General features: G+C 67.9%; 43 protein-coding genes and 1 pseudogene (2 of these 44 only partly in view). 26 read left to right on the top strand and 18 right to left on the bottom strand.

Annotation, left to right across the window (positions count from 1 at the left end):
* A protein-coding gene (locus tag CPBF1521_RS21395; protein ID WP_115678213.1) for an acid phosphatase crosses the window boundary here: on the bottom strand, positions 1-725 show its 5' portion. It extends 136 nt beyond the left edge of the window; 725 of the gene's 861 nt are visible here — the first part of the coding sequence; the start codon lies at positions 723-725; its stop codon lies beyond the left edge, outside the window.
* Between the two features lie 193 nt (positions 726-918).
* On the opposite strand from CPBF1521_RS21395, the gene CPBF1521_RS21390 reads away from it, so the two are divergent.
* Together CPBF1521_RS21390 and CPBF1521_RS21385 are read left to right on the top strand one after the other, a co-directional pair.
* Entirely contained in the window at positions 919-3219 is a 2301-nt protein-coding gene (locus CPBF1521_RS21390) for a TonB-dependent receptor (protein ID WP_115678212.1), read from the top strand.
* A 255-nt stretch (positions 3220-3474) separates the two neighbouring features.
* Positions 3475-4575, top strand: a complete 1101-nt coding sequence (locus CPBF1521_RS21385) for a glycerophosphodiester phosphodiesterase (protein ID WP_181901328.1) — start codon at positions 3475-3477, stop codon at positions 4573-4575.
* 119 nt (positions 4576-4694) lie between these two features.
* Here the strand turns inward: CPBF1521_RS21385 and CPBF1521_RS21380 are convergent, their stop codons facing one another.
* Positions 4695-5483 (bottom strand): rhomboid family intramembrane serine protease, encoded by a 789-nt coding sequence (locus CPBF1521_RS21380; protein WP_104650383.1) that lies wholly within the window; start codon positions 5481-5483, stop codon positions 4695-4697.
* 702 nt (positions 5484-6185) lie between these two features.
* On the bottom strand, positions 6186-7142 hold the full coding sequence (locus CPBF1521_RS21375) for a TerC family protein (protein WP_016901852.1): 957 nt from the start codon (positions 7140-7142) through the stop codon (positions 6186-6188).
* Positions 7143-7403: 261 nt separating this feature from the next.
* On the opposite strand from CPBF1521_RS21375, the gene CPBF1521_RS21365 reads away from it, so the two are divergent.
* The 14 genes from CPBF1521_RS21365 to CPBF1521_RS21295 all read left to right on the top strand — a co-directional run bounded on the left by CPBF1521_RS21365 (position 7404) and on the right by CPBF1521_RS21295 (position 28112).
* Complete coding sequence (locus tag CPBF1521_RS21365; RefSeq protein ID WP_115678210.1) at positions 7404-8570, top strand: class I SAM-dependent rRNA methyltransferase; 1167 nt, start codon at positions 7404-7406, stop codon at positions 8568-8570.
* 31 nt (positions 8571-8601) lie between these two features.
* Positions 8602-8919: a hypothetical protein gene (locus CPBF1521_RS21360; protein WP_104585914.1), complete on the top strand. Its 318-nt coding sequence runs from the start codon at positions 8602-8604 to the stop codon at positions 8917-8919.
* A 743-nt stretch (positions 8920-9662) separates the two neighbouring features.
* The gene (locus tag CPBF1521_RS21350; protein ID WP_104585912.1) at positions 9663-10250 is read left to right on the top strand and encodes an RNA polymerase sigma factor; all 588 of its coding nucleotides are present in this window, start codon (positions 9663-9665) and stop codon (positions 10248-10250) included.
* Positions 10251-10252: 2 nt separating this feature from the next.
* Positions 10253-11221, top strand: a complete 969-nt coding sequence (locus CPBF1521_RS21345; protein ID WP_115678209.1) for a FecR family protein — start codon at positions 10253-10255, stop codon at positions 11219-11221.
* Between the two features lie 156 nt (positions 11222-11377).
* Positions 11378-14140, top strand: a complete 2763-nt coding sequence (locus tag CPBF1521_RS21340) for a TonB-dependent receptor (RefSeq protein ID WP_201798641.1) — start codon at positions 11378-11380, stop codon at positions 14138-14140.
* An 11-nt stretch (positions 14141-14151) separates the two neighbouring features.
* Positions 14152-16284 (top strand): acylase, encoded by a 2133-nt coding sequence (locus tag CPBF1521_RS21335; RefSeq protein ID WP_235858496.1) that lies wholly within the window; start codon positions 14152-14154, stop codon positions 16282-16284.
* A gap of 82 nt (positions 16285-16366) precedes the next feature.
* Entirely contained in the window at positions 16367-16843 is a 477-nt protein-coding gene (locus CPBF1521_RS21330) for a hypothetical protein (protein WP_115678206.1), read from the top strand.
* 116 nt (positions 16844-16959) lie between these two features.
* The gene (locus CPBF1521_RS21325) at positions 16960-18213 is read left to right on the top strand and encodes a dipeptidase (protein WP_115678205.1); all 1254 of its coding nucleotides are present in this window, start codon (positions 16960-16962) and stop codon (positions 18211-18213) included.
* A 261-nt stretch (positions 18214-18474) separates the two neighbouring features.
* Positions 18475-19785 carry an MFS transporter gene (locus CPBF1521_RS21320; RefSeq protein WP_181901327.1) on the top strand — a complete coding sequence of 437 codons (1311 nt, stop codon included), beginning with the start codon at positions 18475-18477 and terminating at the stop codon, positions 19783-19785.
* Positions 19786-19810: 25 nt separating this feature from the next.
* Positions 19811-20980, top strand: a complete 1170-nt coding sequence (locus CPBF1521_RS21315) for a glycerate kinase (RefSeq protein WP_115678203.1) — start codon at positions 19811-19813, stop codon at positions 20978-20980.
* A gap of 330 nt (positions 20981-21310) precedes the next feature.
* The gene (locus tag CPBF1521_RS21310; protein WP_115678202.1) at positions 21311-22489 is read left to right on the top strand and encodes a sugar diacid recognition domain-containing protein; all 1179 of its coding nucleotides are present in this window, start codon (positions 21311-21313) and stop codon (positions 22487-22489) included.
* Between the two features lie 144 nt (positions 22490-22633).
* The gene (locus CPBF1521_RS21305) at positions 22634-24385 is read left to right on the top strand and encodes a sensor domain-containing diguanylate cyclase (protein ID WP_104650371.1); all 1752 of its coding nucleotides are present in this window, start codon (positions 22634-22636) and stop codon (positions 24383-24385) included.
* Between the two features lie 136 nt (positions 24386-24521).
* Entirely contained in the window at positions 24522-24914 is a 393-nt protein-coding gene (locus CPBF1521_RS21300; protein WP_016902101.1) for a DUF2628 domain-containing protein, read from the top strand.
* A 720-nt stretch (positions 24915-25634) separates the two neighbouring features.
* Entirely contained in the window at positions 25635-28112 is a 2478-nt protein-coding gene (locus tag CPBF1521_RS21295; protein WP_115678201.1) for a GH92 family glycosyl hydrolase, read from the top strand.
* A gap of 202 nt (positions 28113-28314) precedes the next feature.
* On the opposite strand, the gene CPBF1521_RS21290 is transcribed toward CPBF1521_RS21295, so the two are convergent.
* From CPBF1521_RS21290 to CPBF1521_RS21270, 5 genes are all read right to left on the bottom strand, one after another.
* Positions 28315-29730: an amino acid permease gene (locus CPBF1521_RS21290; protein ID WP_115678200.1), complete on the bottom strand. Its 1416-nt coding sequence runs from the start codon at positions 29728-29730 to the stop codon at positions 28315-28317.
* Positions 29731-29942: 212 nt separating this feature from the next.
* Positions 29943-30323 carry a hypothetical protein gene (locus tag CPBF1521_RS21285; RefSeq protein WP_115678199.1) on the bottom strand — a complete coding sequence of 127 codons (381 nt, stop codon included), beginning with the start codon at positions 30321-30323 and terminating at the stop codon, positions 29943-29945.
* A 127-nt stretch (positions 30324-30450) separates the two neighbouring features.
* Complete coding sequence (locus CPBF1521_RS21280; protein WP_115678198.1) at positions 30451-31071, bottom strand: glutathione S-transferase family protein; 621 nt, start codon at positions 31069-31071, stop codon at positions 30451-30453.
* A 200-nt stretch (positions 31072-31271) separates the two neighbouring features.
* Complete coding sequence (locus CPBF1521_RS21275; protein WP_104650367.1) at positions 31272-31502, bottom strand: hypothetical protein; 231 nt, start codon at positions 31500-31502, stop codon at positions 31272-31274.
* A 135-nt stretch (positions 31503-31637) separates the two neighbouring features.
* Entirely contained in the window at positions 31638-32561 is a 924-nt protein-coding gene (locus CPBF1521_RS21270; protein WP_104650398.1) for a LysR family transcriptional regulator, read from the bottom strand.
* 96 nt (positions 32562-32657) lie between these two features.
* Here CPBF1521_RS21270 and CPBF1521_RS21265 point away from each other — a divergent pair, with 96 nt between their 5' ends.
* The 5 genes from CPBF1521_RS21265 to CPBF1521_RS21245 all read left to right on the top strand — a co-directional run bounded on the left by CPBF1521_RS21265 (position 32658) and on the right by CPBF1521_RS21245 (position 37266).
* Positions 32658-33665, top strand: coding sequence for a zinc-binding alcohol dehydrogenase family protein (locus tag CPBF1521_RS21265; protein WP_115678197.1), 1008 nt, complete (start codon positions 32658-32660; stop codon positions 33663-33665).
* Between the two features lie 181 nt (positions 33666-33846).
* Positions 33847-35430 (top strand): DNA recombination protein RmuC, encoded by a 1584-nt coding sequence (locus CPBF1521_RS21260; RefSeq protein ID WP_104585880.1) that lies wholly within the window; start codon positions 33847-33849, stop codon positions 35428-35430.
* A 181-nt stretch (positions 35431-35611) separates the two neighbouring features.
* Positions 35612-36016, top strand: a complete 405-nt coding sequence (locus CPBF1521_RS21255) for a hypothetical protein (RefSeq protein WP_180497057.1) — start codon at positions 35612-35614, stop codon at positions 36014-36016.
* Positions 36017-36169: 153 nt separating this feature from the next.
* Complete coding sequence (locus tag CPBF1521_RS21250; RefSeq protein ID WP_115678196.1) at positions 36170-36721, top strand: glutathione peroxidase; 552 nt, start codon at positions 36170-36172, stop codon at positions 36719-36721.
* A gap of 125 nt (positions 36722-36846) precedes the next feature.
* A complete protein-coding gene (locus CPBF1521_RS21245) occupies positions 36847-37266 on the top strand; it encodes a lysozyme inhibitor LprI family protein (RefSeq protein ID WP_104650363.1) in 420 nt (139 codons plus the stop codon).
* A 153-nt stretch (positions 37267-37419) separates the two neighbouring features.
* On the opposite strand, the gene CPBF1521_RS21240 is transcribed toward CPBF1521_RS21245, so the two are convergent.
* The 6 genes from CPBF1521_RS21240 to CPBF1521_RS21215 are packed head-to-tail and all read right to left on the bottom strand — an operon-like array spanning position 37420 to position 41528.
* Positions 37420-38481: an MlaA family lipoprotein gene (locus CPBF1521_RS21240; protein ID WP_115678195.1), complete on the bottom strand. Its 1062-nt coding sequence runs from the start codon at positions 38479-38481 to the stop codon at positions 37420-37422.
* Between the two features lie 10 nt (positions 38482-38491).
* Entirely contained in the window at positions 38492-38791 is a 300-nt protein-coding gene (locus tag CPBF1521_RS21235; protein ID WP_104650361.1) for an STAS domain-containing protein, read from the bottom strand.
* Entirely contained in the window at positions 38781-39443 is a 663-nt protein-coding gene (locus CPBF1521_RS21230) for an MlaC/ttg2D family ABC transporter substrate-binding protein (protein ID WP_104586194.1), read from the bottom strand. Before CPBF1521_RS21230 ends, CPBF1521_RS21235 begins: the two co-directional genes overlap by 11 nt.
* Complete coding sequence (gene mlaD, locus CPBF1521_RS21225) at positions 39440-39973, bottom strand: outer membrane lipid asymmetry maintenance protein MlaD (protein WP_104586196.1); 534 nt, start codon at positions 39971-39973, stop codon at positions 39440-39442. The genes CPBF1521_RS21230 and mlaD overlap by 4 nt, the downstream gene beginning before the upstream one ends.
* Positions 39974-39984: 11 nt before the next feature.
* Positions 39985-40734 carry an MlaE family lipid ABC transporter permease subunit gene (locus CPBF1521_RS21220; protein ID WP_104535395.1) on the bottom strand — a complete coding sequence of 250 codons (750 nt, stop codon included), beginning with the start codon at positions 40732-40734 and terminating at the stop codon, positions 39985-39987.
* A complete protein-coding gene (locus tag CPBF1521_RS21215) occupies positions 40734-41528 on the bottom strand; it encodes an ABC transporter ATP-binding protein (RefSeq protein ID WP_024940544.1) in 795 nt (264 codons plus the stop codon). The genes CPBF1521_RS21220 and CPBF1521_RS21215 overlap by 1 nt, the downstream gene beginning before the upstream one ends.
* Before the next feature lie 234 nt (positions 41529-41762).
* Between CPBF1521_RS21215 and CPBF1521_RS21210 the strand changes: the two genes are divergently transcribed.
* Entirely contained in the window at positions 41763-42050 is a 288-nt protein-coding gene (locus CPBF1521_RS21210; protein ID WP_104586190.1) for a DUF6916 family protein, read from the top strand.
* Between the two features lie 6 nt (positions 42051-42056).
* Here CPBF1521_RS21210 and CPBF1521_RS21205 read toward each other — a convergent pair whose 3' ends face one another.
* From CPBF1521_RS21205 to CPBF1521_RS21190, 4 genes are all read right to left on the bottom strand, one after another.
* Entirely contained in the window at positions 42057-42584 is a 528-nt protein-coding gene (locus tag CPBF1521_RS21205) for a GNAT family N-acetyltransferase (protein WP_115678194.1), read from the bottom strand.
* A gap of 36 nt (positions 42585-42620) precedes the next feature.
* Positions 42621-43157 carry a phage tail protein gene (locus CPBF1521_RS21200; RefSeq protein ID WP_115678193.1) on the bottom strand — a complete coding sequence of 179 codons (537 nt, stop codon included), beginning with the start codon at positions 43155-43157 and terminating at the stop codon, positions 42621-42623.
* A gap of 57 nt (positions 43158-43214) precedes the next feature.
* Positions 43215-43742, bottom strand: a complete 528-nt coding sequence (locus CPBF1521_RS21195; RefSeq protein ID WP_115678192.1) for a phage tail protein — start codon at positions 43740-43742, stop codon at positions 43215-43217.
* A gap of 71 nt (positions 43743-43813) precedes the next feature.
* Complete coding sequence (locus CPBF1521_RS21190; protein WP_104650356.1) at positions 43814-44359, bottom strand: phage tail protein; 546 nt, start codon at positions 44357-44359, stop codon at positions 43814-43816.
* 263 nt (positions 44360-44622) lie between these two features.
* On the opposite strand from CPBF1521_RS21190, the pseudogene CPBF1521_RS21950 reads away from it, so the two are divergent.
* The 4 genes and pseudogenes from CPBF1521_RS21950 to recB form a co-directional block, all read left to right on the top strand.
* Positions 44623-48726 (top strand): annotated as a pseudogene (locus CPBF1521_RS21950) (beta strand repeat-containing protein); the annotation flags it as partial.
* A 6-nt stretch (positions 48727-48732) separates the two neighbouring features.
* Positions 48733-51015, top strand: coding sequence for an autotransporter domain-containing protein (locus CPBF1521_RS21945; RefSeq protein ID WP_478212771.1), 2283 nt, complete (start codon positions 48733-48735; stop codon positions 51013-51015).
* A 379-nt stretch (positions 51016-51394) separates the two neighbouring features.
* Entirely contained in the window at positions 51395-54799 is a 3405-nt protein-coding gene (gene recC, locus CPBF1521_RS21180; RefSeq protein ID WP_115678243.1) for an exodeoxyribonuclease V subunit gamma, read from the top strand.
* A protein-coding gene (recB, locus tag CPBF1521_RS21175) for an exodeoxyribonuclease V subunit beta (protein ID WP_115678190.1) crosses the window boundary here: on the top strand, positions 54796-57671 show its 5' portion. Its footprint extends 1174 nt past the window's final position; only the first 2876 of its 4050 coding nucleotides appear in the window; its start codon is at positions 54796-54798; the stop codon falls past the right edge of the window. Before recC ends, recB begins: the two co-directional genes overlap by 4 nt.

Raw genomic sequence — 57671 nt, 5'->3', positions numbered from 1 at the left:
TCGGCATTGTCGTGCAACGCGGCGACGGTGGCGGCGCCCATGATGCGGCCCTGCAGGACATCGCTCTGCCAGTGCACGTTGCAGACCAGGCGGCTGTCGCCGAAGGCGCGGCCGCGGGCGAGCAGGGCATCGCGTTGTGCGGGGGCCAGCTCGGCCAGGATCAGGCCCCAGCTCCAGCCGATGGCAGTGTGGCCGGAGGGATAGGAGCCGTTCTTGCGCAGTGCCGCGTCGTCGTCGGGCGTGCACATCGGTTGGTCGTTGCGCATGAACGGGCGCGGGCGTTGGTAGCGCGCCTTCGCTGCGCTGGTGCTGGTACTGGCATCGCGCATGCTGCGCTCCAGCAGGCGCAGCAGGTGCGGGGTGTGGGCCTGGTCGATCTGGATGCCGAGCGCGCAGCTGAAGTGGGTGGCGGCTGCGGGAAACCCCAGCGCGGCGTCCCGTGTGGCCAGGTCCCAGCGCGGTGTGCCGCGCAGGGCGAGCATGGACGTGGCGATGGCCTGATCGTTGGCGAGCGCGGCGCTGCCGTCCTGCGGCGGCGGCGGTACCAGGCGCAGGCTGTCGGGCACGTGTGTCTTTTCCAGGTAGCCATGTGCATCGGTGGCGATCACCGAGCCTGTCGCGGCGACGTTATCCCGCGCGCTGGCGATACCGCATCCCCAGGCCAACACGGCGATGGCGGCGCCGGTCAGCGTCCGGGAACAAGCACGGGCAATGCGATGGGACATGGACCAACCCTCGGACAACACAGATGGATCAGGTCGCAGATTACGACGCGCAGATGACATCTGCATGCAAGCGCGGCGCAGCGCTTGCGCGGGATGCGCTGCGACTGTCGCGGCACTGTCACCTGGCCGTCGCATCGACGCAAGACAGCTGTCGCACGCTTGCCGTCATCTTTTGACTCGTTCCCTGCCGCCCATGCCCAAGATCCATCTCTTAAGTGCCGCTGTCCTCACCGCGCTCGTGCTGTCGCCGGCCGCCCATGCTGCCGACCCCGACGTGACTGCCGACACCGGCACGACCGTGCAGCAACTCGATGCGGTCTCGGTGATCGGCCAGGGCGAAACGCGTCAGGTGCAGCGCATCACCCAGCAGGACATCCCGGTGTTGCCGCCGGGTACCAGCATCCAGAAGCTGCTCAACCGCATGCCGGGCGTGAACGTGCAATCCAACGATGCCTTCGGTGCCAACGAGGAGTCGCAGACGATCAGCCTGCGCGGCTTCAACGGCACGCGCCTGGGCTATACGCTGGACGGCCTGCCGCTGGGCGACAACGCCTACGGCAACTACAACGGCCTCAACATCAGCCGCGCCCTGATTGCGGAAAACTTCGGCGGCGTGGAGCTGGCCTCGGGCATCGGCGCGCTGGGCACTGCATCCACCAGCAACCTGGGCGGCACCATCCAGTACTACTCGGCCGATCCGTCCAGCGTGTTCGGCGGGCAGCTGTCGCAGACGGTGGGCTCGGACGCCAACCGCCGTACCTTCCTGCGTGTGGATACCGGCGACTACAACGGCTTTTCGGCCTATCTGTCCGGCATCAATGCCGAAGCCGACATGTGGACGCGCCCGGACTCGCCGACCACCACGCGGCAGTTCAATGCCAAGGGCGTGTACCAGTTCGATGGCGGCAAGCTGACCGCATTTGCCGATACCTCGCGCACCTCGCAGGCGGACTATGCGTATCTGTCCAAGAGCGGCATGGCGCGTGGCCTGGGCTGGGACTGGAACCTGTACGCACCGGACTGGAACCGGGCGTTGGCCGCGGCGTACTGCGCACCGGCCACGCGCAATGCGGCGCGCTGCGGTTTCAGCGGCGGCGTGGACAATGTCGACGATGCCTACTACCAGAGCCGCGCCTTGCGCGACGACGATCTGTTCTACGTGGCCGGCGACTTCCAGCCCAACGATGCGATCAGCCTGCATACCCAGGTCTATCACCACGAAAACAAGGGGCAGGGCCACTGGTGGTCGCCGGGCCAGGCATCCAATCCGGGGACGCCGCAGGCGCTGCCGATCTCGATCCGCAGCACCAACTACTGGATCAACCGCACCGGCGGCATCGCGTCGCTCGGCTGGAACCTGGGCGCGCATCACCTCGAAGCCGGGCTGTGGTACGAGCGCAATCACCACGATGTGGAGCGAAATTTCTACTGGATCGACGGGCCGGTCAGCGACGACAAGTTCCTGCAGGATCCGGATCGCCGGCTGTTCTCGCAGAACTACATCATCACCACGCGGCAGTTCTACGTGCAGGGCAACTTCAAGTTCCTCGACGAGCGCCTGAGCGTGGATCTGGGCATCAAGAGCCCCAGCACCGAAATGACCGCGCGCGAGACGCCGGGGCTGGCGGTGGAAGCACCGGTGGCGACCGGCTCGATCAAGGCCAGCGAGTCGGTGCTGCCGCAGGTCGGCCTGGGTTATCGCATCGCCGACGGGCAGGAGGTGTTTGCCTCGTACGCGGAAAACATCGCCGCGTTCCAGGGCGGCGGCGCCGGTGGTCCGTTGCTGGTGACGCAGGCCTCGTTCGATGCCAGCATCGGCGCGCTGGAGCCGGAAAAGTCGCGCACCGTGGAGGCCGGTTATCGCTTCGTGCGTGACCGCTTCGAAGCCTCGCTGGTCGGCTACGACGTCACCTTCGACAACCGCCTGCTCTCGCTCAATCCCTGCGCCAGCATCCAGCAGGGCACCACGCCGGCCTGCACCACACGCTTCTTCAACGTGGGCTCGGTGAGCAGCCGCGGCGGCGAACTGACCGTGATCTGGAAGCCGACCAGCTACCTGCAGTGGTACAACTCGGCCTCGATCAACCGTTCGACCTACGACGACAACTATGTGCAGAACGGGGTGACCATTCCGACCGCCGGCAAGACCACGGTGGATACGCCAAAGCGCATGTTCGCCAGCGAAATCGCGTTCAACTACGCCAACTGGAACATCAATCTGCGCGGCAAGTACACCGGCCAGCGCTACTACACCTACACCAACGATCAGGGCTTTGGCGGCTACACCTCGTTCGACGCAGGCGCCGGCTACGACTTCGGCCAGGCCGGCGTGCTGCAGGGGCTCAAGCTCTCGCTCAACGTCACCAACCTCACCGACAAGCGGTACGCGTCCAACCTCACCGCGTTCGCCAACAGCGATCCGACTGGCCGCCAGCTGGCGTTCCATGCCAGCGCGCCGCGGCAGGTGTTTTTGACCTTGGATGCGAAGTTCTGAGGACGGGATTGGAGAGTCGGGATTGGGGATTGGGGATTGGTAATAGCGGGTCTTGTGGCTGCTGACTGATTTCCGGTGGCGATCGACGTGGATGGTTTTAGAGTGGCTGGCAACACCTGGCGAGTGATTGTCGGGCGGGTGCGACGATGCGGAGGAAGCGGGATGTACGGTCGTGCATCCCGCCCCGATCATCGACCGAGCTCGCCTGGCGATGACGCGGTGGTGGTGATGGCTGCTCTTTCATTGGAGAAAGGCATGATGCAGTTCCACCGTATCTGGCTGTTGGGGGCAATGATGGTCGGTATGAGCGGGCCCGCGTTGGCAGAGGCGCCGTTGGCGAAGACGGTGCTGATCTCTGCGCACCGTGGCGCCAGCGCACTGCGCCCGGAACACACCTTGGCCGCGTATGCCAAAGCGATTGTCGATGGCGCCGATTTTGTCGAGCCGGACCTGGTGTCCACCAGGGATGGCGTGCTGGTGGCGCGCCATGAGAACGAGATCGGCGGTACGACCGACGTGGCCAGTCACCCGGAGTTCGCTGCGCGCAAGACCCGCAAGACCATCGATGGTCAGGCGATGGAAGGCTGGTTCACCGAGGATTTCACCCTGGCCGAATTGAAGACGCTGCGCGCGCGCGAGCGTCTGCCGCAGTTGCGCGGCACGCGCTGGGATGGGCAGTTTCAGATCGTCACCTTCGACGAGATCATCGATTTTGTCGCAGCCGAATCGGCGGCGACCGGGCGCAGCATCGGGCTGATTCCGGAGATCAAGCACCCGAGCTATTTCAGCCGGCTGCATCTGGCGATGGAAGACAAGGTGCTGGCGAGCCTGCGTGCGCATGCCTACACGCAGACCGCACCGGTGGTGATCCAGTCGTTCGAGACCGGCAACCTGCGTTATTTGCGCGGCAATATCGGGCGCAGCAGCAACATTCGCCTGCTGCAGTTGCTGGCCGGCGCGCAGATGGCGTTGCCCGATGCGGGCGTGGGCAGCGCGCCGCGGACCTACGGGCAGATGATCACGCCCGAGGGGTTGACGCAGGTTGCCAGCTACGCCGATGCGATCGGCCCGGACATCCGCAGCATCATTCCGCTGGATGCGCAGCAACGCCTGGGCACGCCGACCAGCCTGGTGCACGACGCGCATGCGGCAGGATTGCAGGTGCAGCCGTATACATTCCGCCCGGAGAACTACTTCTTGGCTGCCGAAAACCGCAGCAGCGGCGCGGTGAACGAGCGTAACGACGCCGGTGCACTGGCCGAGCTCAAGATCTATCTGGACGCCGGCATCGATGCCTTCTTCGCCGACGACCCGGGCCTGGCACGGCGCGCATTGCAGGGGCAAGCATCGCGCTAGGCAGCGCCTTTGTAGGAGCGTGCCTGCGCGCGATGGGGCGGTCCCGGTAATGCCCTGTCGCGCGCAGGCACGCTCCTACGGGAAACAGGGGCCGTTTGGGTCGTTGCTCCATGCAGGCACTAGCTGCCCGGTGGGCGCTCGCGCGGTGGGAAGTGCAGCACCACGTTGTGCGAGCCGTCTTCCTGGCGCTGCCACAGCACCGGTACCTGGCGCGGCGGTGGCGGTTCCAGCACGTCGTGCTCGCCATTGCTTACTTCCCACGCAGCGTCCTCGTCTTCGTCCTCCCAGCTGTAGCGCGGCCTGGCCTGTTGCGGGTCGCGCAGGCGCAGCAGCAACGCGGCAATCAGGCCGGCCACCGCGCCGCCCAGATGCGATTGCCAGGACACGCCGGCTTCGTGCGGCAGGATGGTCAACAACATGCCGCCATAGAACAGGAAGGCGATCATGCTGGTGGCAATCGCCGGGCGGTCGCGGCGCAGCAGGCCCAGCACGAACACCAGGAACATCAGCCCGTGGGTGACGCCGCTGGCGCCAAGATGCCGGCTGCCGGGCTCGCCCAGCAACCACGCGCCCAGGCCCGAGCCCAGCCACAACAACGGCAGCGCCAGGGCGGTGGCACGCGGATACACGCTGCCGGCCAGCGTGCCCAGGATCAGTAGCGCGGCGGCATTGGCGCCCAGATGCGCGAGCGAGCCATGCAGCAGCGGTGCGGTGAGGATGCCGAGCAGGCCGTCTGCCTGCAGCGGTGCCACCGCCCAGGCGCGCCAGTCGAACATGCCCTGGGCGGTGAACACCGCCACCAGCAGCAGCACGGCGGCCAGGCTGAAGTTGAAGGCACGCAACACCCGGGAACGATCCAGGCGGTCTTGCGCGGTGGCGTCGGCGGCGGCAACAGGAGGCGGTGTCATACCTTCACGGATGGCGTCGCGCGGATTTTTTACAAGCTATCCGCCTCGGGATAAGCAGGCCCGACGACGGGATAATCCAGTTTGGCCGCCGATCGTTGGCGCAGCGGCCGCACGGCACCATGCAGGTGACCGGGGCGCGACACGAACATGCGCGGCATCACGCCCTCGCCAGTTCGGCCCGGAACGCCCCCAGCGAGTGGGAGCCTGAATCCGGGCGGCCTTGAGAGGGGATTGAACGGTGTGGATGCCGCGGTCGTAGAGCTGACGATCTGCGGCTTGGCTGCAGGGCCCTTGCCCGCCCACCATCGCGGGACACGCCGTGAATCCGTCCATGGAGGCTCTTACGCGGCATCCATGCCGCGTAAGGTCCCGCGACGGTGAGCAGGCAAGGGCCCGTCGAGTTGGTCGGTGCGCTTGGTTGTGAGCAGTGCATGCAGCGCGGCCGTTCCCGAATCCCAATTGCAGACTCCGGACTCCCAGCCTGTCAATGCGGGGGCCGGCTTGGGTGGCCGCACCAAACTCAGCAGATGGTGACGACCAGGATCTCGGGTAGCCAGGCTCTGGCGCGGCATCCATGCCGCTCAAGGGCCCGCGACGGTGAGCGCAGGGACCTGTCGAGATGGTCGGTGCGCTCGGATGCCAGCAACACACGCGGCGCTACCGTCCCCGATTCCCGAATCCCGAATCCCGAATCCCAGCCCCTCAGTGCCTGGCCGGCTTGGGCGGCCGCAGCAGGCTCAGCACGATGGTGAAGACCAGGATCACGATCACCACTGCCAGCGAGACCAGCACCGGGATCTTGTACAGATCGATGATCATCATCTTGGTGCCGATAAACACCAGGATCACTGCCAGCCCATACGGCAGCAGGTGGAAGCGGTCGGCCATGCCGGCCAGCAGGAAGAACATCGCGCGCAGGCCCAGCACCGCGAACACGTTGGAGGTCAGCACGATGAACGGGTCGGTGGTGATCGCGAAGATCGCCGGGATGCTGTCCACCGCAAAGATCACGTCGATCACCGCAATCAGGATCAGCACCACGAACAACGGGGTGAACCAGCGCTTGCCGTCCTTGATCACGCTCAGCGCATGGCCGTGGTATTGCGGGCTCAGGCGCAGATGCCCGCGCATCCAGCGCAGCACCGGGTTGGCTTCCAGATCCGGCTCCTTGCCGGCGGAGAACCACATCTTGATGCCGGTCAGCAGCAGGAACGCGCCGAACACATACAGCAGCCAGTGGAACTTGGTCAGCAGCACCGAGCCGGCAAAGATCATGATCGCGCGCAGCACGATCGCGCCCAGCACGCCGATGATCAGCACGCGCTGGCGCTGTTCTTCGGGCACGCCGAAGTAGGTCATCACCATCAGGAACACGAAGATGTTGTCGACCGCCAGCGATTTCTCGACCAGGTAGCCGGTCAGGAACTCCAGCCCGATGCGGTCGGCTGCCGCGTCGCCCATGCTGCCCTGCAGGTACCACCACAGGCCGGCGTTGAAGGCCAGCGCCAGCAGCACCCAGCCGATGCTCCACCAGGTGGCTTCCTTGAAGGTGACCTTGTGGGCACCGCCGTGGCGCATCAGCACCAGATCGACCAATAGCGCCACGATCACCACGATCGCGAAGCCGCCCCATAACCAGACATTGCCAATGGTTTGCATAAAAGAATCCCGATAGTGAAACGACCTGGACAGCCGGTGGGCTGAGGCCTTGTGACACGGAAATCGTGGATTCCGGGTGACGGACCTTCGCCTGCGCGGCGAAGGTCTCGCTCACAACCGGCCGGGCCGGTTGCCGTTGCACCGGAGCCTGGCTGGCAGGACTCGTCATGACGGCGACAACGCTGGGAGCTACTCCCCTTCTGCGCCCGATTCTGCGTGCCGGAGGGCAGGCACGTCAATCCAGCCGGATACAATGGGCGGATGAATACTCCAGTCCCCGTCGTCCGACTCAAGAATGCCTGGCGCTCCAGCCACCCGTGGATCTTCCAGAAGCTGGTGGAAAAGCCCGCCGCCAAGCCCAAACCCGGCACCATCGTCGATGTGGTCGGCGTGGACGGGGAGTGGGTCGGCCGCGGCTTCTATAACGGCCACTCGCGCATCGCCGTGCGCATCCTGGAAACCGACCAGGCGGTGCCGGTGGATGCGGGCTGGTTCTCGCGCAAGATCGCCGCGGCAGTGAGCCTGCGCCGCGACTGGCTCAAGCTCGACGCGGTGTCCGATGCCTGGCGTGTGGTGCACAGCGAAGGCGACGGCCTGTCCGGCCTGGTGGTGGACCGCTATGGCGACCTGGTGGTGGTGGAGTTCTTCGCCGCCGGCATGTTCCGCCACCGCGAGTGGATCTACGAGGCGCTGCGCGCGCAGTTCCCGGGCTGCCGCTTCCACAGCTTTGCCGACGAACACGTGCAGAAGCAGGAAAGCTTCGATTTCCACGGCAATACCACCACCGAAGCATCGGTGATCACCGAGTACGGCATCAGGTTCCGCGCCGACCCGGCCGGTGCGCACAAGACCGGCTTCTTCGCCGACCAGCGCGAGAACCGCCAGTGGCTGAGCGACCAAGTCGAGGGCAAGAGCGTGCTGGACCTGTGCTGCAACACCGGCGGCTTTGCGGTGTATGCGGCCGCGCGCGGTGCGTCCGAGGTGCTGGGCGTGGACATCGACGAGGACGTGATCGCCATCGCCAAGGGCAACGCCAAGCTCAACAACGTGCGGCCCAAGTTCGTGCAGGCCGACATCTTCCCGTGGCTGCGCGATGCGTCCAACCGCGGCGAGCAGTTCGATGTGGTGATCCTGGACCCGGCCAAGATGACCCGCGACCGCGAGCAGGTGATCCCGGCGCTGAAGAAGTACCTGGACATGAACAAGCTGGCGCTGGGCGTGGTCAAGCCCGGCGGCCTGTTCGCCACCTTCTCGTGCACCGGGCTGGTGGCCGAGCAGGAGTTTCTGGACATGCTGCGGCGCGCCTCGTATTTCTCCGGGCGCACCATCCAGATCCTGAAGGTGGCCGGTGCCGGTCCGGACCATCCGTTCATGGCGCACGTGCAGGAATCGCGCTACCTGAAGGCTGTTTTCTGCCGCGTGATCTAGCGCGGCGATCAATCCGTGGAGCGGCCAGTCGATGACACCGGACGATGAGGAACGCAAGGCGCTGACCCGGTTGCTGCGCGAGATCGAGCGGCCCCATGCCAGCCTGCTGGCCAGCAACTGGCCGGTGTTCGGCGTGTGGCTGCTGTTTTCCGGGGCCTTCATGTATCTGTTCCAGACCGGCAGCGGCTCGCCGTTGCATCCGTTGACGTTGGCGCTGGGCTCGACCTGTCTGGGCGTGTTCGGTGCCTGGATCGTGTTGCGCTCGGTGTGGGCGCGGCAGTGGCTGCACCTGCGCGAGCACGTCGACGTGGAGAGCGTGCGCGCGCGCCTGGCCGAACTGGGCGACTGAACACGACGCGCAACACCGCTGCGCGCTGATCAGGCGCGTGCGATGGATTGCGTGCAGGCCAGATCAAATCGTCTGCGTGTTGCGTGTTGCGTGCTGCCAACTGCGCACGCCCGATCGCTTCTGCCAGCCGCTCGAAGGACCACCGGCCAGGCCATCTTCGGCCTGCGCGTATCGGGCCCATCCGCCGATGACCTGCGGCTGGTTGCAGCGGCAACCGATCACCAACCCGCCGGCCCTGCGGTGATGTCCGGCACCGCCTGGCGCAGATCGGCCCCCGAAGCGGACTTTGTCACGGTCTCCGGATCGACATCGCCACAGCACGCCCGGCCCCCATAAACACCGTACTCGCTAGCGCATCGGCGCCGCTCGTCGTGGCCGGATGCCACACGGTCGGACCGCCAGATACTGCAGTGCCCTGCACGGCGGCGCCCACCGCCGTGGAGTTGCCATTCGCGTTGCCATTGGCGTGGCGGCGCGCCCGTGTGCGCGGCGCGCCTGCATAACCCAAGGCAGTCAGGTCATTGCCAGCGGTCATTTCGTTGGCCGCATCCGACCGGACATCGTCGATGTCCGGCGCGCGCTGCGCGGGTAGTGCCATCGCAGCGGGCCACCCGTCGGAGGGCATGGCGGAGTTGCGCCGCTGGCGCATCGTGACTTCAAGAGCAGGCCCTTCGCTCGAACCCCCGGAGAACGCAATGACTTCCTCACTTCGACGTGCGGGCACGTCAGCGGCCGCGTCCTAGATGCCGGCCATCGATTCCCAGCGCGCCGCCTGGCTGGCGACGCAGGTCCTGCCGCACGAGCCGGCGCTGCGGCGCTGGCTGCGCAAGCACGCCCCCGGCAACGTCGATTGCGACGACGTCATCCAGGAGACCTACGCCATCCTGGCCGGGCTGGGCGAGGTGGGTCATATCGCCAATCCGCGCGCCTATCTGTTCACCGCTGCGCAGTCGGTGCTGCTGCAGCAGGTGCGCCGCGCCAGGATCGTGTCGATCGAGAGCGTGGCGGAAATCGAGCGCCTGGACATCACACAGGACGAGCGCTCACCCGAGCGCCACGCCATTGCCGGTCAGGAGCTGCGCCGCATCGGCGAAGCGCTGGCGGCACTGCCGGACAAATGCCGCCAGGTGTTTCTGCTGCGCAAGGTCGACGGCCTGTCGCAGCGCGAGATCGCCGCGCGGCTCGGAATCAGCGAGAACACCGTGGAAAAACACATCGTGAAGGGATTGCGTCTGCTGATGGCACGCATGGGCCGCACGCCCGCATCGGCACCGGCCGCGGGCCACGCCGCGCCGGCCACGCGCCTGGCCGATCCGCAGCGCGGCAGCTGAGCATGCGCAGCATCGACGACATTGCCGCCGCCTGGGTGGGACGCGAGGACCGCGATCCGCTCACGCCGGCCGAGCGCGTGCAGCGCGACCGCTGGTTGGCCGAAGACGTGCGCCATCGCGGCGCCTATGCACGGGCGCACGCGGTGCATCTGCATTTCGATCGTGCGCGCGCGCTGGGGCAGGACTTTGCCGCGGAAGCGACGTGTTCGCGGCGCACGCATCGACGCGGCAGGTGGCTGGCCGCACTTGCCGCCTGCGTGGTCGCTGCGGCTACCGGCATGCTGGCATTGCAGCCCGCCGTCCCCGACACCGGCGCGCCCGGCAGCGGCCATCACCTCACCCGCATCGGCGAGGTGTTGCGCCTGCCGTTGGCAGACGGCTCGGCGGTGACGCTGAATTCCGGCTCGGAAGTGGTGGTGGAGTTCAGCGCCGACCGTCGCCAGATCCAGTTGCTGCGTGGCGAGGCCTTGTTCGATGTGACCAAGGACCGTCATCGCCCGTTCGTGGTGATGGCGGCCGGCGCGGAAGTGCGCGCGGTCGGCACCAGTTTCAGCGTGCGTCGGCGGCAGGACGATGCGGTCAAGGTCGTCGTGCGCGAAGGCACCGTCGACGTGGAGGCCGACCGGCGCACACCGCAGCGGGTGGCCGCCAACATGCTGGCCATGGTCAGCCCGACGCAGGCGGTGCAGGTGCAGCCGCTGCCAGCACGGCGCGTGCAGCAGTTGCTGGTCTGGCGCGAGGGAATGATCGCCTTCGACGGCGACACCTTGGCGCAGGCCGCGGCCGAATTCGCCCGCTACAACGACATGCGCATCCTGATCGACGACCCCGCGGTGGCGCGGCGCACCGTGGTCGGCCTGTATTCGGCCAACGATCCGGAAGGCTTCGCACGCTCCGTTGCGCTGAGCATGGGCCTGCAGATCGAACACACCCGTGGCGGCATCCACCTGCGCGGCGCACTCGCGCAGTGAGGTGCACCGCTGCACGTCACCACCCGCGATGTCGATGGCGGAAAAGCGGCGGCCACGCATCCAACAGACAGGGGGCCACACAGCAACGGTGACGACGACCGGACAGCGGCGCACGCGCGCCAGCGGAGAGTAGTGATGCAGGCAGCAAGCAGGCGTTTGAGCAAGGCCATCGGCACGGCCGTGGCGACGATGGCAGCGGGAGCGGCCTTGGCAGCCTCGCCGCAGGGGCGCACGTTCTCGCTCCCCGAGAGCAATGCGGTGGTGGCGTTGCCGGAATTTGCGCGGCAGGCCGGCGTGCAGATCGTGGCACCCGGCGAATACCTGCAGCAGGTACGCACGCCGGCGGTGCAGGGCACGCTGGAATCGCGCGTGGCATTGCGGCAGTTGCTGGCCGGCACCGGATTAAGCGTGGTCCAAGACGATGGCGAACGCATCACGCTGGCCTCGGCGCAGCCGATGACGGCCGCGTTGCACGGATATCCCGCCGTGGGCTACGCACAGGTGGACGCATCCGCACCGACGCCACCAGCCGCTGCACCGCCAGCCGATGCCGCAGTCGGCAACCTGGATGCGGTGGTGGTCACCGGCGCACGCGGCGTGCAGCGCACCGTCACCGAAAGCCCCACCCCGATCGATGTGATCGGCGCGGCGGAACTGGAAAAGACCGGTCGCCCGGGCCTGCTGGCGGCACTCAACGATCTGGTGCCCTCGTTCAATGCACCGGCCAAATCCGGCAACGGCACCTCGTATGTGATCGCCACCGGCGGGCTGCGCGGGCTCAATCCGGATCACACCCTGGTGCTGGTCAACGGCAAGCGCCGCCACCGCACCGCCAGCATCAACATCGCCGGCATCGTCGGGCGCGGTTCGGTGCCGGTGGACATGAGCCTGATCCCGGTCTCGGCGGTGGATCACATCGAGGTGCTGCGCGACGGCGCCGCCGCGCAGTACGGCTCGGACGCAATCGCCGGCGTCATCAACATCCTGCTCAAGTCCGATGCCGAGGGCGGCAAGGCCGACCTGCTGTGGGGCCAGAACATCGACCGCGCCGATGGCGACAGCAGCAGCGCCAGCATCGGCAAGGGGCTGGCGCTGGGCAGCGACGGCTTCGTCTATCTGGCCGCCGACGCCAGGTACCAGCAGAGCTCCAATCGCGCAGTACCGGTGGCCGACGATTACCGGCTGTACTACCCGGTCAACGGCCAGCCGGACCCGCGCGAGGCCACCGCCAACCGCCTGATCACGCGCAACTTCGGCCAGCCCTGGCAGAAGGGCGCCAACCTGTCCTACAACGCCGAACTGGGCCTGGGCGGCGAGCTGCGTGGGTATTCCTACGCCACCTACAGCCGCCGCCTGAGCGACCTGGAATGGTCGTTCCGCAATCCCAACGCCAACAACACCCTGCAGGAGATCTATCCGGACGGGTACAGCCCGCGCCTGCGCATCGACGAGACCGACTACGAGTTCACCGCCGGCATCAAGGGCCTGTGGGGCCAGTGGGATTGGGATCTGGCCACCAGCTACGGCAGCAACGCCTCCGAACGCGACGGCCTGCACACGCTCAACGCCAGCCTGGGGCCGACCAGCCCCACAGAATTCTATCTCGGCCAGCTGACCTCCACCGACTGGACCACCAGCCTGGACATCACCCGCGGCCTGCAACTGGCCGAGCGCCCGCTGCAGGTGTCGTTGGGTGTGCAGCATCGCTACGAAAAATACGAGATCCAGGCCGGCGAGCAGGCGGGCTACGCAGCCGGCAGCTACGTGTTCCCGGCCGGGCATCCGCGCGCCGGGCAGGCGCCGCCGCCCGGCGCGCAGGGCGCGATCACCTTCCAGCCCGACGAAGCCGGCAGCCTGAATCGCAACAGCGGCGCGGCCTATGTCGACCTGACCTGGGATGTGGCCGACAGCGTGTCGCTGGGCCTGGCCGGACGCTACGAGCGCTTCGACGATTCGGCCGGCGACACCGCGGTGGGCAAGTTCACCGCGCGCTGGGCCATCACCCCGACCTTCGCGCTGCGTGGCGCGGCCAGCACCGGCTTCCGCGCGCCGGCCCTGGCGCAGGCCCTGTACGCGGCCACCAACAGCAGCTGGCGCACGCTGGACAACGGCGACCGCGAGCTGTTCCTGGCCAAGACGCTGCCGGTGGATTCCCCCGCCGCGCTGGCACTGGGGGCCGAACCGCTGAAGCCGGAGGAATCCACCAATGCCAGCATCGGCTTCACCTACAACCCCACGCGCGCGCTCAGCCTCACCGTGGATGCCTACCGCATCGATCTGGACGACCGCATCGGCATGACCGGCTACATCACCGGAGCGGCGATCACCGACCTGCTCACCCGCGCCGGCGTGTCCGGTGTCGACAGCGCGCAGTACTTCACCAACGCCATCGACACCCGCACTGAAGGCGTGGACGTGGTGGCGACCTGGCGCATGGAGGCCGGCGACTGGGGCCGGGTCAACTGGAACCTGGGCTACAACTACAACACCACCGACATCACCCGCATCGCCGACAACCCGGGCGCACTGGACTCGCTGGGCGCCGGCTACGAACTGTTCGACCGTGCCTCGCGCGGCTACCTGTCGCGCACCCCGCGCAGCAAGCTGCTGCTGGGCGGCAATTGGGTGATCGGCGACTTCGCGCTCAACGTGCGCGTCAACCGCTTCGGCAGCTTCGACGTGCTGGAAAACAACCCGGCCAACGATGAGCACGTGCCGGCCAAATGGATCACCGATCTGGAAGCGTCCTACGCACTGTCCGGGCGCATCACCTGGACGCTCGGCGCCAACAACCTGTTCAACCAGTACCCGAAGAACATCGGCGCGGTCGCCAGCACCGGCAGCGGTTTCTATGTGACCAGCGTGCCGTACGGCTTCACCGGCGGGTCCTACTACACCAAGTTGACCTACACCTTTTGAGGAGTGAGCCAGTGCCGCGACTTTCTTCGATGCGGGCGCATGCGCGCAGCGCTTCCATCTGCGCAGGGCTGTTGATCGCATTGCTCTGCGCTCCGACGGCGGCGCTTGCCGGCGCCGGCAAGGACACCGGCGAGATCCTGTGGGACCGCTACGGCGTGCCGCATGTCTATGCCAGGACCGAAGCCGGCACTTTCTACGGCTTCGGTTGGGCGCAGACCCATAGCCATGGCAATCTGCTGCTGCATCTGTATGGCGAAGCGCGCGGCCGCGCCGCCGAATACTGGGGCGAGAAGTACGCCGAACAGGATCGCTGGCTGGTCAGCAACGCTGTCTACCCACGCGCGCAGCAGTGGTACCGGCAGCAGGCCCCGGGCTTTCGTGCCGACCTGGACGCATTCGCCCAAGGCATCAACGACTACGCGGCCGCACACCCGGAGGCCCTGGACGCCAACGTCAAGGTGGTGCTGCCGATCACCGGCGTGGACGTGGTGGCGCACGCGCACCGGCTGATGAATTACGTCTACATCGCCTCGCCGGCCAAGGTGCTGGGCGAGCCGCCCAAGGACGGCCAGGCCCGCGATGGGTCCAACGCCTGGGCGCTGATGCCGAGCAAGACCCGCGACGGCCACGCCATGCTGCTGGCCAACCCGCACCTGCCCTGGGGCAGCGGCTTTTTCACCTACTACGAAGCGCATCTCAACGGGCCGGGTGTGGATCTGTACGGCGCCACCCAGGTCGGCCTGCCGATCCTGCGTTTCGGTTTCAACAAGCAGCTGGGTTTCACCAATACGGTGAACACGCTGCTGGGCCAGACTACCTACAAACTCAGCTTGTCGGGCGATGGGTATCTGCTGGACGGCAAGGTGCTGCCGTTCAAGCGTGAGACCAGAACGCTGAAGATCCGTCAGGCCGATGGCGCGCTGAAAACCCAGACGCTGGAAGTGCGGCAGTCGGTGCACGGCCCGGTGTTCGAACGCTACGACGGCAGCACCGTGGCGCTGCGTGTGGCTGGCCTGGATCGCCCCGACATGCTCAAGCAGTACTGGGACATGGGCAAGGCGCAGGACTTTGCGCAGTTCCAGCGCGCGCTCAAGCAGCTGCAGGTGCCGATGTTCAACATCGTCTATGCCGACAACGCCGGCAACGTGCTGTTCCTGGACAACGGCATCCTGCCCAGGCATGCGCAAGGCGATTTGAAGTACTGGAGCGGCCTGGTGCCGGGCGATACCGCAGCCACCCTGTGGCGCGATGTGCACAGCTACGATGAGCTGCCCAAGGTGATCAATCCGGCTGGCGGTTTCGTGCAGAACACCAACGACCCGCCGTGGCTGGCGAGCTGGCCGCGGGTGCTGGACCCAAGCGCATTTCCGGCCTATGTCGCCCCAACGGGGCCGATGTCGTTGCGTGCGCAGAACTCGGTAAAGATGCTGGCCGAGCACGACAGCATCGACTTCGACCAGCTGGTGGCGCTCAAGCGCACCGCACAGGCGCTGGCGGCCGATCGCACGTTGCCGCAGCTGTACGCCGCAGCCGCAGACAGCACCGATCCGGACATTGTCGCTGCGGTCAACGTGCTCAAGGCCTGGGACCGCCACTTCGAAGCCGACAGCCGCGGCGCGTTGTTGTTCGAGGAATGGGCGCGCCTGTTCACCGGCGATGCGCGCTACCTCTCGCAGGCCGGTTATGCCACGCCGTGGTCGCTGGACGCGCCGCTGACCACGCCCAGCGGCCTGAAGGACCCTGCGCTGGCGCTGCGCCAACTCAAGCAGGCCGTCGCCAGCACCAAGAAGACCTACGGTGCCATCGACCGGCCATACGGCGAGGTGTCGCGCTTCCACCTGGGCGCTGTCGATGTGCCGGGCCGCGGCGGTTTCGGCAATCTCGGCGCGTTCGACGTGATCACCTGGAACCCGCCCAATGCCGATGGCCAACGCCTGCCGCAGCACGGCGAAACCTGGGTCTCGCTGGTGGAGTTTTCCACGCCGCTCAAGGCCAAGGGCCTGATGAGCTACGGCAATGCCAGCCAGCCTGGTTCGGCGCACATCAGCGACCAGCTGCCACTGCTGTCCAAGGGCGAGTTCCGCACCTTGTGGACCACCCGCGAGCAGGTCGAACAGCACCTGGAATCGCGCACCGACTTCTGATGCCCAGCTTCCGACGATCGCCCGACGCCAAGCAGCTACCCGACAGCACCGCCCACTATCCCAGCATCCAAGGACACCGCCCATGCGCACCTTTCTGACCGCCGCCCTGTTCGCCGTCTCGGCGTTGACTGCCACGTTCGCCGCATCGGCGGCCGATCCGCACGACGGCGCCTGGACCCTGGTGGAATCCAAATCCAACTGGAGCGACGGCAAATTTCCCAAGGGCATGCGGCTGACCATCAACGTGCAGTTCTCCGACAACCGCATCGAATACCACTCCATCAACACCACCCGCCCGGACACGCCGTACAAGGTCGATTACGTCACCACGCTGGATGGCAAACCCAGCCCGCTCAACGAGCAGTCGCGCTTCAACCGGATCGCGGTGAGCAAGACCGGCGCCGACACCTACCAGATCCTCAAGATGAAGGACGACGACGTGATCGTCGGCGAGTTCTGGACGTTCTCTGCAGATGGCAAGACGCTGATCCGCAATGGGGTGGGCAAGTCGCCGGAAGGCAAATCCAAGGCCTATCACGAGTTCTTCGAACGCAAGTGAGCGCCGGGGCGTGGTCGGCGACGACGCCCCGGACCAGGCAGGCGAACCTCCTGATCGTGCAGCGGCTGAGGCCAGCGCGGCTATGATCGATACACCCCCAACTTCTGCGAGCTGCCATGACCCTGCATCGCCTGTGCACCGCCATCGTGCTGAGTCTGGCCGTGGCCGCACCCAGCCACGCGCTGGAGTTTTCCAAGGCCGAACTGGCGCGCGCCACCGCGCTGCAACAGCGGCTGGTCACGCTGGATTCGCATCTGGACACGCCGGCCAATCTGGAGCGCCCCGACTTCGACGTCCTGCAGGCGCACGCCGGCAACCGGCTGTCGCAGGTGGATTACCCGCGCATGGTCGAAGGCGCACTGGATGGCGGCTTCTGGGCGGTCTACACCGGGCAGGGCGATCGTAGTGCGGCCGCGCACTTGGACGATCGCGATGCCGGCCTGCAGCGGTTGTTGAAGATCCACACGCTGCTGGCCGCGCAACCGCAGCGCTTCGCCTTCGCCACCACGCCGGCCGATGCCGCGCGCATCAAGGCCGCTGGCAAGCGCGTGGTGTACATCAGCATGGAAAATGCCAGCCCGTTGGTGGCCGACCCCACGCTGCTGCGGTTCTATTACGCGCAAGGCCTGCGCCTGATGAGCACCGTGCATTTTCTCAACAACGAGTTCGCCGACTCGGCCACCGATCCCAAGGGGCCGGAATGGAAGGGCCTGAGTCCGGCCGGCAAGCAGCTGGTGCAGCAGGCGCAGGCATTGGGCATCGTGATCGATCAATCGCATGCCTCCGATGCGGTGTTCGACCAGTTGATCGCGCTGTCGCCGGTGCCGATCGTGCTCTCGCACAGCGGCGCGCGTGCGGTGTTCGACCATCCGCGCAATATCGACGACGCGCGGCTGAAGGTGCTGGCCGCACACGGCGGGGTGATTCAGGTGAATTCCTATGGCGGCTACCTGGTCGACAGCGGCGCCAGCCCCGAGCGCAAGGCCGCCGAGAAGGCGCTGACCGAGCAATACGGCGGCTGGGAGCACATCAAGATCGCCGACGGCACCGCCCTGAGCGCCGCGCTCAAGGACCTGGATGCGCGCTACCCGATCAAGCGCGCCACCGAGGAGGATTTCTTCGCCCATCTGGAGCATGTGCTCAAGGTGGTCGGACCCGAACACGTGGGCATTGGCATGGACTGGGACGGCGGCGGTGGCGTAGTCGGCCTGGAAGACGTCTCCGACCTGCCGCGCATCACCGCCTGGCTGCTGCGCAAGGGCTACACCGAGCCGCAGATCGCCGGCATCTGGGGCGGCAACCTGCTGCGGGTGATGGGGCAGGCGCAGGCGTATGCGGCGGGGAATGGGGAATCGGGAGTGGGGAAGTAGTGCTGGGATTGGGCAGTCGGGAGTCGGGATTCGCAAAGGCGAGGCGGTCTGTCGTGCGTGCGCTCCGAGTCCGGCATGTGCCTCGCGTGCCTCCTGGGGAAGCTGGGCATTTGCACAAAAACTAGCGCCGATCTGCCATGGACTGGCAGCAGGCTGACGATGCTTCCGGGAAAAAGCACCAACTAGAATGCGCCGACCCCTGTGTGGCGTCGGTGCCAACGCACCGCGCACCGGTGGGCTTACCCACTGCTGGAGCGTGCGATGACCCAAGCCCCCCGGCCTCTGCCGCCCTCCGACGGCCTGGGCCCGACCTACCGCAGGATCCTGTGGCGGCTGATCCCGTTCCTGTTCGTCTGCTACCTGTTCAACTACCTGGACCGGGTCAATGTCGGCTTCGCCAAGCTGCAGATGCTGGGCGACCTGGGCATGAGCGAGACCGTGTATGGATTGGGCGCGGGCATCTTCTTCATCGGCTACCTGGCCTGCGGGGTGCCAAGCAACCTGATCCTGCAGCGCATCGGGGCGCGCCGCTGGGTGGCGATCATGATGGTCAGCTGGGGCCTGCTGTCGACCTGCCTGATGTTCGTGCGCACGCCGGCCGGCTTCTACACCCTGCGCCTGCTCACCGGCGCGGCCGAGGCCGGCTTCTTCCCCGGCATAGTGCTGTACCTGACGCGCTGGTTCCCGCGCGCCCAGCACGGCCGGGTCATGACCGTCTTCATGTCGGCCATTCCGATCTCCGGGGTGCTGGGCGGGCCGTTGTCGGGCTGGATCCTCAGCCATTTCTCGGCCGGGCAGGGCGGTCTGGCCGGCTGGCAATGGATGTTCCTGCTGCAGGGCCTGCCCACGGTGCTGCTGGGCATCGGGGTGTGGTTCCTGCTCAGCGATGGCGTGCAGCAGGCAAGCTGGCTGGACCCGCAGGAGAAGCAGGCACTGACCCGCGCGCTGGCCGCCGACGAAGCAGGCAAGCCGGCCGGCGCCTCCACCTCGCTGGGCGCGGTGCTGCGCAACCCGGCGGTATGGCTGCTGGGCACGGTGTACTTCTGCATCCAGAGCGGGGTGTATGCGATCAACTTCTGGCTGCCGTCGATCATCCAGGGCAGCGGTGTCACCGACCCGACCCGGATCGGCCTGATGAGCGCCATCCCGTACCTGGCCGCGGTGGTGTTCATGGTGCTGATGGGCCGCTCGGCCGACCGCCGCGGCGAGCGCCGCTGGCACCTGGTGATCCCGTTGCTGATGGGCGCGGCGGGGCTGTGCATCGCCGCCAGCGTCACCGACAACCTGGCGCTGGCCCTGTTCGGCATGACCCTGGCCACGATGGGCGCGGTCAGCGGCTTGCCGCTGTTCTGGCCGCTGACCAACGGCTTTCTCACCGCCGCCGCGGCGGCCGGCGGGCTGGCGCTGATCAACTCCACCGGCCAGGTTGCCGGCTTCGTCAGCCCGTACCTGGTGGGCTGGATCAAGGACGCCACCCATAGCACCGAGCTGGCGCTGTACGTGCTGGCCGGGGCCATGCTGCTGGGCGCGGCGCTGGTGCTGCGGGTGCCGGCACGCGCGGTGAACCAGTGATGCGTTCCTCCAAGCGAGTGTGCCCATGAAGATCGTCATCGCCCCCGATTCCTACAAGGAAAGCCTGTCCGCGCTGGAGGTGGCCACCCAGATCGAGGCCGGCTTCCGCGAGGTGTTCCCCGACTGGCAGTACCGCAAGGTGCCGGTCGCCGATGGCGGCGAAGGCACGGTCGACGCCCTGGTGGCGGCCACCGGCGGGCGGGTGATCGCCTGCACGGTCAGCGGCCCGCTCGGCACCCCGGTGCAGGCGTTCTTCGGCCTGACCGGCGACGGCCGCACCGCAGTGATCGAAATGGCCGCCGCCAGCGGCCTGGCGCTGGTGCCGCCGGCCGAGCGCGCGCCGCTGCGCACCAGCACCGCGGGCGTGGGCGAGTTGATCCTGGCCGCGCTGGATGCCGGCGCGCGGCGCTTCATCATCGGCATCGGCGGCAGTGCCACCAACGACGGCGGCGCCGGCCTGGCGCAGGCCCTGGGCGTGCGGTTGCTGGATGCGCGCGGCGAGGCGATCGGCCCCGGCGGCGGCGCGCTGGCGGCGCTGGCCCGCATCGAGACCGACGGCCTGGACGTTCGCCTGCAGGACTGCCACTTCGAAGTGGCCTGCGATGTGGACAACCCACTGATCGGCCCGACCGGTGCCTCGGCGGTGTTCGGCCCGCAGAAGGGCGCCACGCCCAGCATGGTGCGCCAGCTCGATACCAACCTGCAGCACTACGCCAACCTCCTGCAGCGCGACCTCGGTGTGCGCCTGCACGACCTGCCCGGCGGCGGTGCGGCCGGCGGCCTGGGCGCGGCGCTTGTGGCGTACCTGGGCGCGCAGTTGCGGCCCGGCGTGGACATCGTGGCGCAGGCGCTGGGGCTGGATGCGCTGGTCGCCCAGGCCGATCTGGTCATTACCGGCGAAGGCCGCCTGGACAGCCAGAGCCTGCACGGCAAGACGCCGGTGGGCGTGGCGCGGGTGGCGCAGCGGCACGGCAAGCCGGTGATCGCCATCGCCGGTTGCCTGGGCAACGGCGCCGCGCGGCTGCATGGGCACGGCATCGCTGCGATGTTTGCGGTGGTGCACCGCGCCTGCACGGTGGAGCAGGCGCTGGCCGAAGCCGCCAGCAACGTGCGCATCGCCGCACGCAACGTGGCGGCGACATTGCAGGTGGGGCAGACGATGGCGCGTACGTCGGGGGGCGCTGACCTGCAGTGATGGCCGCACGCAGCTGCCTCGCACAGATCCTGCTGCTGCAGAGCGGCGTGCGTTGCATGGCTGCCGCATGAGGGCATGGCCCACGCAGCGCGGCGCGTCGGCCGAAAGGACAAGGTAACCACGTCGTTGCCTGCAGCCTCGGACGCGCACTGCCGTGCAGGCGGATGAGCGCAGCGTGCCGGTGGCGTGCCCGGTTCACGGCCCGGACGCCGCGCAACCGCAGCATGGCCGCGACGCGCGCTCATCTGCGCGCCTTGGCCTCATGCTTGGCGACGTGCATGCCGACCATGGCACCGCAGCCTCCCTCACCCCGTCAACAGACCCCAGCCCATGCTCACGCTCGACCGCACCCTGGCGCAGTCCATCGTCGACCGCGCGATGACCATCATCGACGGCAACGTCAATGTGATGGACCACACCGGCGTCATCATCGCCAGCGGCGAGCCGGCCCGCCTCGGCCAGCTGCACAAAGGCGCGCTGCTGGTGCTGTCCAGGCAGGGCCGGGTGGAGATCGATGCGGCGCTGGCCCGGCAGCTGGACGCGGTGCGCCCGGGCGTCAACCTGCCGCTGATCGCCGATGGCCGCATCGTCGGCTGCGTCGGGCTGACCGGCGAGCCGCAGCGGATCGGGCAACAGGCCGAACTGGTGCGCATGGCGGCCGAAGCGATGCTGGAACAGGCCGGCCTGCTGCGCCTGCTGGCCCGCGATGCGCGCCTGCGCGAGGAAGTCACGCTCGGCCTGATCCGCGCCGACGGACCGACCCCGGCACTGGCCGGCTGGGCCGAACGGCTCGGCATCGCGCTGGACCTGCCGCGCGTGGCGGCCGTGATCGAAGTGGAAAGCGGCACCCTCGACCTGGATGCCATGCTGGTGGAACTGCAGCGCCTGCACACGCTGCTGGCCACGCCCGAGCGCGGCAACCTGATCGCCGCCACTGCGCTCAACGAACTGGTGGTGCTCAAGCCCGCGCTGGACCGCCGCGGCCACTGGGACGTGGGCGAACAACGCCGTCGCGCGCATACCTTGCTCGAGCGCATGCGTGCCAGCAGCCCGCTGCGCATCCGCCTCGCGCTGGGGCAGTACTTCCCGCAGCCCAACGGGCTGGCGCTGTCGCACCAGATCGCGCGCACCACCATGCGCATCGGCAAGGCGCGCGCGCCGCAGGCCGACGCGTTCTTCTACGACGACCATCGCCTGCCGGTGCTGGTGGACGACCTGCGCCGGGCCTGGCAGGCCGACGAATTGCGCAAGCCGCTGCAGGCACTGCTGGCACAGGACCGGCGCGGCGACCTGTTGAAGACCTTGTCGGTCTGGTTCGGCGCCGGCATGCGCATGGCGCCCACCGCCAAGGCACTGGCCATCCACCGCAATACGCTGGATTACCGCATGCAGCGCATCGCAGGACTCTGCGGCGTGGACCTGGGCAACACCGACGACTGCGTGCGCCTGTACCTGGCCCTGCAGATGGACGACACCAGCGCCTCCAGCGGCGCCGACCCCGCCGCCTAGGGCGCCGACGCGCCGGTGCCGCCTGGCAGGCCGCAGCGCCGGCGCACACCCCATCCTGTGTCGCGGCGCACGAAACCAGCGTCAGGCAGGTATGCCCGGTCCGCTAGACTGAGCGGATTGTCAGGGGAACAAGCGAGCATTCCGTTGAGCCACTGCGACACCGTCGCGTCATCCACTTCCCGCGAAACCGATCGGCTGTCGCGTCTGGCGCTGTTGCAGATCGTCGATACCGATGCCGAGCCGTTCTTCGATGCGTTGGCCGCTGCCGCGCAGGCGATTGCCGGCACGCCGATCGCGCTGGTGTCGTTGGTGGACGAGCATCGTCAATGGTGGAAGGCCAATATCGGCCTGCCCGGCGCCAGTGAAACCCCACGCGAGCTCGCGTTCTGCACCCACGCCATCGAGGACGATGCGGTGATGGAAGTACGCAATGCGCCGGCCGATCCACGCTTTTGCGACAACACGCTGGTCACCGATGCGCCGGGGATCCGTTATTACGCCGGCGCGCCGATCGTCTTGTCCGACGGTTTGCGCATGGGCACGGTGTGCGTGATCGACCAGCGCCCGCGCGCGCTGGAGCCGGCGCAACTGGCCGCCTTGCAGCAGCTGGCCAGGGTCGCCGCCGAAGGGCTGGAGCAGCGCCGGCTGATGCTGGAGCGCGAAGCTGCCAACGCACAGCTGCAGCAACGCCTGCGCGAGAGCGAAGCGTTTCTGGAACGCACCGGCCGGGTCGCCGGTGTCGGCGGCTGGGAGGTGGATGTGGCCAGCGGCGTGCTGACCTGGTCGGACCAGACCTGCCGGCTGCACGATCTGCCGCCCGGCTACCGGCCGACCCTGGCCGAGGGGATCGGCTTCTATCCGCTGGATGCGCGCGCGGTGATCACCGAGGCGGTGGACAGCTGCGTGCGCGACGGCACGCCCTGGGACCTGGAACTGCCGCTGGTCAGCGCCACCGGCCGGCGGCTGTGGGTGCACAGCACCGGCTCGATGGAGCATGTGGATGGGCGCATCCGCCTGATTGGCGCGATCCAGGACGTCACCGACCGCCATCGCGCGGTGGATGCGCTGGCTGCCAGCGAGCGCAAGTTCCGCAACATGTTCCAGTACAGCCTGGGCCTGATCTGCACCCACGAGATGGATGGCCGGCTGATCAGCATCAATCCGGCCGCGGCGCGCTCGCTGGGCCGCAGCGTGGACGACATGGAAGGGCGCTCGTTGCTGGAATTCATCCGCCCCGAGCTGCACGCCGCCTTCCAGGGCTATCTGTCGCGGATGGTGCTCGACGGCCAGGACGCCGGCGTGATCGAGCTGGTCGCCAGCGATGGCAGCCTGCGCCACTGGCAGTACCGCAACGTGCTGGACGTGGAGGCCGACGCCACCGTCGTGCTGGCGCACGCCCAGGACATCACCAACCAGTACCAGCAGGAGAAGCAGCTGCTGGAATGGTCGTTCACCGACCCGCTCACCAACTGCTACAACCGCCGATTCCTGGACGAACTGGACAAGCGCGACCCCAGCGTGCGCTGGGGCTGCATCGTGGTGGATCTGGACAAGTTCAAGCTGGTCAACGACACCCATGGCCACCAGCGCGGCGACGAAGTGCTGGTGCAGATGGCCTGGTTCCTCAACCAGCCGCTGCGCACCCAGGACCGTCTGGTCCGCCTGGGCGGCGACGAGTTCCTGGTGCTGCTGCATCAACCCACCCAGTCGCAGCTGGCGGCATTGGCGCGCGACTACGTGGCCGCCACCGACGACGCCCCGATCCAGTTCACCCTGGGCACCGCCCTGCGCCACGACGGCGAGGCGCTGGCGGCAGTGGTCGATCGCGCCGACCGTTCGCTGTACGCGCTGCGCCGGGCGCGCCGCGGCACCGGTGTCAGCGACCAGCGCGAGTAACGCGCGCTGCGGCCTGCAAGCGGCCACGGCCGAAGCTGATCGGCGGCTGACCCTCCGCGTCCGACCGGTGCCGAAGAACGTGCCGATGAATACGCGATCGCCTATCATGTAATCGTTTTCAACTACATGGTTTGGAATGGATACCTTCGATCGCACCCAGCTCAGTCCCAAGTGGCAGTTCCGTTTCGATTTCTTCGACCGTCACGGTGGCCCCAAAGACCCCAGTTACAAGAACGCACTGAAGACCCTGAGCTTTGGCGAGAAGGTCAAGGTCGGCATGAACTTCTATGCCTTCTTCTTCGGCGTCATCTATTTCTTCATCATCGGCCTGTGGCGCAAGGCGTTGAGCCTGATCGGCATCAGCGTCGTGGTGAGCATCGTGGCCTCGTTCCTGCCGGCCGCGTTTCAGAACGTGCTGTGGCTGCCGCTGTCGTTGTTGACCGGCATGATCGCCAACTACGCCTACTACCTGGACAAGGTGAAGGGCAGCACCAGCTGGAACCCGTTCGAGGGCATGCGCTGGATCTGAAGCAACTGCGTCACCGGCGCGTCGGCCCCTCCCGCCGCCACGCCAGCGTCGCCAGGCCCGGTCACTGACCGGGCTTTTTTTATGGGCTGATTGCGCAATCCACGCGGCCACGCCGCGCGCTCACCCAAGAGACCGAGTCGCTCCCAGAGACGCGACCCTCTCAGCGACCGAGCCCCTCAGGCGCGAAGCCCCTCTCCCCCCGGGGCGATAAGGCACAGCTTGCGCGCCACTGGCGCGCGTGCCTGGGAGCGCCCGCGCTGCTAGCGCGGGCCGGGGCGCGGAGCGGGGTTGGGGTGAGGGTTCGGCCCCCGCGCGCAACACGCCCAAGAGCGCCACCTTCAACCAACCGCACGCAGCGCAGACGAATCAATCCCGAGCCAACTCATCCGTCAGTGCCTCTGACACGCTTCAGAATGGCAGTACCTGGCAGCGCGCAACAGATCGCCTCAAAAGTCTAAAACATCCGCAAAACTGCCAGCACCCGCACACTTTGCTGCGCCGCGGTGTGCAGCAAGCGGTCGAGAATGCTTAATCTTTGCCGACACATGGCCCATGGCCGCATCGAATTTAGATCGATCCAAACAAGCCAGGTCGGGCGCGAAATCGCGCTGCCGGTCGCCGTTTGAACGCGGTCGTTGTGCGTCGATCGCTGCGTGGTGCAGCGATCGGCATGGATCCCCACCTGCGGCTTCGGTCGCCCTCTCCTCCGAGGTGTCTTGCATGCTCTCCGCAGTCTGGTCCGATCGTTCCGTTTCGCAGGGCGCTCCGGCGCCGTTCTGGCGCCGCGCCGCCGCCGGCCTGTGCCTGCTCGGCATGGCGGTGTGCGCGCCGCTGGCCGCGCAGGATCCGGCGCAGGTCAACACCTTCATCGGCAGCAAGGACGACGGCAATACCTTCCCCGGTGCCTCGGCCCCGTTCGGCCTGGTCCAGGTCAGCCCGATCGGTGCGCACTACGCCGGCTGGCGCTACGACGACCCCAGCATCCGCGGCTTCGGCCATTCGTTTCTGTCCGGGGCCGGCTGCTGGGAGCAGGGCGGGCAGGTCTCGGTGCTGCCGGTCACCGGCCGCATCGGCCCGGGCGGCGACTTCGACACCGGCGACGCCAAGGCCTTCGACCAGAAGCGCTATGCCGCGCGCTACACCCATGACGGCGAGGTGGGCCAGGCCGGCTACTACAAGGTGCGGCTGACCGACTACGGCGGCATCGACGCCGAAGCCACCGCGCTCACCCGCGCCGCCGCCGAGCGCTACAGCTTCGCGCCCGGCGCCGACACCGGCCATGTGCTGGTCAACCTCGGCCAGGCCAACGACCGCCACGTGGTGATCGGCAGCCAGCTGCAGGTGGTCGGCGACCGCGTGGTCGAAGGCAAACTGACCACGCAAAGTTTCTGCGGCGGCCACGAATACACCACCTGGTTCCGGCTGGAATTCGACCGCCCGTTTACCGCGCACGGTGTCTGGGGCGAAGACGGCGGCGTGCCCGGCGCGCGCCACGGCATGGGCGGCGAACTCAAGCCCAACGGCGCCTGGCTCAGCTTCCCGCTGGGCAAGAACAAGACCGCGCGCGCAGTGACCGTGGTCAGCGCCATCTCGCATGTGGACGCCGAAGGCGCGCGCAACAACCTGCGCGCCGACGGCATGCAGGGCGGCAAGCTGCTGGGCCTGGAGCAGATGCGCCAGCGCGCGCAACAGGCCTGGCGCAGGGAACTGGCCGGCATGCAGCTGGCCGGCGCCAGCGCCGACGATCGCACGGTGGCCTACACCGCGCTGTATCACGCGCTGCTGCAGCCGCTGACCGGAAGCGATGCCGATGGCCGCTATCGCGGCTTTGACGATGCGATCCACCATGCCGAGGGCTGGACCTACTACGAGTACTTCTCGCTGTGGGACACCTATCGCTCGCAGAACCAGCTGCTGGCCTTGCTGCAGCCGGCGCGCGCGCGCGACATCGGTCGCTCGCTGCTGGCCATCCACCAGCAAGGCGGCTGGCTGCCGCGCTGGGGGTACGCCAATTACGACACCAACATCATGACCGGCGACCCGGTGACGCCCTTCATGGTCGACCTGTGGCGCTTCGGCGCGCTGCAGGGCAGTGAAACCGAGGCCTACGCCGCGCTGCGCCAGAACGCCTTCGGCCAGCCGCCCATCAATTCGCGCCACGCCGGGCGCTCGGGCAACGCCAGCTACCTGGCCAACGGCTACGTGCAATACGACCGTGCCTTCCCCTCCAAGGGCATGGACGTGGACCCGCACCACGGCGGCTCGGCCACGCTGGAATACGCGCTGGCCGATTGCGCGCTGGCGCAGATGGCGCAGGCGCTCGGCCACACCGACGACAGCGCGCTGCTACGCAGACGCGGCGGCAACTGGCACAACGTCTGGGACGCCGGCGTGCGCGATGCCGACACCGGCTTCAGCGGCTTTCCGCGCCCGCGGCTGGAAGACGGCAGCTGGTATGCCCCCTCGGACGATCACTACAGCCCACGCTCGCAGCATGGCTTCCACGAAGGCACCGCCTGGCAATACCAGTGGCTGGTGCAGCAGGACATCCCCGGCATGCTGCAGGCCATGCATGGCAGCGAGCAGGCCGGCAAACGCCTGGATGCGTTCTTTGCCTACGACGACCTGCTCAAGGACCCGCTCAACGCCGCGCGCACGCACTGGGTGGTCGGCCCGTATAGCTACTACAACCAGTACCGCTACAACCCCAACAACGAACCGGACCTGCACGCCCCGTGGATGTACACGTTGATCGGCCAGCCGTGGAAGACCGCCACCGTGGTGCGCGCCGCCCAGCAGCTGTTCACCAATGCACCCAACGGCGTCACCGGCAACGACGACCTCGGCACGATGTCGGCCTGGTACCTGTTCAGTGCCCTGGGCCTGTATCCGGCGGTGCCGGGCAGCGGGCAGTTCCTGCTGCATGCCCCGCGCTTCAAGCGGGTCACGCTGGCGCTGGGCAACGGCAAGCGCCTGCGTATCGACGCGCCCGCTGCCGACGGCCGCGGGCTGCAATACGTAGACAGCGTGCGTTTCAACGGGCAACCGCAGCGGCAGGTGTTCCTGGACTGGGCCCAGCTGCAGCAGGGCGGCACGCTGTCGTTTGCACTAAGCAAGCAGGCGCCGACCCGGGGCTGGGGCACGCAACCAGAGGCATTGCCTGCCTCGTTCTGCGCCACGCCTGCGGCGGCACCGTGATTCAAGCGCCGGTACCGCGAGCGCGGGCCGGCGCGCAGCCTGGAAGCAAGGGCACAGCTCGCCTGTGTTGATTCATTCTTGAAGGCGCGTGGCGACGCGTTCGTCATCGCTGGCACCTGCCGGGTGTCCGAGGCGCCCCTCATCCGTACTGCGAGCCCCTTCTCCCGCTGGGAGAAGGGCACACTCCCGCTGGGAGGAGGAACTATCCCACCTTCGCCAACCGGCTATTGCGCCGGCCATAGGCGACATACACCACCACACCCAGCGCGTTCCAGGCCAGGAACCACCCCTGCGTCGTGCTTGGCAGACTCCAGAACAGATACAGGCAGCCCAGGATCGCCACCGGACCCACCACCCATGCCAGCGGCGTCCGGAAGGAGCGCGCACGCGTGGGCTCGCGCACGCGCAGCACCAGCAGGCACGCCGCCACCGCAGTGAACGCCGCCAGGGTCCCGGCATTGGCCAATGCGGCAATTTCATCCAGGCGTGCCACGCCCGCCAACGCCGCCACCAGCACCGCCGTGAACAGGGTGATCGCCACCGGCGTGCCGGTGCGGGCATTGACCTTGGACAGGCCGCGCGGCAACAGGCCATCGCGCGACATCACGAAGAAGATGCGGCTCTGCCCATACAGGAACGCCAGCAACACCGTCGGCAGCGCGATGATCGCCACCGCACCGATGACCAGCGCCGCCTTGCCGTGGCCGAGTTCGCGCATGATCAGCGCCAACGGCTCCGGGCTCTTGCCGAACACGGTGAAGCTCATCGCGCCCACCGCCGACAACGCCACCAGCACATAGATCAGCGTGCAGCCGATCATCGAGCCGACGATGCCGATCGACAGATCGCGCCTCGGGTTCTTGGTCTCTTCGGCCGCGGTGGAGATCGCATCGAAGCCATAGAACGCGAAGAAGATGATCGCCGCCGCGGCCATTACCCCGCGCTCCACGCCATCGGCACCTTCGGTCTTGGGGAAGCCATACGGCATGAACGGCTGCAGGTTGGCGCTGTCGAACGCCGGCAACGCAATCGCCACGAACACGCCCAGCGCCACGATCTTCAGCACCACCAGCACCGCGTTGAGGGTGGCGCTTTCCTTGGTGCCGGCCATCAGCATGCCGGCGACCAGGAAGGTGATCACCACCGCCGGCAGGTTGACGATGCCGCCGGCATGCGGCCCGGCCACCAGGGCATGCGGCAGGTTGACCCCCAACCACTGCAGGAAGCCGACGAAATAGCCCGACCAGCCTACCGCCACTGTGCTCACCACCAGCGAGTATTCCAGCACCAGGCTCCAGCCCACCACCCAGGCGATGCTCTCGCCAAGCGCGGTGTAGCTGTAGGTGTAGGCGCTGCCGGCAGCCGGCATCATCGTGGCCATTTCCGCATACGCCAGCGCCGCACAGGCGCACACGATGCCGGCCGCCACGAACGACAGCAGCACCGCCGGGCCGGCCTTGTCCGCGCCCACGCCGATCAACGTGTAGATGCCGGTGCCGACGATCGCGCCGATGCCCAGCGCGACCAGATGCGGCCAACTCAGGCTGCGGACCAGCTGCCGGCCGGCCTCGTGCACGGTGACCTGATCGATGGATTTGCGCCTGAGCCAAGACGACATGCGGACCTCGCGGGAACAAAAGAAGGCGCGAGTGTCGCCCAACGCGCCGCAGCAAAGCTATCGGTCCAAGGTCATGCGTCGGCGCCAGCATGGCCGCGCCCGCGCGCCCACCGCATCAGCCGGGTGCGGGCCGCCGGCCGGTCTCCGGCCAAGCGACCACCACCCGCGATCCCGCTTTTGCGAATCCCAAATCCCCAATCCCCAATCCCCGCTCACTCCACAGACGGGCGATGCGGTGGTCGCACATTGCGATAGACCAACTGCACCGCCCACGCGCCGATCAGGCCGACCGCACCGGCAGCGAAATGGGTCCAATCGAGTACCCGCGGCGCCGCGCCATTGGCGTCATGCCCCCAGAAGTTGAACCACAACAGCACCAGTGCGGTGACTCCGATGCCGATCCAGAACCACAGCCGTGTTCCACCAATGGCATAGAACAAAAACGGCAACGCGGTGCCGATCAAAAAATGCACCGGGAAGAAATACGCCGTGCCGTACGGCCGCATCAGGTACCAGACGATCGCGGCAAAGCTGCCCAGAAAAACGAACAGGCCCAGCGCGAACAGACGGGTTTGGTTGGTGGCGGTGGTCATCGGGTGGCCTGGCAGGAACGAAGCCTCACCCTAGCGATGCGCAGGTCACGTTGAGGTCAATGCGATGCGATCCGCATGCAAATCCAGCATCGCCGCACTGTCTGGCTCGCTTTTGCGCACACCTGGTCTACGGCGCATTGCAGCCATGACGTTGAAAGCCGGCACGCGTCTTCAGGCAGGCGTGATACGCCACCACCGCCGGCAACGCCGGCCGCGCGATCGGGCTGGCAAGCCAGCGCTGCGTGGATAAGCCCAACACGATATCGGCCAGGGTGAAGTCGGCTCCGAGCACGAACGGGCCGCCGCGTTGCAGCTGTACCTCGAGGATGGCCATGTGCCGGTTCCACTCGCGCACGCTCGCCGCAATCGCCTGTGGATCGGCATGCGCCGCGCTGCCGCGCACGCTGGCCATGAACGCGTAACGCCAGGCGTTGTTGAGTTCGGTGGCCTGCCAATCCATCCATTGCTCGACCAGCGCACGGGCAGCGGGCGCCGTCGGCAACAGGTCGGCGCGCCCTGCACGCGCGGCCAGATACCGGCAGATCGTGTTCGACTCCCACAGCACCAGATCGCCATCGCGGATCACCGGCACCAGTGCGTTGGGGTTGAGCGCGCGAAAGGCCTCCGTGTCCAGCGATGCAAACCCGCTGCCATACGCGTGCAGCGTGTAGTCCAGCGCCAGTTCCTCGCACAGCCACAGCACCTTGCGCACGTTGATCGATGTCGGCTTTCCGTAGATGTCCAGCATATGTGCCCGGGGGTGGAGGTGGTGAGTGCGTGCAGACGACTGCGCCAGTGACTGCTCTGCGTCTTGCGCGTGCGTCGATGCATCATTGCAGCAGCACGGCTGCCGCGTCTGCGTTCAACGGAGCGGATGCTGCAATGGGCATGTGTACATTCGTGCAGCCATACAGATCGACGCGTGCAACCTGTCCCATTGCCGCTTGCCTACAACGTCATCTTGCCCGCGTAAGCGTCGCGCACGCTCTGGCTGATATAGGTGCTCAAGCCGCGCCCGGCCTTGGCCAGGCGCTGCATGGTCGCGACCACGTCGGCGCCGGCACTGGCGGCGGTGTACACATAGGTCTCGCCACTGCGAAAGCGCACCGCGATTGCATCGTCTGCCACCGCATAGGCCACCACTCCGGAGTGGCCCTGGCGATTGCCGTAGCACTGCATCGACGGGAAGCGGCGGGCTGTCATGCAGGCAGGCTAGAAGCCGCGCAGTGACGGGCACCTCAACGCGCGCGGCAGTCGCGCAGACCTTGCCGCGGCGCGCGTGCATCCATCGCGCCCCTGTTCCGGCGCAGCAGGTCAACGCGCATCGGACGCCAGCGGGTACAGCGCCGTCATCGCCTGGCAGCGTTGCGCAAACAGCGCGTGCAGCTGCCGCACCGCCGGCGAAAACTGCTTGCGATGCGGGCACACCAGGTGCAGAGGCAGGCGGTCGCCGCACTCCGGGAACAGCACCTGCAAACGCCCGGCCTGCACGTCGGTGCAGACATCCAGCCAGGATTTATAGGCGATGCCTTCGCCTGCCACTGCCCAGCGCCGCACGATATCGGCGTCGTCGCACAGCATCGCGCCACGCACCGGCACGATGTGGCGGCGGCCCTCCAGCTCGAACTGCCAGCGGTCGTAGGCGCGCCCGGCCAGCAGATACAGCAGGCAGGCGTGCTCGCGCAGCGCGTCCAGCGTGGCCGGTTGCCCGTGCCGTTGCAGATAGGACGGCGCGGCGACCAGCACCCGCCGGTTGTGCGGCGCCAGTGGCAGCGCCACATGCTCCGCATCGTCGATACGCCCCAGCCGGAACGCCACATCCACCGGCGCGCGGTACAGGTCCGCCACCTGGTCGGACAGATGCAGGCGCAGGCGCAGGCGCGGATGCGCGGCGCGGAACTCGGTCAGCCACGGCAGCAGCACATTGCGGCCCAGGTCCGACGGGGCGGTTACCTGCAGCACGCCCTGCAGTTCGGTGTCGTGCCCGCGCACCTGCTCGCGCCCATCGCGCAGCAGCTCCAGCACCTGGCGTGCGTAGGGCAGGTACTGCTCTCCCTCCGCGGTCAGCCGCAGGCTGCGCGTGGAGCGCGCAAACAGGCGCAGGTCCAGGGCCCGCTCCAGCCGCGCCACTGCCGCGCTGACCTGGCCGGGCAGCAGGTCGGCCTCGCGCGCGGCATTGGAAAAACTGCCCAGTGCCGCCGTGCGCACGAACAGCGCCAAGTCGTCGAAGCGGACCATCTTCACTCCAGCTGTGAAAGTGCTTGCGCAGTTTGCCGGTTTTTCTCGCAATGCCGGCGGCCGACCATGCAGTTCCCTCCCCGCAGGACGCCCGCCATGAAAGCCATCGCCTATCCCCAGCACGGTCTGCCCATCGACGACGCGCGCGCGCTGGTCGCGCTCGACCTGCCGCTGCCCGAGCCCGGCCCGCGCGACCTGCGCGTGCGCATCCATGCCATCTCGGTCAATCCGGTCGACACCAAGGTGCGCGCCAACGCCGCGGTCGACGCACCGCGCGTGCTCGGCTGGGATGCCAGCGGCGTGGTCGATGCGGTGGGCAGCGAGGTCAGCCTGTTCCAGCCCGGCGATGCGGTGTACTACGCCGGCACCTTGAACCGCCCGGGCACCAATGCCGAATACCACCTGGTGGACGAACGCCTGGTCGGGCGCAAGCCGGCCACGCTCGATGACGCCTCGGCCGCCGCGTTGCCCCTGACCGCGATCACCGCCTGGGAGCTGCTGTTCGACCGCCTGCGCATCGCCGAAGGCGGCGGGCAGGGCCAGACCCTGCTGGTGGTCGGCGCCGCCGGGGGCGTCGGCTCGATCCTGGTGCAGCTGGCGCGCACGTTGACCAAGCTGACTGTGATCGGCACCGCCTCGCGCCCGCAGACGCAGGACTGGGTGTATGCGCTCGGTGCCCACCATGTCATCGACCACACCCAGCCGCTGAGCGAGAGCCTGCAGCGCATCGGCATCGCCCAGGTCGAGCATGTCGCCAGCCTGACCCATACCGACCAGCACTTCGCCCAACTGGTCGAGGTGCTCGCACCGCAGGGCCAGCTGGCCCTGATCGACGACCCGGCCACGCTCGATGTGCTGCCGCTCAAGCGCAAGAGCGCGTCGCTGCACTGGGAATTCATGTTCACCCGCTCGCTGTTCGACACCGACGACATGATTGCCCAGCACCACCTGCTCAACCGCGTCGCCGCGCTGGTGGACAGCGGCACGCTGCGCAGCACGCTGGGCGAGCACTACGGCCGCATCACCGTCGACAACCTGCGCCGCGCCCACGCCGCACTGGAATCGCATCGCACCCGCGGCAAGCTGGTGCTGGAGGGGTTCTGACCGCGGCGACGTTGCGACTGCGCAGCTCCGGCCCGGCTCGCCACGCCGTCAGCCGCGTCGGAGTCGCTTGATGCGCATTGCCGCAGGCGCAACGTGCCAGGCGCCCGCGCCCTGAGCACCGGCCGCCCAACCGGCATCGCACTGGCGCAGCCCCTGCGACCGGCCCGGCTACACTGCGCGCATGTCATCCCAATCCCTGATCCTTCTCGGACTGCTCGTCGTAGTCCTCGTGTTGCAGCTGATCGCGCTGCTGCGACGTCCTTCCACCAGCGGCCTGGAGCTGGCGCTGCGTGCCGAGCAACGCGACGGCCGCGGCGAATTGCGCGAGCAGCTCGAAGGCCTGGCGCGGCAGCAGGACGGCCGCCTGGAAACCTTCGCACGCAATCTCACCGAACTGTCCACGCGCACCGACCAGCGCCTGGACCTGCTGCGCGACGCACTCGGCGAAGACGCACGCAAGGCGCGCGAAGAAAGCGCCCTGGCGCAACAACGCACCGGCGAACTGCTCACCCTGCGGCTGACCGAATTGCGCACCCAGCTCGACGGCTTCGGCCAGCAGCAGGAAACCCGCATCCAGGTGTTCGGCCAGCAGCTGACCGAGCTGATCGCACGCACCGACACCCATATGGCCGCCCTGCGCGAAGCGCTGGCCGACGATGCCCGCAAGGGCCGGCAGGAGGCCGGCGAGTCGCAGCAGCGCTTCACCGAGGCCCTGGGCCAACGCCTGACCGAACTCACCCAGCGCAACGAGCTGCGCATCGGCGAAATGCGCGCCACGCTGGAGCAACAGCTGGCCAACCTGCAGAACGACAACGCCAGCAAGCTCGAACTGATGCGCGCCACCGTCGATGAAAAACTGCAGACCACGCTCAACACGCGGCTGGATGCCTCCTTCAAGCTCGTCTCCGAACGCCTGGAACAGGTGCAGCGCGGCCTGGGCGAGATGCAGCAGCTGGCTACCGGCGTGGGCGATCTCAAGCGTGTGCTGAGCAACGTCAAGGACCGCGGCGGCTGGGGCGAAGTGCAGCTGGAGAACATCCTCGAGCAGACGCTGACGATGGAGCAGTACGCGCGCAGCGTGCGGGTCAGGCCCGACAGCGCCGAGGCGGTGGATTTCGCGATTCGCCTGCCGGGGCGTGGCGACGACACGGTGGTGTGGCTGCCGGTCGACGCCAAGTTCCCGCGCGAGGATTACGAACGCCTGATCGACGCGCAGGAAAAGGGCGACCTCGACGCGATCAAGACGTCGACGGCGCAGCTGGAACGTGCCATCCGCATCCAGGCCAAGTCGATCAGCGACAAGTACGTCTGCCCGCCGCAGACCACCGACTTCGCGGTGATGTTCCTGCCCACCGAAGGCCTGTACGCCGAAGTGATCCGTCGCGCCGGCCTGGTCGACCTGCTGCAGCGCGAACATCGCGTGGTGCTGGCCGGCCCGACCACCTTCACCGCCCTGCTCAACAGCCTGCAGATGGGCTTCCGCACGCTGGCGATCGAAAAGCGCTCCAGTGAGGTCTGGCAGGTGCTGGGCGCGGTGAAGAGCGAGTTCGGCAAGTTCGCCGGCATCCTCGAAAAGGCCGAGCGGCAGATCAGCACGGTCGGCAAGAGCCTGGGCGAAGCCAGCCGCAAGACCCGCACCATCGAACGCCGCCTGCGCGGCGTGGAAACCCTGGCCAGCGAACACTCCCAGGCGCTGCTGGACGATGCCGGCAACGACGACACCGCCAGCAGCAGCGACGACGACAGCAACGACGAGCAGGAATGATCCGCCGCCCAAGGCGACCCAACAAGCCACGACGTAGGAGCGCACCCGGGCGCGACCAGGCATTACCGATAACGCCCCATCGCGGCCAGGGCCGCTCCTACAAAACACAGGTCTCCGGCATGGCTTCTTGCCGATAGCGAGCACGCCACGCAGACATCGCCACCGCGATGCTTGCAGCCACCTGATGCAAGACGAGAGTGTCAACATGGCAACCCGATGGATCCATGCAGTGGTCTGCGCGCTGCTGCTGACCGCATGCAGCACGCCTCCGGCGACCAGGCCGGGCGCTGCGGCGGGCACGCCGCAGCCACCGCACGCCGGTTCCGCCGACGCTGCCGAATGCACGGCAAAGGGCGGGCAACTGCGCCCGGTCGGCCGCATGCAGACGGTGCGTTGCGTGGTGCCGTATGCCGATGCTGGCAAGACCTGCAGTGACAGCTCCGACTGCAGCGGTGATTGCCTGGCCACCAGCATCGTGCCGACCGGCACCGCGACATCCGGCACCTGCCAGCGCGACAGCGACCGCTTCGGTTGCCGCCAGGAAGTGATCGGCGGCATGGGCCAGGCCGCGTTGTGCATCGATTGACGTCAGCGAACGTGGTGAAGCGCCTGCACGGGTCGATCAGCCGCTTGGTCCGTGCGCGTCGCTGGAGATCACTGCAAGCGCCATGAGCCAGCCGTCTCGCTCGCGCCATCGTGGCGGTTTATGCTCTCGGCTCTACCTGTCCAGGACGTATCGATGAGCCAGACGCTTTACGACATCCCGGTTGCCCGCATCGACGGTGAGCCCGCCACGCTGGCCGACTATCGCGGCAAGGTGCTGCTGGTGGTCAACGTCGCCTCCAAGTGCGGACTGACCCCGCAGTACGAGAGCCTGGAAGCGCTGTATCGCGACAAGCAGGCACAGGGGCTGGAAGTGCTGGGCTTTCCGGCCAACGACTTCAAGGGGCAGGAGCCCGGCAGCGAGGCGGAGATCGCGCAGTTCTGCCAGCTCACCTACGACGTGACCTTTCCGATGTTCTCCAAGATCGCCGTCACCGGTGCCGAGATCCATCCGCTGTATCAGCAGTTGACCAGCGCACATCCGCAGGCCACCGGCGACGGCCCGATGCGCGAGAAACTGGCCGGCTACGGCATCGCACCCAACCCCGCACCGGGCGTGCTGTGGAACTTCGAAAAATTCCTGATCGGCCGCGACGGCCAGGTCATCGACCGCTTCGCCCCCGACGTGCCGGCAGACGATGCGCGCCTGCGTGCGGCGGTGGATGCAGCGTTGGCATCGGCTGCCTGAAGCTCCTCTCCACCAGGACGAGACGCCACGCGTGCGCGCCAGTGGCACGCGTGGCCTGACGCAGCAAGCTGCATCCACCGTGTCGGTGCACGCATCGCGAAGGTGACTCAACAAGGACCCTGTCGATGCGTCTGCTCTTTGTCCTCCTGATGCTGCCTGGCAGTTCGTCGTTACACGCTGCGGAGCTTTGCCGCGACCTGCAGACAACCCCGGAAAGTAACGCTTGCTGGAACGAGCAAGTCGGCATCGCGCAGGCACGTCTGGATGATTATCTGGCGACCGCGCGCGACCGGGCCGTTTCCACATTGGGTATTGCCGCCGACGCTTTCGACAACGCACAGACGGCGTGGACGACGTACCGGGATCTTCAGTGCGGCAATGTGCAAACGCGCTGGCACGATGCGACAGTCCTGCCGGCCAAGGTGGCGAGCTGCATCGTCGACCTCGACGATCAGCGCGCGCACGATCTATGGAAGCACTATCTCACCTATATCGACCGCACGCCGTCTATCAGGCCCGAACCGGAGTTGCGCGCCGGCAAGTGACCTGGCAACTGCACCTTCGATCCGTCGGTCTGGATTCCCGAGGCAAGCCTGCGCCTAGGCAGCCTAGCCACTTCGCATGCTGGTGGCGGAAAATAAAAAGCCCGGGATCGCTCCCGGGCTTTCATAGTTACGCCAAACCGCATGCTAGATCGATCAACGAATCCACTGCGGGATCGGCATTGCATCCACCGGCACGGTGCTGTCCTTGTCCTCGCGCAGGTAGTCGGGCAACTCGTTGTCCTTCTGGCGATGGCTGCGCAGGTCGCGCACGATCTGGTAGTTGCGGCGCTGCATCCATGCATCGCGGGTCAGTGCGTATTCGTCCGGTGCCTGGTCGCGCAGCGAATCCAGCGACATCAGCTGCGCGCGCGTATCCACCAGCTGCAGGCCCTGCAGGGCGAAGCGCGCGCCGCTGTCGTCGACCTGGCGCAACGGCGAGAGCGGAATGTCGCCGCCCAGGCCGAAGGTGTCGCGCACCGTGCGTGGGCCGAACAGCGGCAACTCGAAGTAGCGCGAATTGCGCCAGCCCCACACACCCAGGGTCTGACCGAAGTCCTCGCTGCGGCGCGGAATGCCGGCTGCGGAGGCCGGATCGAACAGACCGGCCACGCCCAGCGTGGAATTCATCACGAAGCGGCCCAGCGACTGCATCGCATACACCGGGTGGCCCTGCAGCAGCTGGTTGACCATGGTCAGCGGCGTGCCGAGGTTGTCGAAGAAGTTGGTCACGCCCAGGCGTGCCGGACGCGGCACCACCTTGGTATAGCCGGTGGCCAACGGACGCGCCACGCCCCGGTCCACGGCCAGGTTGAAGCGGTGCATGCCGCGGTTGTAGCGCTCCCACGGATCGTAGGGCGGCGCATCACCGGGCTGGCCCGGTGCACCGTTGGCGCCGGCCTGCGGGGTGGTGGGGCCGTAGAGCGCAGCGTAGTCGTCCTCGGCCGAGGTGGCGGCACCTGCGGTCCCGGCGCTGGCATCGGCGCCGGTCTGGTCGGCCGGGGCTGCTGCGGCGGTGGTCGGCAGGGCGTCCGGGGCGGCAAAGCCGGCAGTGGCCGGCTGCGCCGTCACCCCGGCATCGTCACGCACCGGGGCCGGGGTCGCGTCCGGGGCAGTCTCGGCCGCGGACGCAGGCGGCGCGGATTTCGGAGCGTGGCTGGCGCAGGCACCAAGCAGCAGGCAGGCAGCCAACAGGGAAAGGGGGCGAAGCTGGGTCATGGGGTGGCGCTCAGGCCTGGAAATCGAAAGTAGGGGACAAACGGTAGGCGGCGCGCAATTCGTCCAGACCGGACGCCTCACCCACCACCGTGACGGGACCGGCACCGGTGGCGCGTAGCCGCGCCGCCAGTTCGGCCAGCATTGCAACGCCGGCACTGTCCAGGCGTTGTACACCCGACAGGTCCAGCGTGCGAATGCCGTCCAGTTGCGCAATCGCCTGCGGCCAGGCCGCCGTGACCGCGTCGCGGTCGAGCACGCCGGTCAGTGCCAGCGTCTGGCCATTGCGTTGCACGGAATCGTTACTTGCCATTGGCCGGTGCCGGACCGACCTGCAGATTGCCGCTACGCAGCTCTGCGGCGACCTTGGCAATGCCCTTTTCGCGCAGCGGGGCGTCGAACTGGGTCTTGAAGGTCTGCACGTAGGAGATGCCTTCGATCATCACATCGAAGATCTTCCACTGGCCACCGACGTTACGCATCATGTAATCGACCGGGGTCGGGTCGTTGCCGGCGCGCAGCAGGTCGGTGGACACCTTGACGCCGCGGTTGCCCGGCAGGGCGCTCTCGGACTTGGCGCGGAAGGTCGGCTTGCCTTCGAAGTTGAGCAACGCGGTGCCGTAACGCTGCATCAGGTTGTCGGCCAGCGCATCGGCAAACAGCTTGACGTCCGCATCGGAGGCACCACGGCCGTTGACGCCCAGCACCAGGCGGGCCGAGTAGTCGCGGTCGAAGGCCTTGTTCAATTCGCCATTGATGTACTGGCGCAGCGCGGCCGGGTTGCTGCGGAACTCGGCGCGCCGCTGGTCAAGCGTGCTCAGGATGCGGGTGCTGCTGTCGATGACGGTCTTGGTGGCCGCGCCCTGCGCAGGCGCGCTGGCGGCAGCCGGCTGCGCCAGCACGGTGGCCGGTGCGCACACCAGCAGGGTCGAGGCCAGGACAGCGGAGAGCAGGGTGGTTTTCATTGGTGCGGTTCCGTAGAGGGAGAAGCGGGCTGGGCAGGCGGGGCGGCCTGACCCTCTGCGGCGGATTTATCACCGCCGCCACTGAACATGTACTTGCCGACCAGCTGCAGCAGGTCCACCGCCGGCTGGGTGAAGCCGATTTCTTCGCCCGGCTTGAGCGTTTCCGGGTCACCGCCCGGCTGCAACCCGATATAACTCTCGCCCAGCAGGCCGCTGGTGAAGATGCCGGCCGAGGTGTCGGCCGGCAGATCCTTGTACTTGTTGTCCAGCGACAGGGTCACCACCGAGTCGAACCTGGTCGGATCCAGGCTGATGTCGGACACCTTGCCGATGGTCACGCCGCCGATCTTCACCGGTGCCTGCGCACGCAGCTGGCCGATCTGGCTGAAGCGCGCGGTCAGCGTGTACTGGCTGGACCCGAAGCCCCAGCGCTGGTTGGTCGAGGCCACCGCCAGCACCAGCAGCGAGGCCAGGGTCAGCAGCAGAAAGGCGCCGACGGCGAATTCTAGTCGTGGTCCACGCATGGCCATAGTTATTCCACTCACCTAAACAACATTGCAGAAAGGACGAAGTTGAACATCAGCACCAGCAGCGAGGCGTTCACCACGGCGCGGGTGGTGGCGATCGAGGTGCCTTCGATGGTCGGTTCGGCGTGGAAGCCCACGTAGGCGGCGACCAATGCGGCGGTGCCGCCGAAGATCGCCGACTTGAGCATGGCCACGCCAAAGTCGTCCCAGAAGTCCACGCTGTTGCTCAACCCCGACCAGAATGTGCCGTTGTCGATGCCCAGCACGTGCACGGCTTCGAAATAGCCGCCGGTGATGGCCAGCGAACAGAACACGCCGGTCAGCAACGGTACCGTCAGCACCGCCGCCCAGAAGCGCGGCGCCACCGCCTTGGCGACCGGATCGATGGCCATCAGCTCCAGCGCCTTGATCTGGTCGGTGGCGCGCATCAGGCCCAACTCGGCGGCGATCGAGCTGCCGGCGCGGCCGATGAACAGCAGCGCGGTCAGCACCGGTGCCAGCTCGCGGTACAGCGACAGCCCCAGCAGCGTGGACAGCGCATCCGACGCACCGTAGGTGGTCAGCGTGCGGTAGCCCTGCAGGGTCAGCACCAGGCCGACGAAGGCGCCGCCGACGGCGATGATCGGCAGCGACCGCGCGCCGACCTTGTAGATCTCGCGCACCAGCTCGGCGATGAAATCGCGCGTGGGCACCGAGCCGCGCAGCACGGTCAGCGAAAACAGCCCGGCGCGGCCGAAGGCGCGGATCGACTCGACCATGGCCATCAGGCAGCACTCCGGTCGCGCCGCGGCGCCGCATCGAAGGCGATCGGCCCATCCGGCTGGCCATGCAGGAATTGCTGCACCAGCGGATCGGTGCTGTCCTGCAGCTGCTCCGGCGTGCCGGCGAACACGATGCCGCCATTGGCGATGACCACGGCCTGGTCGCTGATCGGCAGGGTTTCGTGCACGTGGTGGCTGACGATGATGCTGGTCAGGCCGAGGCTGTCGTTGAGGCGCTGGATCAGGCTCATGATCACGCCCGACGCGATCGGGTCCAGCCCGGTCAGCGGTTCGTCGTAGATCATCAGCGGCGGGTCCAGTGCCAGCGCACGCGCCAGCGCCACACGCCGCGCCATGCCGCCGGACAATTCGCGCGGCCAGGCATCGGCGGCGGCCAGCAGGCCCACCGCATGCAGCTTCATCTGCACCAGGCGCTGCAGCACCGGCGCCGGCAGGCGGGTGTGGGTACGCAGCGGCAGCGCGACGTTGTCGGCCACGCTCAGGTCGGTCAGCAGGCCATTGCCCTGCAGCAGCACGCCGACATTGCGACGCATCTCCAGCAGTGCACGGTTGCCATGCGGGATCGCGTTGCCGAACAGGGTGACCGTGCCGGCGACCGGACGCAGCTCGCCGGTCAGCGCGGCCAGCAAGGTGGATTTGCCGCTGCCGGACGGACCGAGCACGGCGGTGATGCTGCCGCGTGGCACGTCGAGCGAGACGTCGCGCAGGATCGTGCGACCGCCGCGATCGATGCGGACACCGGACAACTGCACGACAGGGGATGCGGACGCCGTCATCGAAGCCTTTAACAGAATTCCAACGCGATAGAGTAGCCGTCACACGGCTGAACATAACCGAACCGGTGCGTCCAGTATTATCGCATGACGTCTGCACCGCAGCGGACGCGTTGCAGCCGGCATGCATGCAACAAGCCGTCTCATGCATGACCCAACGCAATCTGCGAGCGCAGGGTGTTGTGGCAGGTATGCCCTAGGTGGATGATCGGAGTTCCGGCCGACCACGAGTACGTAATGGATCTACTGACCCTGGAGCACTTTGCAGGCAGCGTCAATGAAACGTTCTCTGCCGCATTGAACGAAGGCGAGGTGCCATTCGTGCTGGTCGAGGCGCGGCCGCTGCCCACCACGCATGCCGTCCACCGGGCACCCTTCTCGCTGCTGTTCCGCAACAGCTCGGCGTTCCTGTTTCCGCAGCAGACCTATCAGCTGCGACACACGCGGCTGGGCGAGATCGGCGTGTTCCTGGTGCCGGTGGCGCGCGAGCGCGACGGTTTTTTGTATCAGGCCGTTTTCAACTGAGTGCGTTCAACCGCGGTGCTCGGGAAAATGCCAGTGCATCTGCAGATGCGTCTGGTTGCTCATACCCGCGACGAAACCGTGGCGGATATACAGTCGTTGCGCGGCGGGGTTTGCGTGCAGCACGTGCAGTGACAATCCGCATCCGGCCTCGCGCGCCACCGCCTGCGCGTAGGCGAGCAGTTGCGAGCCGATGCCCTGGCCGCGCCAGTCCGGCAGCAGGCTGATATCCACCAGCGTATGTTGCGCGGCAGCGCGGTGCAGATACAGGCGCCCGATACGCAGATCCTTGGCCTGGACGATCAGAAAGTCGCCGCCTTCAAAATGTTGCTGGTAGTGCGCGCGCTGCAGCGCAAATTGCTGCTGAAGAAAGGCACGTTTGCTCGCCTCCGGCCACGGTACCGGTGCCAGCTCGTCGCTGCGGGTGCTGGCATAAAGCGCCTGCAGCCACGCGATGTCGGCTGGCTGCTCGGGGCGCAGGGCAAGATCCACCGCGCCCCGATTAGCGGTAGCGCTCGTTACGAACTGCATCTTCATCGCCGCCTCTGCAACGCGCCCGGGTGACGGCAGCGCTCAGTTGAACGCCGGATAGTCGCCCTGCAGCGCGATGCAGAAGTTCACGGCCAGATAGGGCTGGCGGTTCTCGTGCGCCTGTCCGCTGCCGGTAGGCAACAGCATGGTCGGGGAGAATTGCTTGTCCGGCGCGACCGCCAGGAACGGGCGCTCGGTGTTGACGTTCAGCGACGACAGCGCCACACCGTTGGCTGGCGTGCCCGTCTTCTTGGTCATGTCCGGCTGCGAGAGTATGTTGACGCCATGCTGGTGCATCGGGATCTGCGTGCTGAGCAGGCTTTCCGACGCGGAGCCGAAGTTGCTACCCAGCGAGTGCGGGGTCAGGCCCGGCCCCGCGCCCTGCTGGCAACCGGCGCGTGCGGAAAAGTTCGGTAACTGGAAGGTGCTGTTACCGTTGCCGCCATAGGCCACGCCGAGCAGGGAGTACAGCGTGGTGTTCTGCGCGATCGGCAGTGTGGCGCCATTGCAGAACGCCCAGCCGTAGGGGTTGTAGTCGAAGCCGAACAGCTGGATTTCGCCGATATAGGGTTCGGTCATGAACAGAGTCTCCGATGAAGCGGATGCATACCGCGGCCTGCCGCCGCGGCGCGGGGATCAGGCTTGCTGCGGAAAGATGCCCGTGGTGGCGATGCAGTACTGCACCGTCAGTGTCGGCATGAGGTTGTCGTGCGGCTGGTTGCCGCCGGCGAACGAGGTGCTCTGCGTGGACATCGCCAAGGTGGTGCCACCGGTTGCATCGCTCACGTAGAACGTGCTGCCGTTGACCGCCGCCGGCAATAACCCCGCCGGTGCGGTCGCCGTCGCTGCGGTGGTGGTGGCCTGAGCGGTATGCGTGTGCGCCGGCATCTGCAGGTCCGTCAACGTCACCGTCTCGGTGCCGGCGTGCTGGGCGAGCACGTAGTTGCTCAGGCCCGGTCCCTGGCCCTGGTGGATCGGCAGGCGGCCGCGCAGATCCGGCACGCCGAACGTGCTGGTGCCATTGCCACCGTAGACAGTGCCGAGCAGGACGTACAACGGTTCGTATTCGGAAATCTGCAGCAACGAGCCGTCGCACGCCTGCCAACCCTGGGGAGTGCGGCCAAAACCGAACATGCGGATTTCGCCGATGAAGGGAGTACCCATGAAATTCTTCCTGGTCGATGGGGCGTCGTACGCAAGGCTGCGTACGCCGGCGCCCCCGGATACGGAGGCGCCTAGCTGCGCGAAGGGAAGATGCCGGACAGCGCGATGCAGAAATTGATCGCGGTATAGGGCTGCAGGTTCGGATGCGCCTGGCTGCCGCCGCTGTTGGCGATCGTGGACTGGGACAGCGGCACCATCGCGCCAGGCGCGGCGTACAAGGCGTGCGCAGTCCCGGAGGCGACGTTGTTGTTCGCGAACAGACGGCCTGTCGGTGTGCGGTTGTCGCCGTTGGCGCTACTGCAATCCATCAGGTGGCTGTGCGGGGGCAGGTTGTCTGCCACCAGCGTCACCGTCTCCGCGCCTGCCGCCTGGCCCATGGGAGCGGCAGGCGGCTGCCAGTTCGGGTCCGCCGACGGCCCATAGCCCATCGGGGTGCGCCCACGCATGTCCGGCAAGCCGAACGTGGTCCTGCCATCGCCGCCGAAGCGCGTGCCGAGCAGACTGAACAGGGCCTGGTTCTGATTGACTGGCAGCAATTGCCCGTTGCACTGCGCAAAATACTTCGGCGCGAATGCGAAACCGGTCAACATGATCTGGCCGATGAAGAACTCACTCATGCAGCTCTCCCCACGTAGGTGCGCCGCCGACCGACTGTCGGAGACTGACGTAGTCATACCTGCCGACATTGCATACCACAAGCCACCAAGATCCTAATTGAGATGAAGTATTAATTTTTCATTCTTTAACTGGCAGTCAGTTCCAGTTCAAATAGCGCTATAGTTGAATCACATGCCTCTTTAGGCATTGCGTTGCGCTGATCCGAGGCACCAGGACCGCTGCCGACGCCATTTGGGGTGGCGTGCTTTTTCGGGGAAAACTTATGTCTACGACCTTCGCCGCCTCGGGTGGCGTGCGCCTGCTGCTGCGTTGGATGCTGGCGCTGTTGCTGTTGGCGACCTCTCACGTCGCCCTGGCTGCCTACTGCCCGACTCCGAAAAGCGCCACCGTCAACTCAGGTGGCTCGGTGTCCTTCGAAGTCGGCGATTGCGACGGGCCTTCCAATATCGGCATGACCGATCCCGGCGTGCCCCCGGCGCATGGCACATACAGTCTTCCCGGTCAGAATCCTGACAGCACCGAACAGGTGACCTATACCAATAACGGCGATGGTGCGACATCGGACTCGTTCTATCTGTTGGACGAAGACAACAACCAGATCGTCTTCAACATCACCGTCAACCCCTCGCGCACTGCCAGCATCGCGGTGAGCCCGGCCAGCCGCAACGAAAATAGCGGCGCAGCGTTCACCTACACGGTGACGCTGAGCCAGAGCAGCAGTTCGGCGACCACGGTAAACCTTAGTCGCAGCGGCACCGCCACCAGCGGCACCGACTACACGGGTGCGCCGAGCAGCATCGTGGTGCCCGCCAACGCCACCACGGCCACCTTTTCCGTCACCCCGGTCGCCGATACCACGGTGGAGGCCGACGAGACGGTGGTGATCAGCGTGGCCAGCGGTAGCGGCTATGCCATCGGCAGTCCGTCCAGCGCCACCGCCACCATCGTCAACGACGACTTTCCGACCGCATCGATCACGGTGTCTCCGTCCAGCGTGCCCGAGGACGGCGCGGCCAACCTGATCTACACCGTCTCGCTCGACCAGGCCGCGCAGAGCGCGGTATCGGTCGCCTTCAGCGTCGGTGGCAGCGCGACCTCAGGCACCGACTACGCGGCCGTGAGTTCGCCGCTGGTGATCAACGCCGGCCAGACCACCGGCACCATCACCATCAATCCGACCGCCGATGCCACCATCGAACCGGACGAGACCGTGGTGATCAGCCTGGCTGCGGGCAGTGGCTACAGCGTGGGGTCGCCCAACAGCGCCACCGGCACCATCCTCAACGACGACCAGCCGGCGCTGTCGATCAACGACGTGTCCGTGAGCGAAGGCAACGCCGGCACCACCAATGCCACCTTCACTGTCTCGTTGAGCCAGCCGGCCGGCGCCGGCGGCGTCAGCTTCGATATCTCCACTGCCGACGGCACTGCCACTGCCGGCGTGGACTACGTCGCCTCCAGCCTGGCCGGGCAGACCATCCCCGCCGGCAGCAGCAGCGCCACCTTCACCGTGCGGGTCAACGGCGACTCGCTCAGCGAGCCCGACGAGACCTTCTTCGTCAACGTCAGCAACGTCACCGGCGCGACAGTGGCCGATGCGCAGGGCCTGGGCACCATCGTCAACGACGATGCGGTGCCGTCGCTGTCGATCGACGATATCAGCGTGAACGAAGGCAATAGCGGCACCACCACGGCCACGTTCACGGTGAGCCTGAGCGCGGCCAGCGGCCAGACCGTGTCGGTCAATTACGCCACCGCCAACGGCACCGCCACCGCAGGGAGCGACTACGTCGCGCGGTCGGGCACGCTGACATTTCCGCCGGGTACAACTGCGCAGGGCGTGGCGATCACCGTCAATGGCGACACCGCGGTCGAGGCCAGCGAGACCTTCAGCGTCGGCCTGTCCGGTGCCAGCAACGCCAGCATCGCGCGCGCCACCGGCACCGGCACCATCGTCAACGACGATGTGGTGGTGATTGTCGGGCCGGCCACGCTGCCGGCAGCCACCGCCGGCAGCGCCTACAGCCAGAACCTGAGCGCCAGCGGCGGCACCGCGCCGTACACCTTCGCCGTCACGGCCGGTGCGCTGCCGCCCGGGCTGACCCTGAGCGCTGCCGGCGTGCTGTCCGGCACACCCACCGCCACCGGCAGCTTCAACTTCACCGCCACCGCTACCGATAGCGGCGGCAGCCCCACCAGCGGCAACCGTGCCTACACGCTGACCGTGGCCGGCGCGACGGTGACCCTGCCGGCGACCAACCTGCCGGCCGGCACGGCGGGCCAGGCCTATTCGAGCGCGCTCACTCCGGCGACCGGCGGCATTGCCCCGTATACCTACGCCGTTACCGCCGGCGCCCTGCCGGCGGGCATCACGCTCAATGGCAGCAGCGGCGCCCTGACCGGTACGCCCGGCACTGCGGGCAGCTTCAGCTTCAACGTGACCGCCACCGACAGCACCAGCGGCACGCCATCGCAGGCAACGCAGAGCTACTCCCTGACCATCGCCGCGCCGCCGATCGTGGTTGCGCCGTCCACGCTGCCGGCCGCCACCCGCGGCACGGCCTACAGCCAGACGCTGAGCGCCAGTGGCGGCACCGCGCCGTACACCTACACGCTAGCAAGCGGCACGCTGCCGGCAGGCCTCACCCTGGCCAGCAACGGCACGCTGTCGGGTACCGCGACGGTGGAAGGCAGCTTCAACTTCACCGTGACCGCGACCGATGCGGGGAGCTTCACCGGCAACCAGGCCTACAGCCTGACCGTTGCCGGCCCGAACGTTGTACTGCCGGCGAGTACCTTGCTCGCAGGTACGGCCGGGCAGGCGTACGCGGCGACGATCACGCCCGCCAGCGGCGGCACCGCGCCCTACAGCTATGCACTGACCGGCGGCGTCCTGCCGGCGGGTGTTGTCGTGGACGCGGCCACCGGCAGCCTCAGCGGCACGCCGACCGTGGCAGGCACCTTCACCTTCACCCTGACCGTGTCCGACAGCACGCCGAGCCCGGCGGCGCAGGCCAGCCGCAGCTACACGCTGACCATCGCGGCACCGGTGATCGTGGTCGCGCCCACCACGCTGCCGGCCGCCACCCGCGGCACCGCGTACAGCCAGGTGCTGAGCGCCAGCGGCGGCACTGCGCCGTACACCTATGCGCTAAGCGCGGGCACGCTGCCGGCCGGCCTGACCCTGGCCAGCAACGGCACGCTGTCCGGCACCGCAACAGTGGAAGGCAGCTTCAACTTCACCGTGACGGCGACCGATGCGAACGCCTTCACCGCTGCGCAGGCCTATGCGCTGACGGTGGCCGGCCCGAACCTGACGTTGCCGGCCAGCACCTTGCCGGCAGGCACGGCCGGGCAGGCTTACACTGCGGCGATCACGCCCGCCACTGGCGGCACCGCGCCCTACAGTTATGCACTGACTGGCGGCGCATTGCCGGCGGGTGTTGTCGTGGACGCGGCCACCGGCAGCCTCAGCGGCACGCCGACCGTGGCAGGCACGTTCACCTTCACCCTGACCGTGTCCGACAGCACGCCCAGCCCGGCGGCGCAGGCCAGCCGCAGCTACACGCTGACCATCGCGGCACCGGTGATCGCGGTCGCGCCCACCACGCTGCCGGCCGCCACCCGCGGCACGGCCTACAGCCAGACGCTGAGCGCCAGCGGCGGCACCGCTCCGTACACCTACAGCCTCGGAAGCGGCACGCTGCCGGCTGGCCTGACCCTGGCCAGCAACGGCACGCTGTCCGGCACCGCAACAGTGGAAGGCAGCTTCAACTTCACCGTGACGGCGACCGATGCGAACGCCTTTACCGCTGCGCAGGCCTATGCGCTGACGGTGGCCGGCCCGAACCTGGCGTTGCCGGCCAGCACCCTGCCGGCAGGCACGGCCGGGCAGGCGTACGCGGCGACCATCTCGCCTGCGACCGGCGGCACCGCGCCCTACAGCTACGCACTGACGGCCGGCACGTTGCCGAACGGCATGGTGCTGGATGCTGCGACCGGTGCGCTCAGCGGCACGCCGACCTTGTCGGGCAACTTCGCCTTCACCCTGACTGCCAGCGACAGCACGCCCAGCCCGGCGGCCCAGGCCAGCCGCAATTACACGCTGACGATTGCAGCCGCCACCCTGGTGCCTGGCCAGCCCACGCTGCCGCCAGCGGTGCGTGGCAGGCCCTACAGTCAGGTGCTGACGGCGTCCGGCGGCGTCGCGCCGTATACCTACAGCGTCGCCAACGGCAGCTTGCCTGCCGGTCTGACCCTGTCCGGCAACGGCACGTTGTCAGGCACGCCGACCGCTGAAGGCGTCTTTTCGTTCGCCATCGCGGTGGCCGACGCCGGCAATGCCAGCACCACCCAGGCGTATACCTTCACGGTGGACGGCCCGAACCTGGTCCTGCCGGCAAGTACTTTGCCGGCCGGCACGGCCGCTCAGGTCTACGCCGCGACCATCGCGCCCGCGACCGGCGGTATCGCGCCTTACAGCTATGCACTGACAGCCGGCGCCCTGCCGAGCGGTATCGTCCTCGATGCGGCGACCGGTGGTCTCAGCGGCACGCCGACTTCGTCGGGCACGTTCAACTTCACCCTGACCGCGACCGACAGCACGCCCAGCCCGGCGGCCCAGGCCAGCCAGCGCTATACGGTCACCATTGCGGCGGCGACGCTGGTGCTGGCGCAGCCCACCCTGCCACCGGCGACGCGCGGCAGCGCGTACACCCAGGTGCTCACGGCCAGCGGTGGCGTCGCGCCTTATCGCTACAGCATCGCCAGCGGCACCTTGCCGGCTGGCCTGACGCTGGCCGGCGACGGCACGCTGTCGGGCACGCCGACGACGCAGGGCACCTCGTCCTTCACCATCGCGGTGGCCGACGCCGGCAATGCCAGCGCCACCCAGGCCTACAGCTTCACGGTGAGCGATGCGGCGCCGGTGGCGGTGGCGGATGTGGCGGCGACCATGTCCGACGCTGCGGTGACGGTGGCGGTGACCGCCAACGACACCGGCAACATCGCATCGATCGGCATTGCCACCGCGCCGACCAACGGCACCGCCGTGGTCAACGGGCTGGAGCTGGTCTACACGCCGGCCGCCGGTTTCGTCGGCACCGATGTGGTCAGCTACACGGTCACCGGCAGCGGCGGTACGTCGGCGCCGGTCACGGTGACCATCGCGGTCAATGCACGTCCGGTGGCGGTGTCGGTGACTGCCGCGGCCGTGCCCGGCGAAGCGCAGCAGGTCGACCTGACCCGCAATGCCACCGGCGGGCCGTTCGTGGCTGCAGCCGTGGTCGCGGTGCTGCCGGCCTCGGCCGGTACCGCCACCATCACCCGGACTGGCGGCACCGCCACCGCGGCGGCTGCGCGTGCCTCCGGCCCGTCGCCGGCGGCGGCTGCGATGGCCGAGACGCCCACGTTCATGCTGACCTTCACCCCCAACCCGGCCTTCGTCGGTCAGGCCACGGTGCAGTTCACCTTGTCCAATGCGTTCGCCACCTCGGTGCCGGCCAGCGTGGTGTTCACCATCGCGCCGCGCCGCGACCCCAGCGTGGATGCGGAAGTGCGTGGCCTGATCGATGCGCAGTCCGAGTCCACCCGGCGCTTTGCGCGCGCGCAGATCGACAACTTCCAGCGCCGCCTGGAAGCCACCCACCGCGGCGGCAGCACCTTCAGCAACGCGGTGAGCTTCCAGCCGACCTCGCATTGCCGCCAGGCCGACCGCGGCATCAGTGCGCAGCCGTGCAGCCCGGACACGCAGGAGGCCGACAACGACTTCCGCGATGCGCCAGCAATGGCCAGCAGCGGCAACAGCACCGCGCAGGGTCAGGGCGATCTGGGGCTGTGGGTGGGCGGTGCAATCCGCTCGGGCAGCCTGGACAAGCAGTCCAACAGCAACGGGGTGGACTTCCAGACCGACGGCCTGAGCGTGGGCGCCGATTACCGGGTGGCACAGTCGCTGGCGATCGGTGCGGGCCTGGGGTGGGGCCGCGACGACAGCGATGTGGGCAGGAACGGCAGCCACTCCAAGGCCACCGCCTACACCATGGCGCTGTATGCCAGCTTCCATCCGGGCAAGGCGTTCTTCTTCGACACCCTGGTCGGCTACCAGCTGCTGTCCTACGACCTGCGCCGCTTCGTCACCGACGATAGCTCGATGGCCGAGGGCAACCGCGACGGCAAGCAGTGGATTGCGTCGGTCTCCACCGGTGCGGACCTGCAGCGTGGCGAGTTGCAGATCACCCCGTATGCGCGTGTGGATGTGGCCCGCGCCACGCTGGATGGCTATGTCGAAGACGGCGTGGCGCCGTTCGCGCTGCGCTATGACGACATGGACGTGGCCACCACCACCGGCAACCTGGGCCTGCGCCTGGAATGGCGCCGCGAAGTGGCCTGGGGCCGGCTGACCCCGCAGTTGCGCGTGGAATACCAGCGCGACTTCCAGGGCCGCGGCGATGCCACGCTGAGCTATGCCGACCTGAACGGCGGGCCGTTCTATCGTGCCGGCCAGAGCGCGTTCGACCGCAACCGCCTGATGGTCGGCATCGGCGCGGCGTTGCTGACCGAGCAGGGCCTGTCGACGCGGCTGGAATACCGCGGCATCACCGATGGCGACAGCAACAACGATCAGACCTGGATGATCAATCTGGAAAAGAAATACTGATCGTCTCCAGCGTCATGCACTGAGCAACGCGATGGGCCGGGCGACTACCCCGGCCCATCGCGTTTGTGATGCCGCCGGCGGTATGTGTTGCATGGCTGCGTTGGCGCTGCGCTGCGCATTGGTCGACGGGGAGTTGTAGACAGGCCGCCAAGCGCATCGGCCGCAGTGCATCGAAGCCAACGTGCAGCCTGGTCCGCCTGTCTGCTTTCCTGCCGGTGTCGGGTTTGGTCGGGTCCGCCGCGCGTCGGCAGTCGATCGCCACGCGCGGCTGAGCAGTTGCCCATGTCACAGGACAGCCCTGGGCATCGGCACCGATCGCTGCATGCAGATCCTTGGCAAACAGCGCAGCACGGCCGCATCCGGCACAATGCACGCACGCATGCACGCCACTTCCGCGCCCGATTTCCGCCTCTATCCCTCAAATGCGCTGGATACGCTGGCCGCCTTGCTCGCCCAGGAGCTGCGCCGGCCGGTGCCGGAGCAGCCGTTGCTGCAGCCGGAGGTGGTGCTGATTCCGCAGGTGGCGATGCGGCGCTGGCTGCAGTCCACGCTGGCGGCCGAGCACGGCGTGGCCGCCAACCTGGAATTCCTCACCCCCGGCGAATTCGTCGCGCGCGCGCTGGAGTGCAATCTCGGCCCGGCCGACGACGATCTGGACATGGCCACCACACAGTGGCGGTTGTATGCCGCATTGCAGGCCGACCTGGGCAGCGATGCGGCATTGGCGCCGTTGGCCGGTTATCTGTCCGATGGCGATGCGCTCAAGCCCTGGGCATTGGCCGGCGAGCTGGGCAACGTGTTCGAGAAGTACCAGGCCTGGCGACGCGACTGGTTGCTGCGCTGGGAAGGCGGCGCCGACCCCGATGATCCGCAGGCGCGGCTGTGGCGCAGCATCGCCGCCGGCCGGCAATACCGCGCGCGCCGCATCGGCCAGTACCTGGATCGCTACGCGCGCCCGGATGGCCCGCTGCCGCAGGGCTTGCCCAGGCGCCTGTTCGCCTTTGCCATCCTGAATATTTCGCCCGACGTGCTGCGCGTGCTGGCCACGCAGGCGCGCGTGGGCACGCTGCATTTCTATCTGCCCACGCCCACGCAAGGGTACTGGGGCGATCTGCAGACCCTGTGGCAACGTCGCCGCGAAGACGGCGCGGTGCAGCTGTTTGCCGAGCAGGTACAGGAAAACCCGCTGCTGCAGGCCTGGGGCGCGGCCGGGCGCGACTTCATGGCGTTGGTCGGCGATTACGAGGTGGTGCATCCGCTGGCCGAGATCGCCGTCTACGCCGACCCGCTGGAGTCCGGCCGCCGCGCACTGGCCGACGGCGGCCTGGGCGACAGCCTGCTGCGCCGCATGCAGAGCGACCTGTTCCATCGCCGCGCGCCAGGCGTGCCTGCCGCATTACCGACGGTGAATCTGCACGACCCCAGCCTGCAGGTGCATGCCTGCCACACGCGGCTGCGCGAGCTGCAGGTGCTGCACGACCAGCTGCGCGCCTTGCTCGACGACCCACGCTTCGACCCGCCACTGCAGCCACGCGAGATCGCGGTGCTGTCGCCGGACATCGACCCGTACGTGCCGTACCTGGACGCGGTGTTCGGCAGCCACGGCAACGACGACGCGCTGCCGTACGCGCTGGCCGATGCCAGCCCGTTGGCCAGCGAGCCGCTGGCCGAGGTGTTCCTCACCTTGCTCGGCCTGCCGATCGCACGCTTCGGCCTGCACGAGATTCTCGACCTGCTGGCCAGCGCGCCGATCGCCGAGGCCGCCGGCCTGGACGAAGCCGGGCTGGAACGCCTGCGCGGCTGGCTGCACGCGGCCGGCGCGCGCTGGGGGCTGGATGCGGCGCATCGGCGTCAGCACCAGGCACCGAGCGACGATGCCTACACCTGGCGCTTCGCGCTGGACCGGCTGCTGCTCGGCCATGCCAGTGGCGCCGACGACGATATCGAGGGCGTGGCGCCCTGGCCGCAGCTGGAAGGCAGCGCGTTGGCCGCACTGGACACGCTGTTGCACTTGCTGGGCGTGCTCGAACGCCACCAGTCGGTATTGGCCAAGGCGATGACGCCAGTCGAGTGGCGCGAGCGTCTGCTCGGCCTGCTGGATGCGTTGATTCCGAAGGCGCCGTCGGCACCGCGCGCGCAGCGCGCGCTGGACCGCTTGCGCAGCCTGATCGACCAGTTCGCCCGCGATGCGGTGCGCGCCGATTACGCAGGCGATGTGCCGGCCGAGGTGGTGCGTGCGCACTTCGCCGCGGTGCTGGGCGAGTCGGACACGCGCGCGCCGCTGCTCACCGGCGGCATCAGCTTCGGCCGCATGGTGCCGATGCGCCTGCTGCCGTTCCGCGTGATCTGCCTGCTCGGCATGAACGATGGCGATTTCCCGCGCCGCGACCCGGCCGCCGGGCTCAATCGCCTCACGGCCGAGCTGGGCACCGAGCGCCGCCGGCATGGCGACCGTTCAACCCGCGAGGACGACAGGTTCCTGTTTCTGCAGTTGTTCGCCTCTGCGCAGGAGGTGTTCTACCTGAGCTATCTCGGCGCCGATGCGCGCGATGGCAGCGCGCGCGAACCGTCGGTGCTGGTCAGCGAACTGCTGGGCAGCGCCGCGCAGTACCACGCCGAGCCGCAGGCGATCGCCACGCTGGTGGTGGAGCATCCGTTGCAGCCCTTCGCCGCCGCCGCCTTCGGTGCGCCGGGCGATCACGGCGCCGACCCGCGCCGTTTCAGTTATCGCCGCCAATGGCGACCGTCGGTGGACAGCCTGGTCGGCCAGCGCCAGCCGCTCGCGCCGTGGGTGGCCGGTGCGTTGCCGGCCGACGACAGCGCAGTGCCGGGCAGCGTCTCGATCGACGACCTGCGCCGCCTGTTTTCCGACCCGGCCGGGCAGTTCCTGCGCCATCGCCTCGGCATGCGCTTGCCCGACCCGGCCAGCGAAGACAGCGACCTGGAGCCGCTGCTGGCGCCCACGCGCGGGCTGGACCAATACGGCCTGCAGCAGCATGTGTTCGACGCCGCACTGGCCGGCGACACCGGCCGGCTCTACGAGCGCCTGCGCGCGCGTGCGCTGCTGCCGTCCGGGCCGCTGGGGCGACGCCAGCTCGATGAGCGGGTGGCGCAATTGCGCCCGTATGCCGAGGCATTCCGGCAATGGCGCGGCGAGGCGCCAGCGCAGTCGCACCGGCTGCAGGTGCAGATCGGCGATGTCGAGGTGCACGGCCGCGTGCCCGGCTGGTATGCGAGCGGGGTGGGGCGGGTGCAGGTCGGCGCGCTCAGCGGCCGCAGCGCGATCCGTCACGGCCTGGAATGGCTGCTGCTGCGCGCTGCCGGCGAGCATGCGCCGTATGTGCGCTTCTTCGAACACGAAGACGGGTTAGGCCCGCATCCCATCGACCTCGAACCGCTGTCGCAGGCGCAGGCGCAAACTGCATTGGCCGCACTGTTGCAGCTATATCGGCACGGCCTGCAGGCGCCGCTGGCCTTCGCGCCCTACAGCAGCTGGAAATATCACCAGGCCGCGCGCGGCGACGACCTGGACAAGGCCATCAAGGAGGCCGCCGGGCAGTGGCAGTCCAGCTTCGGCTGGAGCGAATCGCACAGCCCGGAACTGCGCCTGGTCAACCGCGGCCGCGACCCGTTCGCCGATGCACAGCGCTTCGCCGAGTTCGCCACCACCAGCCACCGCGTGTACGACCTGCTCGAGCGCGGCAACGCCGACGCCACGCTGGATCCGCAGCGCCTGGTCGAGAGCTGGCGCCACTGGCACGGCGCGCAGGAGGAGGCCGAATGAGCGCCAGCCCCGTCACCGACCCGTACCTGCACCTGCCGCTGCATGGCGTGCGCCTGATCGAGGCCAGCGCCGGCACCGGCAAGACCTTCACCCTGGCCACGCTGTTCACCCGGCTGGTGGTCGAGCGCGGCCTGCGCATCGGCCAGATCCTCGCCGTCACCTTCACCGAGGCCGCCACCCAGGAACTGCGCCGCCGCATCCGCGAGCGCCTGGTGCTGGCCGCAACCCTGGTCCCCGAGACCCCCGTAGGAGCGGCCCCGGCCGCGACCGACTTGCCCACAACACCGGCGCCCAATGGCGCATCGGCTCTTGTAGGAGCGGCCCCGGCCGCGACCGACTTCGCCAACGACCCGTCGCGGCCAGGTCCGCTCCTACAGGACGCGCCTGACGTCCTGCTCACCCGCGCCATCCTCGCCACCCACCTGGCCAAAGGCACCGAGACACCGGCCGCCTTGCGCCGCCGCCTGCAACAGGCGGTGGAAGAAATCGACCTGGCCGCGGTGTTCACCATCCACGGCTTCTGCGCGCGCGTGCTGCGCGAGCATGCGCTGGAAAGCGGCCAGGCCTTCGCCGCACCGGAACTGCTCGCCAACGACCGCGAACTGCTCGGCGAAGTCGCCGCCGACCTGTGGCGCCAGCGCGCCGCCGATGCGGCGATGGCCGAAGACCTGATCGCGCTGTGGTCGGGCGGCCCGGAGGCATTGGCCAGCGATCTGCGCGCACTGGTGCGCCATCCAACGCTGCTGCCGGCGGCCGCCACCACCCCAGACGATTCCGCTGCGCTGCTGCAGGCCGTGCAGGACGCCAGTACCGCTCTGGCCGCCGCATTCCAGGCGCATGGCACCGCGTTTTTCGACACCCTGATGGCCGCCATCGACGGCGGCATCCTGAGCAAGGTCAGCTACAAACCCGAGTGGCTGGCCTCGCTGTGGCATTGGTTCGACAGCTTCGCCGCCGCGCCATCGGTCAACACCGCCCCGCATCCCAAGCTGATCAAGCTGACCGCCGCGGACCTGGCCGCCGGTACCAACAAGAAGTTCGTCGAGCGCACCCCGGCCTCGCCGCTGAGCCACGAGATCGACGGCTATCTCGCCGCGCTGGCGCGTGTCGAACAATGGCGCACACGTCGCCGCATCCGCCTGCTGCACGCCCTACGCGAGGACGCCATCGCGCGGCTGGCACTGCTCAAGCGCCAGCGCCGCGTGCAGACCTACGACGACCTGGTCGATGGCGTTGCGCACGCGCTGGAAGGCGCGCAGGCCGGCACCCTGGTCACGCGGCTGCGCGCGCAATACGCCATCGCGCTGGTGGACGAATTTCAGGACACCGACGACCGCCAGTGGGCGATCTTCTCCAACGTGTTCGGCGAAGGCCCGCTCGCGCGCGCGGCCGGCCTGGCGCCGGCGCTGTTTCTGATCGGCGACCCCAAGCAGGCCATTTACGGCTTCCGTGGCGGCGATGTGCGCACCTATCTGGCCGCCGCGGTCACTGCCGAACTCGCCCCGCCGCTGAGCCACAACTTCCGCTCGCGCCCCGGCGTGCTGGCGGCCATCGACGCGTTGTACGCACAGGCCGGCTATACCGAGGCCTTCCTCACCGACGGCATCGCCTTCCACCCGGTGCAGCCCGGCACCAAGCGGGCGGATGCCGACCTGCAACGCGATGGCGCCGCCGCCCCGGCGCTGACGCTGTGGCGTGCGCCGGAACCGCCGCCGCCTGCGAAAGGCAAGCCCAAACCCTGGAGCGCCGGCCGCGCCCGCGAGCTGGCCACCGCCGCCTGCGTGGCGGCGATCCGCGGCTGGCTGGCCGGTGGCCGCGACGGCACCGCCACCATCAACGCGCGCCCGGTGCAGGCCGGCGATATCGCCGTGCTGGTGCGCAGCCACGGCGAGGCCACGCGCATGCAACAGGCGCTGGGCGCGGTGGGCATCCCTGCGGTGGCCGCAGGCAAACAGAGCTTGTTCGCCACCGACGAAGCGCTAGAACTGCTGGCCTTGCTGCAGGCCTTGCTCGACCCGGGTGACGACAGCCGCCTGCGCGCCGCGCTGGCCACCGTGCTGATCGGCGCGGACGCCGCCGCCATCGCCGCGCTCGCACACGATGGCGAGCGTCACCGCCGCTGGCAGCAACAGGCGCTGGACTGGCGCGAGCGCTGGCAACGCGGCGGCCCGCTGGCCTTGATCGGCGAGCTGGGCGCCGCGCACGGGCAACGCCTGCTCGCCCTGGGCGATGGCGAGCGCCGCCTCACCAACTACCTGCAGCTGGCCGAACTGCTGCAGGAGGCCGACGCCCGCGCACTCGGCCCGCACGGCCTGGTCGACTGGCTGTCGCGCCGCATCGCCAATGCCGACGACAACGACGAAGCCCAGCAGCTGCGGCTGGAATCGGACGCGCGCCGCGTGCAGATCGTCACCCTGCACAAGAGCAAGGGCCTGGAATATCCGCTGGTGTTCCTGCCGTACATCGGCATCGGCCGCAGCGACAAGGGCGCCGGCCGCCATTGCGTGGTGCATGCGCCGGAGCTCGGCCGCCAGCTGCACTGGAAGACTGACAAAGACGACCCAAGCTGGAGCGTCGCCGAAGCGGCCTGGAAGCAGGAACAACGCGCCGAAGACGCGCGCCTGCTCTACGTCGGCCTGACCCGTGCCGAGCACGCGCTGTGGATCGCCAGCGGCCCGTTCCACCAGCACGAGCGCACTGCACTGTCCGGCATGCTGCGCGCGCTCGACGCGCTGCAGGGCGCGGCCGGCGAGGGCGCGGTGGTGGTGGACACGTCCACGCCACCGGCCACCCTGCCGCGGCTGCCGCCGCCGGTCGAGGCGCAGGTGCCGCCCGCGCGCACCCCGCAGCGGCATATCGCCCCGGACTGGTG

The sequence above is a fragment of the Xanthomonas euroxanthea genome, assembly GCF_900476395.1.
GTDB lineage: Bacteria > Pseudomonadota > Gammaproteobacteria > Xanthomonadales > Xanthomonadaceae > Xanthomonas > Xanthomonas euroxanthea.
Note: the sequence above shows the minus strand (reverse complement) of the source record. Positions and strands in the feature narration are given on the sequence as shown.

What these genes read in the sequence shown, in the direction of transcription:
- CPBF1521_RS21390 (WP_115678212.1), top strand. Translation starts at nt 919, where the DNA reads ATGCCCAAGATCCATCTCTTAAGTGCCGCTGTCCTCACCGCGCTCGTG.
- CPBF1521_RS21385 (WP_181901328.1), top strand. Translation starts at nt 3,475, where the DNA reads ATGATGCAGTTCCACCGTATCTGGCTGTTGGGGGCAATGATGGTCGGT.
- CPBF1521_RS21380 (WP_104650383.1), bottom strand. Translation starts at nt 5,483, where the DNA reads ATGACACCGCCTCCTGTTGCCGCCGCCGACGCCACCGCGCAAGACCGC.
- CPBF1521_RS21375 (WP_016901852.1), bottom strand. Translation starts at nt 7,142, where the DNA reads ATGCAAACCATTGGCAATGTCTGGTTATGGGGCGGCTTCGCGATCGTG.
- CPBF1521_RS21365 (WP_115678210.1), top strand. Translation starts at nt 7,404, where the DNA reads ATGAATACTCCAGTCCCCGTCGTCCGACTCAAGAATGCCTGGCGCTCC.
- CPBF1521_RS21360 (WP_104585914.1), top strand. Translation starts at nt 8,602, where the DNA reads ATGACACCGGACGATGAGGAACGCAAGGCGCTGACCCGGTTGCTGCGC.
- CPBF1521_RS21350 (WP_104585912.1), top strand. Translation starts at nt 9,663, where the DNA reads ATGCCGGCCATCGATTCCCAGCGCGCCGCCTGGCTGGCGACGCAGGTC.
- CPBF1521_RS21345 (WP_115678209.1), top strand. Translation starts at nt 10,253, where the DNA reads ATGCGCAGCATCGACGACATTGCCGCCGCCTGGGTGGGACGCGAGGAC.
- CPBF1521_RS21330 (WP_115678206.1), top strand. Translation starts at nt 16,367, where the DNA reads ATGCGCACCTTTCTGACCGCCGCCCTGTTCGCCGTCTCGGCGTTGACT.
- CPBF1521_RS21325 (WP_115678205.1), top strand. Translation starts at nt 16,960, where the DNA reads ATGACCCTGCATCGCCTGTGCACCGCCATCGTGCTGAGTCTGGCCGTG.
- CPBF1521_RS21320 (WP_181901327.1), top strand. Translation starts at nt 18,475, where the DNA reads ATGACCCAAGCCCCCCGGCCTCTGCCGCCCTCCGACGGCCTGGGCCCG.
- CPBF1521_RS21315 (WP_115678203.1), top strand. Translation starts at nt 19,811, where the DNA reads ATGAAGATCGTCATCGCCCCCGATTCCTACAAGGAAAGCCTGTCCGCG.
- CPBF1521_RS21310 (WP_115678202.1), top strand. Translation starts at nt 21,311, where the DNA reads ATGCTCACGCTCGACCGCACCCTGGCGCAGTCCATCGTCGACCGCGCG.
- CPBF1521_RS21300 (WP_016902101.1), top strand. Translation starts at nt 24,522, where the DNA reads ATGGATACCTTCGATCGCACCCAGCTCAGTCCCAAGTGGCAGTTCCGT.
- CPBF1521_RS21295 (WP_115678201.1), top strand. Translation starts at nt 25,635, where the DNA reads ATGCTCTCCGCAGTCTGGTCCGATCGTTCCGTTTCGCAGGGCGCTCCG.
- CPBF1521_RS21290 (WP_115678200.1), bottom strand. Translation starts at nt 29,730, where the DNA reads ATGTCGTCTTGGCTCAGGCGCAAATCCATCGATCAGGTCACCGTGCAC.
- CPBF1521_RS21285 (WP_115678199.1), bottom strand. Translation starts at nt 30,323, where the DNA reads ATGACCACCGCCACCAACCAAACCCGTCTGTTCGCGCTGGGCCTGTTC.
- CPBF1521_RS21280 (WP_115678198.1), bottom strand. Translation starts at nt 31,071, where the DNA reads ATGCTGGACATCTACGGAAAGCCGACATCGATCAACGTGCGCAAGGTG.
- CPBF1521_RS21275 (WP_104650367.1), bottom strand. Translation starts at nt 31,502, where the DNA reads ATGCAGTGCTACGGCAATCGCCAGGGCCACTCCGGAGTGGTGGCCTAT.
- CPBF1521_RS21270 (WP_104650398.1), bottom strand. Translation starts at nt 32,561, where the DNA reads ATGGTCCGCTTCGACGACTTGGCGCTGTTCGTGCGCACGGCGGCACTG.
- CPBF1521_RS21265 (WP_115678197.1), top strand. Translation starts at nt 32,658, where the DNA reads ATGAAAGCCATCGCCTATCCCCAGCACGGTCTGCCCATCGACGACGCG.
- CPBF1521_RS21260 (WP_104585880.1), top strand. Translation starts at nt 33,847, where the DNA reads ATGTCATCCCAATCCCTGATCCTTCTCGGACTGCTCGTCGTAGTCCTC.
- CPBF1521_RS21250 (WP_115678196.1), top strand. Translation starts at nt 36,170, where the DNA reads ATGAGCCAGACGCTTTACGACATCCCGGTTGCCCGCATCGACGGTGAG.
- CPBF1521_RS21245 (WP_104650363.1), top strand. Translation starts at nt 36,847, where the DNA reads ATGCGTCTGCTCTTTGTCCTCCTGATGCTGCCTGGCAGTTCGTCGTTA.
- CPBF1521_RS21240 (WP_115678195.1), bottom strand. Translation starts at nt 38,481, where the DNA reads ATGACCCAGCTTCGCCCCCTTTCCCTGTTGGCTGCCTGCCTGCTGCTT.
- CPBF1521_RS21235 (WP_104650361.1), bottom strand. Translation starts at nt 38,791, where the DNA reads ATGGCAAGTAACGATTCCGTGCAACGCAATGGCCAGACGCTGGCACTG.
- CPBF1521_RS21230 (WP_104586194.1), bottom strand. Translation starts at nt 39,443, where the DNA reads ATGAAAACCACCCTGCTCTCCGCTGTCCTGGCCTCGACCCTGCTGGTG.
- mlaD (WP_104586196.1), bottom strand. Translation starts at nt 39,973, where the DNA reads ATGGCCATGCGTGGACCACGACTAGAATTCGCCGTCGGCGCCTTTCTG.
- CPBF1521_RS21220 (WP_104535395.1), bottom strand. Translation starts at nt 40,734, where the DNA reads ATGGCCATGGTCGAGTCGATCCGCGCCTTCGGCCGCGCCGGGCTGTTT.
- CPBF1521_RS21215 (WP_024940544.1), bottom strand. Translation starts at nt 41,528, where the DNA reads ATGACGGCGTCCGCATCCCCTGTCGTGCAGTTGTCCGGTGTCCGCATC.
- CPBF1521_RS21210 (WP_104586190.1), top strand. Translation starts at nt 41,763, where the DNA reads ATGGATCTACTGACCCTGGAGCACTTTGCAGGCAGCGTCAATGAAACG.
- CPBF1521_RS21205 (WP_115678194.1), bottom strand. Translation starts at nt 42,584, where the DNA reads ATGAAGATGCAGTTCGTAACGAGCGCTACCGCTAATCGGGGCGCGGTG.
- CPBF1521_RS21200 (WP_115678193.1), bottom strand. Translation starts at nt 43,157, where the DNA reads ATGACCGAACCCTATATCGGCGAAATCCAGCTGTTCGGCTTCGACTAC.
- CPBF1521_RS21195 (WP_115678192.1), bottom strand. Translation starts at nt 43,742, where the DNA reads ATGGGTACTCCCTTCATCGGCGAAATCCGCATGTTCGGTTTTGGCCGC.
- CPBF1521_RS21190 (WP_104650356.1), bottom strand. Translation starts at nt 44,359, where the DNA reads ATGAGTGAGTTCTTCATCGGCCAGATCATGTTGACCGGTTTCGCATTC.
- recC (WP_115678243.1), top strand. Translation starts at nt 51,395, where the DNA reads ATGCACGCCACTTCCGCGCCCGATTTCCGCCTCTATCCCTCAAATGCG.